Origin of the sequence: Oligoflexus sp., assembly GCF_035638955.1 — a bacterium.
Classification (GTDB): domain Bacteria; phylum Bdellovibrionota_B; class Oligoflexia; order Oligoflexales; family Oligoflexaceae; genus Oligoflexus.
Genome location: NZ_DASQYZ010000282.1, coordinates 1 through 57671, shown reverse-complemented (window position 1 = coordinate 57671; position 57671 = coordinate 1). Strand labels below are relative to the sequence as shown.

General features: G+C 53.4%; 46 protein-coding genes and 1 pseudogene (1 of these 47 running past the window's edge). 28 read left to right on the top strand and 19 right to left on the bottom strand.

Annotated elements, in window-relative coordinates; translation table 11 throughout:
* From VE954_RS25940 to VE954_RS25930, 3 genes are all read left to right on the top strand, one after another.
* Window positions 1–2404, top strand: partial view of an endo-1,4-beta-xylanase gene (locus tag VE954_RS25940; RefSeq protein WP_324958329.1) — the 3' portion only. Its footprint begins 62 nt before the window's first position; the window shows 2404 of its 2466 coding nt (coding positions 63–2466); the start codon falls outside the window, past its left edge; its stop codon occupies window positions 2402–2404.
* 597 nt (window positions 2405–3001) lie between these two features.
* Entirely contained in the window at window positions 3002–3613 is a 612-nt protein-coding gene (locus VE954_RS25935; RefSeq protein ID WP_324958327.1) for a hypothetical protein, read from the top strand.
* Entirely contained in the window at window positions 3610–5454 is a 1845-nt protein-coding gene (locus VE954_RS25930; RefSeq protein ID WP_324958325.1) for a leucine-rich repeat domain-containing protein, read from the top strand. Before VE954_RS25935 ends, VE954_RS25930 begins: the two co-directional genes overlap by 4 nt.
* A gap of 165 nt (window positions 5455–5619) precedes the next feature.
* Here VE954_RS25930 and VE954_RS25925 read toward each other — a convergent pair whose 3' ends face one another.
* A complete protein-coding gene (locus tag VE954_RS25925) occupies window positions 5620–8127 on the bottom strand; it encodes a proprotein convertase P-domain-containing protein (protein WP_324958323.1) in 2508 nt (835 codons plus the stop codon).
* A gap of 84 nt (window positions 8128–8211) precedes the next feature.
* Window positions 8212–8628 (bottom strand): alternative ribosome rescue aminoacyl-tRNA hydrolase ArfB, encoded by a 417-nt coding sequence (gene arfB, locus VE954_RS25920; protein WP_324958321.1) that lies wholly within the window; start codon window positions 8626–8628, stop codon window positions 8212–8214.
* A 142-nt stretch (window positions 8629–8770) separates the two neighbouring features.
* Between arfB and VE954_RS25915 the strand changes: the two genes are divergently transcribed.
* Window positions 8771–9205, top strand: coding sequence for a YcgN family cysteine cluster protein (locus VE954_RS25915; RefSeq protein WP_324958319.1), 435 nt, complete (start codon window positions 8771–8773; stop codon window positions 9203–9205).
* Between the two features lies 1 nt (window position 9206).
* Here the strand turns inward: VE954_RS25915 and VE954_RS25910 are convergent, their stop codons facing one another.
* The 5 genes from VE954_RS25910 to VE954_RS25890 all read right to left on the bottom strand — a co-directional run bounded on the left by VE954_RS25910 (window position 9207) and on the right by VE954_RS25890 (window position 16750).
* On the bottom strand, window positions 9207–11057 hold the full coding sequence (locus VE954_RS25910) for an OPT family oligopeptide transporter (RefSeq protein WP_324958317.1): 1851 nt from the start codon (window positions 11055–11057) through the stop codon (window positions 9207–9209).
* Window positions 11050–12687, bottom strand: a complete 1638-nt coding sequence (locus tag VE954_RS25905) for an ABC-F family ATP-binding cassette domain-containing protein (protein ID WP_324958315.1) — start codon at window positions 12685–12687, stop codon at window positions 11050–11052. The genes VE954_RS25910 and VE954_RS25905 overlap by 8 nt, the downstream gene beginning before the upstream one ends.
* An 82-nt stretch (window positions 12688–12769) precedes the next feature.
* Window positions 12770–13621: a hypothetical protein gene (locus tag VE954_RS25900; protein ID WP_324958313.1), complete on the bottom strand. Its 852-nt coding sequence runs from the start codon at window positions 13619–13621 to the stop codon at window positions 12770–12772.
* Window positions 13622–13771: 150 nt separating this feature from the next.
* On the bottom strand, window positions 13772–15394 hold the full coding sequence (locus VE954_RS25895; protein WP_324958311.1) for an ABC-F family ATP-binding cassette domain-containing protein: 1623 nt from the start codon (window positions 15392–15394) through the stop codon (window positions 13772–13774).
* 96 nt (window positions 15395–15490) lie between these two features.
* Window positions 15491–16750: a glycosyltransferase gene (locus tag VE954_RS25890; protein WP_324958310.1), complete on the bottom strand. Its 1260-nt coding sequence runs from the start codon at window positions 16748–16750 to the stop codon at window positions 15491–15493.
* A gap of 305 nt (window positions 16751–17055) precedes the next feature.
* On the opposite strand from VE954_RS25890, the gene serA reads away from it, so the two are divergent.
* On the top strand, window positions 17056–18648 hold the full coding sequence (serA, locus tag VE954_RS25885; RefSeq protein WP_324958308.1) for a phosphoglycerate dehydrogenase: 1593 nt from the start codon (window positions 17056–17058) through the stop codon (window positions 18646–18648).
* Complete coding sequence (locus tag VE954_RS25880; protein WP_324958306.1) at window positions 18645–19142, top strand: GreA/GreB family elongation factor; 498 nt, start codon at window positions 18645–18647, stop codon at window positions 19140–19142. Before serA ends, VE954_RS25880 begins: the two co-directional genes overlap by 4 nt.
* Window positions 19143–19480: 338 nt before the next feature.
* Here the strand turns inward: VE954_RS25880 and VE954_RS25875 are convergent, their stop codons facing one another.
* Complete coding sequence (locus VE954_RS25875; RefSeq protein WP_324958304.1) at window positions 19481–20650, bottom strand: hypothetical protein; 1170 nt, start codon at window positions 20648–20650, stop codon at window positions 19481–19483.
* Between the two features lie 140 nt (window positions 20651–20790).
* Between VE954_RS25875 and VE954_RS25870 the strand changes: the two genes are divergently transcribed.
* Window positions 20791–21447, top strand: a complete 657-nt coding sequence (locus VE954_RS25870; protein ID WP_324958302.1) for a fumarylacetoacetate hydrolase family protein — start codon at window positions 20791–20793, stop codon at window positions 21445–21447.
* On the opposite strand, the gene VE954_RS25865 is transcribed toward VE954_RS25870, so the two are convergent.
* A complete protein-coding gene (locus VE954_RS25865; RefSeq protein ID WP_324958300.1) occupies window positions 21444–22976 on the bottom strand; it encodes a hypothetical protein in 1533 nt (510 codons plus the stop codon). The genes VE954_RS25870 and VE954_RS25865 overlap by 4 nt on opposite strands.
* Window positions 22977–23199: 223 nt before the next feature.
* Between VE954_RS25865 and VE954_RS25860 the strand changes: the two genes are divergently transcribed.
* From VE954_RS25860 to VE954_RS25840, 5 genes are all read left to right on the top strand, one after another.
* Complete coding sequence (locus tag VE954_RS25860) at window positions 23200–24000, top strand: hypothetical protein (RefSeq protein WP_324958298.1); 801 nt, start codon at window positions 23200–23202, stop codon at window positions 23998–24000.
* The gene (locus VE954_RS25855; RefSeq protein WP_324958296.1) at window positions 23988–24614 is read left to right on the top strand and encodes a hypothetical protein; all 627 of its coding nucleotides are present in this window, start codon (window positions 23988–23990) and stop codon (window positions 24612–24614) included. The genes VE954_RS25860 and VE954_RS25855 overlap by 13 nt, the downstream gene beginning before the upstream one ends.
* A 35-nt stretch (window positions 24615–24649) precedes the next feature.
* Window positions 24650–26044, top strand: coding sequence for a hypothetical protein (locus VE954_RS25850; RefSeq protein WP_324958294.1), 1395 nt, complete (start codon window positions 24650–24652; stop codon window positions 26042–26044).
* Between the two features lie 83 nt (window positions 26045–26127).
* A complete protein-coding gene (locus VE954_RS25845; RefSeq protein ID WP_324958293.1) occupies window positions 26128–27345 on the top strand; it encodes a hypothetical protein in 1218 nt (405 codons plus the stop codon).
* Complete coding sequence (locus tag VE954_RS25840; protein ID WP_324958291.1) at window positions 27320–28066, top strand: tetratricopeptide repeat protein; 747 nt, start codon at window positions 27320–27322, stop codon at window positions 28064–28066. Before VE954_RS25845 ends, VE954_RS25840 begins: the two co-directional genes overlap by 26 nt.
* A 2-nt stretch (window positions 28067–28068) precedes the next feature.
* On the opposite strand, the gene VE954_RS25835 is transcribed toward VE954_RS25840, so the two are convergent.
* Window positions 28069–28914, bottom strand: coding sequence for a hypothetical protein (locus VE954_RS25835; RefSeq protein ID WP_324958289.1), 846 nt, complete (start codon window positions 28912–28914; stop codon window positions 28069–28071).
* A 163-nt stretch (window positions 28915–29077) separates the two neighbouring features.
* Window positions 29078–29959: a flagellin gene (locus tag VE954_RS25830; RefSeq protein WP_324958287.1), complete on the bottom strand. Its 882-nt coding sequence runs from the start codon at window positions 29957–29959 to the stop codon at window positions 29078–29080.
* Between VE954_RS25830 and VE954_RS25825 the strand changes: the two genes are divergently transcribed.
* Window positions 29946–30254, top strand: coding sequence for a hypothetical protein (locus VE954_RS25825; protein ID WP_324958285.1), 309 nt, complete (start codon window positions 29946–29948; stop codon window positions 30252–30254). The two genes, VE954_RS25830 and VE954_RS25825, sit on opposite strands and share 14 nt — an antisense overlap.
* 5 nt (window positions 30255–30259) lie before the next feature.
* Here the strand turns inward: VE954_RS25825 and VE954_RS25820 are convergent, their stop codons facing one another.
* Window positions 30260–31552, bottom strand: coding sequence for a hypothetical protein (locus VE954_RS25820; RefSeq protein WP_324958284.1), 1293 nt, complete (start codon window positions 31550–31552; stop codon window positions 30260–30262).
* Window positions 31553–31696: 144 nt separating this feature from the next.
* Between VE954_RS25820 and VE954_RS25815 the strand changes: the two genes are divergently transcribed.
* Entirely contained in the window at window positions 31697–33562 is a 1866-nt protein-coding gene (locus VE954_RS25815) for a hypothetical protein (RefSeq protein ID WP_324958282.1), read from the top strand.
* On the opposite strand, the gene folE is transcribed toward VE954_RS25815, so the two are convergent.
* The 3 genes from folE to VE954_RS25800 form a co-directional block, all read right to left on the bottom strand.
* A complete protein-coding gene (folE, locus tag VE954_RS25810) occupies window positions 33530–34108 on the bottom strand; it encodes a GTP cyclohydrolase I FolE (protein ID WP_324958280.1) in 579 nt (192 codons plus the stop codon). The genes VE954_RS25815 and folE overlap by 33 nt on opposite strands.
* 2 nt (window positions 34109–34110) lie before the next feature.
* Entirely contained in the window at window positions 34111–35445 is a 1335-nt protein-coding gene (locus tag VE954_RS25805) for a tetratricopeptide repeat protein (protein ID WP_324958278.1), read from the bottom strand.
* 81 nt (window positions 35446–35526) lie between these two features.
* Window positions 35527–36777, bottom strand: a complete 1251-nt coding sequence (locus VE954_RS25800; RefSeq protein ID WP_324958276.1) for an anthranilate synthase component I family protein — start codon at window positions 36775–36777, stop codon at window positions 35527–35529.
* A gap of 199 nt (window positions 36778–36976) precedes the next feature.
* On the opposite strand from VE954_RS25800, the gene VE954_RS25795 reads away from it, so the two are divergent.
* The 5 genes from VE954_RS25795 to VE954_RS25775 all read left to right on the top strand — a co-directional run bounded on the left by VE954_RS25795 (window position 36977) and on the right by VE954_RS25775 (window position 41620).
* The gene (locus tag VE954_RS25795) at window positions 36977–37843 is read left to right on the top strand and encodes a 3-hydroxybutyryl-CoA dehydrogenase (RefSeq protein WP_324958274.1); all 867 of its coding nucleotides are present in this window, start codon (window positions 36977–36979) and stop codon (window positions 37841–37843) included.
* 9 nt (window positions 37844–37852) lie between these two features.
* A complete protein-coding gene (locus tag VE954_RS25790; RefSeq protein WP_324958272.1) occupies window positions 37853–38641 on the top strand; it encodes an enoyl-CoA hydratase/isomerase family protein in 789 nt (262 codons plus the stop codon).
* A 178-nt stretch (window positions 38642–38819) separates the two neighbouring features.
* Entirely contained in the window at window positions 38820–39257 is a 438-nt protein-coding gene (locus VE954_RS25785) for a hypothetical protein (protein WP_324958270.1), read from the top strand.
* A 12-nt stretch (window positions 39258–39269) separates the two neighbouring features.
* Complete coding sequence (locus VE954_RS25780) at window positions 39270–40361, top strand: A/G-specific adenine glycosylase (protein ID WP_324958268.1); 1092 nt, start codon at window positions 39270–39272, stop codon at window positions 40359–40361.
* A 47-nt stretch (window positions 40362–40408) separates the two neighbouring features.
* Window positions 40409–41620, top strand: a complete 1212-nt coding sequence (locus tag VE954_RS25775) for a threonine/serine ThrE exporter family protein (RefSeq protein ID WP_324958265.1) — start codon at window positions 40409–40411, stop codon at window positions 41618–41620.
* Between the two features lies 1 nt (window position 41621).
* Here the strand turns inward: VE954_RS25775 and VE954_RS25770 are convergent, their stop codons facing one another.
* Entirely contained in the window at window positions 41622–42290 is a 669-nt protein-coding gene (locus VE954_RS25770) for a DUF4360 domain-containing protein (RefSeq protein WP_324958263.1), read from the bottom strand.
* Window positions 42291–42539: 249 nt separating this feature from the next.
* Between VE954_RS25770 and VE954_RS25765 the strand changes: the two genes are divergently transcribed.
* Window positions 42540–44165: a vWA domain-containing protein gene (locus tag VE954_RS25765; protein ID WP_324958261.1), complete on the top strand. Its 1626-nt coding sequence runs from the start codon at window positions 42540–42542 to the stop codon at window positions 44163–44165.
* A gap of 140 nt (window positions 44166–44305) precedes the next feature.
* Here VE954_RS25765 and VE954_RS25760 read toward each other — a convergent pair whose 3' ends face one another.
* Window positions 44306–45805, bottom strand: a complete 1500-nt coding sequence (locus VE954_RS25760; RefSeq protein ID WP_324958258.1) for a hypothetical protein — start codon at window positions 45803–45805, stop codon at window positions 44306–44308.
* Between the two features lie 332 nt (window positions 45806–46137).
* On the opposite strand from VE954_RS25760, the gene eno reads away from it, so the two are divergent.
* The 3 genes from eno to pepF all read left to right on the top strand — a co-directional run bounded on the left by eno (window position 46138) and on the right by pepF (window position 49837).
* A complete protein-coding gene (gene eno / locus VE954_RS25755) occupies window positions 46138–47394 on the top strand; it encodes a phosphopyruvate hydratase (RefSeq protein ID WP_324958256.1) in 1257 nt (418 codons plus the stop codon).
* A 63-nt stretch (window positions 47395–47457) separates the two neighbouring features.
* Entirely contained in the window at window positions 47458–47868 is a 411-nt protein-coding gene (locus tag VE954_RS25750; RefSeq protein ID WP_324958255.1) for a c-type cytochrome, read from the top strand.
* 76 nt (window positions 47869–47944) lie between these two features.
* Window positions 47945–49837: an oligoendopeptidase F gene (gene pepF, locus VE954_RS25745; RefSeq protein ID WP_324958253.1), complete on the top strand. Its 1893-nt coding sequence runs from the start codon at window positions 47945–47947 to the stop codon at window positions 49835–49837.
* Window positions 49838–49868: 31 nt separating this feature from the next.
* On the opposite strand, the gene VE954_RS25740 is transcribed toward pepF, so the two are convergent.
* Window positions 49869–51164 (bottom strand): Vps62-related protein, encoded by a 1296-nt coding sequence (locus VE954_RS25740; RefSeq protein WP_324958251.1) that lies wholly within the window; start codon window positions 51162–51164, stop codon window positions 49869–49871.
* A 146-nt stretch (window positions 51165–51310) separates the two neighbouring features.
* On the opposite strand from VE954_RS25740, the gene VE954_RS25735 reads away from it, so the two are divergent.
* From VE954_RS25735 to VE954_RS25725, 3 genes are all read left to right on the top strand, one after another.
* Window positions 51311–51742, top strand: coding sequence for a hypothetical protein (locus VE954_RS25735; protein ID WP_324958249.1), 432 nt, complete (start codon window positions 51311–51313; stop codon window positions 51740–51742).
* A 126-nt stretch (window positions 51743–51868) separates the two neighbouring features.
* The gene (locus VE954_RS25730) at window positions 51869–52552 is read left to right on the top strand and encodes a response regulator transcription factor (RefSeq protein WP_324958247.1); all 684 of its coding nucleotides are present in this window, start codon (window positions 51869–51871) and stop codon (window positions 52550–52552) included.
* Between the two features lie 33 nt (window positions 52553–52585).
* Window positions 52586–54307 (top strand): HAMP domain-containing sensor histidine kinase, encoded by a 1722-nt coding sequence (locus tag VE954_RS25725; RefSeq protein WP_324958245.1) that lies wholly within the window; start codon window positions 52586–52588, stop codon window positions 54305–54307.
* Here VE954_RS25725 and VE954_RS25720 read toward each other — a convergent pair.
* Window positions 54287–55315, bottom strand: a complete 1029-nt coding sequence (locus VE954_RS25720) for a YcaO-like family protein (protein ID WP_324958243.1) — start codon at window positions 55313–55315, stop codon at window positions 54287–54289. The two genes, VE954_RS25725 and VE954_RS25720, sit on opposite strands and share 21 nt — an antisense overlap.
* Window positions 55316–55700: 385 nt before the next feature.
* On the opposite strand from VE954_RS25720, the gene VE954_RS25715 reads away from it, so the two are divergent.
* Both VE954_RS25715 and VE954_RS25710 read left to right on the top strand, forming a co-directional pair.
* A complete protein-coding gene (locus tag VE954_RS25715; RefSeq protein ID WP_324958241.1) occupies window positions 55701–57278 on the top strand; it encodes a hybrid sensor histidine kinase/response regulator in 1578 nt (525 codons plus the stop codon).
* A gap of 75 nt (window positions 57279–57353) precedes the next feature.
* Window positions 57354–57527, top strand: a pseudogene (locus tag VE954_RS25710) (gamma-glutamyltransferase); the annotation flags it as partial.
* Window positions 57528–57671: the final 144 nt, after the last annotated feature.

Genomic DNA, 57671 nt, shown 5'->3' with positions numbered 1-57671 from the left:
TCGCAAATCCTCAAAGTCAGACCTTTCAACTGAATCACGAGCGGAAAGCCGTGTTTCGGGTGTCATCGCCGAGGAATGGACCGGTGTTCCAGGCGATAAACTTTCGGCTCTTCTGGCAGACAAAAGGTTCCCTTTGAACCCGACGTCCCGCTCATTTCTAACCAGTCTCGCGTCCCCTCGGAAAAACCTCGAAAACTATGGAACAAGGATACGGGGATACATTCAAGCTCCAGAAACAGGCGCGTATACCTTCTTTCTCAGTGGAGATAACGAATCCCAATTCTTTCTGAGCACCGATGACAACCCCGCTAGCCTTTCTCCGCAACCCATTGCTTTTTTATCAGACAGCGAATGGTCGGGCCGCGGCGAATGGGAAAAGTTCCCTGGCCAGGTCTCGCGAACCATTACGTTGCAGGCTGGTCAACGCTATTATTTTCAGGTTCTTCATAAAAATGGCGGCGCAGAAGGCGGAGTCGGGGTCGGTTGGCGCCTTCCCAGCGGCGAGATGGAACGTCCCATTCCGCAAGGGCGACTCTCGACTTATGAGAATGATTCGCCTGCTGGTGAGAATGCTCAGAACGACAGCTATCATAACCAGATTAAGTCGATGCTCCTCACCAACTACGGAATCGTAGGAGGAACCTGGGTATTTTCCACCGACGTCGACCTTAATACGAGGAACATATCCATCAGTCGTGAAAAATCGACAGGAGCGGTCGTCGATGCTGTGGGCAAACCCTTTTCGAAGGCTGTCGAGCTCGCGATTACAGACATACCGGTTCGGCCAGTCGGAGCCAGTCTGCAACTCAGCACCAGCAAACCGATCAGCGCAGGCGACAGTCTGCTGCTTATTTTCTGGGCCCGGACGGTATCCGCTCCCAATCAGATTGGACTCGGCAATTTCCAGTTCATGCTCGGGTCGTCCCCTTATACAAAATTCAGATCGTTCGAGCAGAGAGTGGTCGGCAGTGAGTGGAAGCAGTACATTCTTCCTGTCGAGGTAACGCAGGACATCCCGGCCGGGGACGCGAAATTCGTCGTGGAACTGGGAGTCGCAAAGCAAACCCTTCAGATCGGTGGCGTGACGGCGCTGAATTATGGCAAGTCCTATACGATGAGCTCACTGCCGGTTCAGAGTAATGACGATTACGTGGGACGGGAAGCCAATGCCCCCTGGCGCCTCGCCGCCCAGGAGCGCATTGAAAGGATCCGCAAGGCCAACCTTCAGGTCTCAGTGCTGAATGCCAGTGGTCAGCCCGTTCCCAATGCTCAGGTTCGCATTGAAATGCTGCGCCACGAGTTTGCGTTCGGCACGGCCATCCAGGAGAATCGAATCGCGGGCAACAAGAACCAGGACGACAAATACCAGGAAAAGCTACTGAACCTTGATGGCAAAGGCCACGGCTTCAACGCGGTTGTGTTCGAGAATGGTCATAAATGGAAGTTCTGGGAACAAAACAACTGGCCATTGAACAATGCGGACAACGTGAGAACCGTCCGCTGGCTCGTCGACCGGGGGATCACGGTACGCGGCCATACCCTTTTCTGGCCAGGCTGGGGAAACTCGCCTGATAACCTGAGAGGAAAATCTCTGCAGGAGATCAAGGACCGCATCAATGGTCATCTGACGACCATGCTCAAGAATCCGACCTATCCGGACCTCAGCCTGATCAAGGAATGGGACGTCCTCAATGAACCAACCGGCAATGTGGATATTGCCAATACCTTTGCGGGTTCACCTGGCTACCCGACGGGCCGGGAAATCTATCAGGACGTTTTCAAGAAGGTCAAGGAGCTGGCGCCTGACGTCAAAGCGTATGTGAACGAAGCGCAATTGACCAACTTTTACGTGAAGAGCGATGTCTATAAATCGTACGTGGAGGAAGTCGGCAAAGGCCTCAGGGACAGTGGCAGTGCAGCGAAGGTGGACGGCGTGGGCCTCCAGGCTCATTTCCGCTATCTGATCCCTCCCGCGGAAATGCTTCAGCACTTCGAGGACTATCATGTTGCGTCCCTCGGTGGAAAAATAAAGATCACTGAGTACGACAACGCCACGCTCGCTCCGGATGATATCCAGCGGGATTATTTTCGGGACATCCTGACGGCCACATTCAGCTACGAACACGCCGACGGCTTTCTGATGTGGGGCTTTTGGGATGGAACCTCAAAGAAGGCTGCCCTCTTCGATAGCGACTGGAACCTGAAACCGTTCGCGACGCCGTTTATCGATCTCGTGTTCAAGGATTGGTGGACCCCGACCACCGAGCTCAGGACCGATGCCAATGGCAAGGTTTCCTTGCGTGGCTTCAAAGGTACTTACAAAATCACAGTAACGGACGGTGGTCAGCAAAAAACCCAAGTCATCAAATTGGGTAGTGATCAGAATTTCACAGCTAACCTTTGATACCGACGATCGATATTTTCCTGCGATGAATGAAGGGGTGGAGCTGGGCTCTACCCCTGTTTTTCTGAGCCCATTCTTTCTTCCCCGTTTGCCCTTGGGGGGGACCCATCCTAGACTTTCTTTAGCATTTTAAGCGCGTTAAGCCCCATCCGTAGCCACTTAAACGACTCCTAACACCACACCTATCTGACTCTTGCAATTATTCAATGCAATTTCATATGCTTATATACAAAACAAGCCCAAACACCTCACCTCAACACCAAAGCCCCCTGGGCAAGAGGCTAGTACGGTGAAGAATTTTTACGGACCAAACCTTGAATAGAGATCCATGGGGCCAGGCGTACCCATGATTGGGGCCTTTGGCCTTTATATGGGGGGGGGATGTATGAGATCGACCGGAAGACGCAACTGGATTTATCTGTCTCAGCTCAGACGGCTGGCTTTCTATGCCGCGATTTTTACGTTCGGAATTCTCATCGGACGCTTCATTAGCTTTGTGTTCTAGAGGACATCGATCGACAGCATTCGCGACGAAAATTCGCGAACGCTGCCTGTCGACACACTTGCCAATGAAGTATGGATGGGGAGTGCGAAGCCATGAATCTTACCAAAGGTACAATTGCAGGAGCCATCCTCCTCGCTGCCGGCCTTATGGCGGCATGCGTGAACAAAAAAGATCTGTCTGGCAAAGCGGTCAATAACGGGAGCTTGAATACCCTCGAGAAACCCAAACCCACTGAAGCGGACAGTTCTGCGGAAAAAGGCGTCGACCCTCCTGCGAACATATTGGGGAGCTATCTCCAGTGCACTCAGGTCAATGTACCCTTTGATGCAGATAATGCCAGCACGGTAGGCTGCGCCCTCTATGATGAAAAGACGGCCGTGCGGGTTGATGTGAAGTCCATTGCGTCCAATATCGACTGGCAGTATGAACCTTCCAGCATTGCTGCTGAAGCGATCATTGATATTTATATAGCTGAGAACATGCCCAGCCTTGACTACGATGTCCACTACTCGTTTTCGGGTTTCCCGGGTACTTTTGCCGACCTACTTTCCGCATTCATTATAAAAATGAATGTCACCGACCCTTACGGAAATTTCCAAAGCTACCGCAATTCGACTTTTATGCAAAAGCCGGCAGGCACCGGGAGTGTGGTTTCGACCAATGAAGCTCCTGGTGATGTTATAGGGGGGGGCCTGGGATCATGAAGTACCGCACTCGCGCACTGGTTTCCAACGTTTGCTGCAGTGTCCTGGTCTTGCTGGCTGCTCTCGCGGCCAGCTGCTCCAATTTCCTTGCCGAGCAAAGCATCTCGGTCAGAGGGAAGGGACACTTCAAGGGGAACGATGCATCGGGAGACGTCGAGGTTGGCTCGATTCAGAAAAGCACCACCCAAAAAATTGAACTCAATTTCGCCTTTGACACAATCTGCCCGGAAAGCATTCAGGGCAGGACCTCTCCTGAGACCGACAGGACGGTCCTGGCAATTCTGGACGCTCTTGATGCAAGAAACTGTCAGGAGGCTTCGACTGGTCTGCGAAAGGTGACTGAGCTCGATCTCGCCTTCCGCGCACTGGTGGACTTAAGCCCCTTGAAAGGGTTGCCACCCAATATCAGCAGCCTCGAGCTTTTCGGCAACAGGATTACCGATATCACACCTCTGACTTATACCTTTCTGCGAAAGCTCGGTCTGGGCAATAATCTCATATCCGACCTCGCGCCACTTAAGAAACTTGATCTGGAAAGTCTGAGTATTGGCAACAATCCGGTGAAGGATGTTAGTCTGCTCAATAGTCTGTCCAAGCTTAACTCTCTCGATCTCTCGTCGTCTGACCTGAGCCAGGGTATTAATCTTGCCTCCGATACGATTCGACACCTCAATTTGGGCTTTTGCAATATTCAGGATCTTAATAAAGTCATCCTGCCTCCGAAAATCATCACCCTTGATCTGACCCTGAATCCCATGACGGATATCAGCGCCCTTGGGAAGTACCCATCCTTACGATCGCTTTTGCTCGATAGCGTGCCGGTCACTGATCTGACGGCCCTCGGCAATATTCCGGACCTTGTAAACATTGGCATGTTTGATGTCGCGGCAACCGATCTGACTCCTTTGAACCGTCTTAGGAAGCTCGAGCAATTCAGCTTCCGGTCCACGTCCGATGCGCCCACCATCGATTTTTCACCACTGAGAGGCATCACGACCTTCAAGCGGATCTTTGTAAGCGAATCCAGGTTCACTGATCTGTCGGTTCTTGGCGGTTCACCCAACGTGGAATTGCTTCGTGTCCTGAACAGCTCGATCACCGATATATCAATACTGAACCAATTCACCAAAGTTCGCGGAGTGGATCTTGGCGGTTCCGTGTCCATGACCAATATCAATACGCTGGGTTCGATGCCAAGCGTCGAGGTGTTCAATTGCAGCGGATGCAACCTTTCCGACGTCACATTCATGGCAAATTTTCCAGCTCTTGCGGAGACGTCATTGACGAACAATCCCGTGTCATCCATCGAAGTCCTGAAGACGCTCACGAAACTTCGCAAACTTGAGATTAGCGGGACCTCTGTCACGGATTTAAGCCCTTTGAATATGCTCCCGAACCTCAAGGAGATCGATCTCAGCGCCCTTCCCTCCGGGATCCTGCGGCAAATAACAAGTCCTCAGAGATTCAAGACCTTAAAATTCTCAGCTTCCAATATAACTGATTTGAAGGGAATGGAAGTCTTTTCGGGACTGGAAGCCCTGGATATCTCGAGCAACCAGATAACCGATCTCACTCCCATCGCGAGCCTTCCCCTGATTGAGCTCATTGTAGATAGCAATCCGCTGGCCAACGTGGTGCCGCTCTCCTCCATCAAGAATCTGCAGAAGCTTGATCTGAGCAATACCCAGGTCCAGGATCTCGGGCCGCTGAAAGGTCTTCGCCTCAAAAGCCTCTTTGCGTTTAGCATTCCTTTGGGCACAACAGTTCAAAAAACGCCCAATAACTGCCCGGCCGAACTCGGAATCGCTTATCCATTGAAGCGTTTCTGCCAGACCCCTTGAAAAGAGGACGAGCGTGGATTCACGCTCAGAGAGCGTCGTGCTCAGTTTAGGCACAGCGGTCCAGTGATTGAGGGGTTGATGGGATCGGTATTGAGGCAGATCAGTTCCTTCCCAATACCAATCCGATGTTGAGCAAAGATGGCGCTGGCCACCCTTTCAGGAAGACTACTGACACTGATACGAGGTGATATCTTCAATATTCCAGGCTTCGAACGACCCAATGTCTGAACTTGCCAGATCCGCGACCTGCAGCTGCCATTTGCCATTCAAAGGTTCACCCAAAATTTTACTGAGGCTTTCTTTCGGCAAAAGCGTGGTCGGATAGGTCCCGATGATATCATCCGCACCAATACCCGCACGGTCATGCAGGATGACCTGTTTGCCGGATGGGCTGATCAAGGTCACCTTGAGGTCACCACGATAAGGATGCTTCACGCGAAGGCCGACCTTGAACTGATCCGATACAGTTCCACCTTCGGACACATCGATCGCATCCACAAATCCTTTGGCATCGGCATCAGGAATACTTGCATTCGGGCTGGAGCTGAGGGATACACCCTGAGCCTGACCGACCCGCAGCTCAACCGGAAAGCTGACACTCAATTCGTCGTACTGCAGAGTGAGCTGAAGTTTAAGAACCGCACCACACGTGGCATCCGTTTTAACTTTGATACGCAAGGGCATCGCATTGCTGCCGGATTGTCCTGGCTCCAGATTGGGAAATTCACTGGTGCCTACGACGACGTTCACTTGATTATCGGTGCTGCTGAGTATCCCCTGCACATGAGTCGCGACCAAAGTTCCCGAGTTTTTCACGGTGAAACTCAGTTCCACTTCTTCACCAGGGATGATCACTCCGTTGTCGTTGGCGTCCTGAGCTTGAGTCAGATTCGCCGTGAGGATGGCATGGGGTTCTTCGATAATGTTATGCCGCAGAAAATTTTCCTTGAAGACGCGAGCGTGAGGACCGTTGCCATAGAGCTGCTGCGCCGTCAGGATAATGGCTTGCGCCATGTCCCGCATGGTCACCTCACCGCCCAAACCAAATTGAGCCTGCAGAATGATAGTGTCCACTTCCTCGCGCGGCACACCCAGGGCTTTCAAAGCCAGGAGCGACTGGAACAGCGGCGTGGACCAGAGTTCATCCGACTGGAAACCACCAGGAATGGTCATATGAGCTGAATAATGCCGGGTCGGATCAAAGCGAGCGGCTGTGGCGTTCAGAATACGGCCGGGCCAGCAGGGGCTGCCTTCACCGTGCCCATCCCAGCTGTAGATGAGATTGGGAAAAAACTGCGAACCCTGGCTGGTGCTAACGCTATAGGAAGCCGCCCAGTAGTCACCAAAACCTTCACCAATAGCGCCGGTGTCGCCTCCATTCCAGCTGGGGTTGATGCCGAAATGAATCGCATGACCATATTCATGCAGGATGACATCGGTATCTTCATTATCATCCACGCAGCCATGACCAAAAGAAAGGCGGTTGGTGCTGGGCTGGAAATACGAATTGTCATCACCATTCACGCCATCGCTATCCACTTCGATAGGCAGAGACTGAATCCCACGCGTGCCGACAAATCCAAGCGATTGCATATAGCGCTGGCTTTGATCGATATGATAGTAGGTCATCGCATCATTGAAGGCATTGTTGCCACGTGATGCCGTCCATTGTCCATCGCTGGTGGTGCTGGGTGCCGCCGTAGGAGGATCCCAGTCCAGGATTTTAACCCAGGGGCCTTCCAATTTATAAGCCGTGCCGTCGAAGCTAATATCCTTCAATTCACGCTGAAAATAGGCACTCTCGAAGACATCCGCACCCGATGTATCCTGCAAAGAGTTATTCATAAGGCTCGTCCGTGGATCCGGATCAAAAACCTTCGCCTGACCGTTGGCCGGGGTCGGCACGGCTTCCTGACGAAGTTTTTCCTGAGAGCTCTGCCATTCCGCAAAGGCCTGCCGACGATTGGTGAGAGCGCCTTTGGCCAGCATCTGTGGCCGCACGGCCCAGGGCTTGTGGCTGATGCGCTGATCTTCATGGCGCAGAATTTTACCCGATTCCGCATCGACATAAACCCGCCAGGCTCCATAGGGAGCTGTCGTACTCAAGTCCACACGGTAAACAGCGCGCAGAGTTTCACCTTCTGCCAGATACATCAAGGAACCGGCAGGAGCTTCGAAGAGTTTGCCGTGCACACCTAGAAAATTCCAGGCACGATCATAAGCATGATCCAGTACCAGGCGGCGGCTATTGCGGGCCAGGGTCATCGGCCGCGGCTGAACGGTGCTATAGACGGTATAGATACGGTTGTCAGCTTTCGCCACGCTGATGATGATTTCGGCGCCTTCAATGGGCACTCCATTCTGGGTCTGGCTGAAACGTAAATGCCAGCCGATCAGACTCTCCTGCTGCTTCTGGAGAGTGATGCCGTAGAGGTCAGGCGTTAAACCAAAATCAGCCGACTGTGCACGCAGGTAGGACCAGGCGGTGGACACAGGATTGTTGGCAGCCAGTGAGACCGGCATGTTGGGGAATATCTGATACTTCACCGTTTGACGTTGATCGCGGTGATACGTGGTGGTCCATTCCTGGGCGGCGAGATCGTGGAAAGGAACCAAAGAGAAACCCAGACTCAACCAGGCAAAGACAGCCCCTGGCGCTGAAAGCAGACCCATGTTTGCTCCGTGTTTTACAGTATTGTGCTACTGTTTTTATTCTAGGAGCTGGATCTGTTGCCGCACAGGGACGAAATCGCCTGGTCAAAATTCCACTTTCTGTCTGGTTTTTTTGGTTTGGGCGCGGGCCTTTTTATTCTCGACCCGGGCGCGCTGCGACCCTTTGGTCGGTTTGGTGGGGCGCCGTATTTTAGGGGGTACGGCGACCGTCAGGATCATGGTCTTGAGTTTTTCCAGGCAGCCTTTGATATTGGCTTCCTGAGCCCGGCTTTCATCGCTGGCAATGACAATGACGCCTTCGGTCGTGAGCTTCGACGCAAAAGTCTTCAGGAAGCGGGCCTTCACATCCCAGGGCAAAGACGGGCTATTGGTCACGTCCCAATGCAGGACAGCCTTGCTGTTGGTTTTATTGACATTCTGTCCACCAGGGCCCGAGCTGCGGGCAAAGCTGATGTCGAATTCTTCGTCAGGTATCACGATCTTACTGTTTACTTCGAGCATGAGATGGGCTCTCCTGGGTGTAGGCGACAGGCCTCCGTTGCTAAGACAGCAAGACTAATGCCAAAAGTCAAGCTCCAGGCAAAGGGACTTGCCCTGCCCCCGGCAAGCATGGGAACCTGGGCCGATGGGTAAAGGAAACCAAATGACTGACGCCTTTTGGAAAACCAAACAAATGGAAGACATGAGTCGTGACGAGTGGGAATCGCTCTGTGACGGCTGCGGCAAATGCTGTCTCTATAAGCTCGAAGATGACGAGACCGGCAAGATCGAATTCACCAACGTGGCCTGCAAATTGCTCGACGCCAAAACCTGTCGGTGCAGCGATTATAAGAATCGCAAAAAGCACGTTCCCGATTGTCAGGTTTTCAATGCGAAGAAAGTTCGCAAGATTCACTGGCTGCCTGCAACCTGCGCCTATCGCCTGCTGGCCGAAGGCAAGGACCTTCCACGCTGGCATCCGCTCGTGAGCGGCAATCCTGCCACCGTGCACAAGGCAGGAGTTTCCGTCCGCAATAAAATTGTGTCGGAAACCCATGCGAAAAATCTCGAAGACTTTGTGGTCGACTGGATTTTTTAACTCAGCTCAAGACGCCCGTTGCTCCGAGCAAAGCCACCACGATCCCCATGATCGATTCACCCGCGATGAAACCGGACGCCACAGGTACCACAAAGCGTTCGCTCATCAGTGTCGATTTCTTTTCCAGGATCAAGGCAATCAAGGCCCCGATGAACATGGCCAGCGAGTTGAAAAATGGCACGATCATCGACAGGCCGAGGCCGGTAGCCGATGGAATGAAACGCGTCGATTTCGGAAACAGCCTTTCCAATATCGGCAGAATAATCCCAACCAGTCCACCGCATAGAATGGCTATCCGAGCTGTGGGATGCAAGGCATCCACACCGGTCGCGAGGAGCTTGGCCACCGCAGCCCAGGTTTGAGCCGCTGGTGCAGGCCATTGGTCCGTCCCGAGCGCGTCCGCAGTGGGGACGAGAATGTAAAACACCGGCACCACCACCAGAGTTCCAACAAAAATACCGAGGAATTGCGCAATAAACTGCTTCCGCGGATTGGCTCCGAGCAAGTAACCGCTTTTCAAATCGGTGAGAAGATCACCGGCCGAACTCGCCGCGCCCGACGTGACGGCTGCTGTCATCAGGTTCGTCGTAATATTGGATGGCGCCAAAGCCCCAAACGTCAGCTGCGTGACTTTGCCCATCGCGCCCATCGGTGTGATATCGGTTTCTCCTGTCGCTCGACTGGCGACGATACCCAGGAAAAACGTAAGACCCACGGCCACCAGACCCATCCAGATACTGGTATCGAAATAATAATAGAGAAGCGCAACACAACCCAGAGAGGCGCAGGCGAACCCAATCGCAAACCAGGATGTTGGGACTTCAATGGCGCTGATGGCATCGTTTACGGCTTGGGTTTTGCTGGCGAAAAGTTTGGTCATCCCTTTCAGGGCGCGTTGGATCGTGCGCCACTGCATAAAGAAAGCCGTCAGACCCGAGGTGACCATCAACGCGGCCCCACCCCATGTGCTCCAGCCGACGATACTGCGATATCCAAGTTTGCTGGCGTCGATCGCACCCGCATCCAACATCATGGGAGCCAGGATCATATAGTTGATGACAGCGCCCAGCAGCAGCGACCACGCCACGCGCCAGCCGACGATCGCACCGGCGGCCATCATCACGGTGCTCATTTCAAACGAGACTGTCCACTTGCTTAAAGCAAATCCGCGAATGGTCCCTGGCAAATCCAGATGCCCTGGAATCGCAAAGGGCTTGCCTGCATCGCGAAACCAGGCAAGCGCGGCTCCAATCACGGCGGCAACACCCAAAGCTCGGGCTTTTATCGACGCTTCCGCACCGGTGGCATGTAAACTCTTTAAGGTCTCCGCCGCAGCCACACCACTGGGAAACCGCAACTGCTCAATGTTGATCAACTGGCGTTTCAGAGGGATCGCCATGAAAACCCCGAGCGCGGCGACAAAGAAAATAAAAATCATCAGAGCACCGATAGGCAGATGCCTGCCATTGATGATCAGATAGGCCGCGATCGCAGAAACCATCACTGACCCAGTGGAATAACCTGCCGATGAAGCCGTGGACTGCATGCAGTTGTTTTCCAGGATCGACATTTCCGTTTTGAAAAGCCGCGGAAAGGCGGCCATCAGAGTTTTATAAATGGAAAATGATAGCACACAGGCCGTGATGGCCACACCCAGGGACCAGCCGGTTTTGAGGCCGACATAGAGGTTGGAAAGGGACATGAAGGCACCGAGTAGCGCCCCCATCAGCACGGCGCGTAGCGTGAGCTGGGGAACTTTATCGCCCTGATAAACCTTCTTAAACCACTCAATTTCGTTAGGCTCGCGTCCCTCGAAACCTTCTTGAACTTTGACTTTAGACGCCTTAGCCAAGGTGCACGCCCCCTTTTTCTACATAATAATCGTAGTTGCCTTCATAAACGCGCAGTTCACCGTCGCGGATTTCAAAGACCCGATTGGCAACGGCCCTGAGAAAGTGCCGGTCGTGACTGACGACCAGAACCGTTCCATCGAATTCCTGAACGGCTTTCAAAAGGACTTCACGCGATTCAATATCAAGGTGGTTGGTCGGCTCATCGAGCACCAAAAAATTCAGCGGACTGGCCAGGATCAAAGCAAGCAGAACACGGCTGCGCTCCCCACCGGATAGCACCGCGATCTTTTTATGGACATCATCACCGCTGAAAAGGAAGGCCCCGAGCAGGTTACGAATGAAACCGATGGTGGCATCGGGCAAACGCGAACTGATTTCCTCAAAGATCGTGCTGTTGGGATTCAAAAGGTCAAGGGCATGCTGGCTGAAATAACCCACACGCACGCTGGGGCCGATGGCGACAGCACCCTGGGTGGGATCGGTTTCACCGACAATGGTTTTCAGCAGCGTGGATTTTCCCGCGCCGTTGACTCCGGTGAGTGCGATCTTGTTCAGCCGTTGAATCACGCCGGAAACACCGCGGAACACCTGTCTTTGTGTTCCATCCTCGCGGGTCCAGACCTTGCTCAAATCAGTAAGGCGCGCCACGTCATTGCCCGAGCGCGGAGGTGAGGGAAACGTAAAGTCGATCGTTCGTGTTTCAGGTGGTGCTTCCAGGCGATCGATCTTTTCCAGTTTTTTCACCCGTGACTGCACCTGGGCCGCATGGGAGGCTCGCGCGGCAAAGCGGGCAATAAAGTCCTCTTCCTTGGCCAGCATTTCCTGCTGACGTCGATGGGCGGCCGCCTGTTGCTCACGGCGCTGCTCACGTTCGCGCAAATAAAATTCATAGTTGCCGGAATAAACAGTCACCTGCTTATGGGCGATCTCAACGATGCGATTGACCAGGCGATTCATAAATTCCCGATCATGGCTCGTCATCATGATCGCGCCCTTGTACGACTGAAGCCACTCCTCCAGCCACACAATCGATTCAATATCCAAATGGTTGGTGGGTTCGTCCATCAGCAGCACATCCGGCTGCAGGGTCAAAATCCCCGCCAAGGCAATCCGCATTTTCCAGCCACCGCTGAACTGCTCTACCGAACGGTTGTAATCATTCGGTCCGATGCCAAGTCCCGTCAGCACCGCCTGGGCGCGCGATTCGAGATCGTAGCCATCGCGCTGCTGAAATTCCATCTGCGCATCACCATAGCGTTCCATCAGCTGGTTGAACGCATCCGGGTCCATTTCCGATGTGGCACCTGAAGCCAGTTGCGCCTCGACCTCAGCGATAAAGGCTCCCAGCTCCGACACCCGGCCGCAGCTGGCCATGACCTGTTCCAAAGCCGAACGCCCACGCATTTCGCCCACATCCTGCGAAAAATAGCCAACCACGGTATTGGGCGGGATGGTGATGGAGCCTGCGTCGGGATGATCCTCTTTCATGATCAGGCGAAAAATAGTGGTCTTGCCTGCCCCATTGGGACCAACCAAGCCAATTCGATCGCCTTCGCGAATCATAATCGATGCGTTTTCATAGAGGACCCGCTGTCCATGCCGTTTGGTCAAGTTTGTCAGATGTATCATGTGTCGGAGACTCGTCCTGGTGTTTTTACGGACCGCGAGCATATCGCGTTTAACCAGGGAGAGCCAGAATCTTCCATCCGGATCAGGCGAAATCACGATCGATGATGGAGGTTAAGGCGGTTTCCAGAAATTCAATCTGAGCCACCAGCTCCTGACCTTTGCCTCGACTTTGCTGCGGCAAAAGCAGGCGTTGATCAAACCAGCCGGTGAGCAGCTCCATCGACATGCGTAGGCGTCCTTCAGACAGACCGTCCTTGCCCATGCTGAACAGCCGACCCTCGAGCAGGTATTCCTTCAGATCCTGGCGGAATTCGCCGTCCAGGGTCCACAGCAAAGGATTGCGACCATAGAGATGCAGGGCCTTGCGGATCGGTGTCGCCATATCCCCGTACACGAGTTGATAGGCTTTGATCAGACTCTGCACGGCCAGCTGCTGATGACGAATATTGGTGAAGTTGCCAAGCGCTGTTTGCAAGCGTTGGAAGAGTTCCGCCGCCAGGTCCTCATAGGAAACCTGTTCGGTTTGTTCATGCGTGGAGTGAAGAACCGTGCGCAGGTCGCGATGAAAGGAGTCAGGATTTTCCTGGCGAACTCTTAAGCGCTCAATCTCGTCGCGAATGACCACGGCCTGATTTTTTTTGCCGAGCTTTTCAAAGCAGTTTAGGGTGAGCTGCAGGGCTCCGATTTCCTCGTCGATCGAGGCGCCATGGTTTCGCGTTCTTTGCAGAAAGCGATAACAGGACTGCAGGGCCGCATGCGGATTGGCTTCCAAAAGTATATGCGTAAGCCGGACCATCGCTTTGTGGCGAACCTCTGGCTTTGTTTCCATAATCAGCACCAAAAAGCGTTCGACCAGCACTTCGCTGGAAGGCTTTTTCTGGATATGCCCCAGGAATTCTTCGATCCCCGGGTTGTTTCCCGCGGTCAGTTGCATCCTCTAACTCCGTCTCTATGAGTCCCACAATTTTATCGGCTGATTGGGTCAAAACATTAAGATGAAGCCAATTATTCTGGATTCCAGAGGGGTTGGGCGAGGAATTACGAGGGGTAAAAGGGGCCCCGAAGAGCCCTTTTTAAAGAAAGTTCAGTGGTAGAGAGCGTGCCTTTGTTCGGTGATATCCGCACGTTCCAGATATTCCGTATAAGGCATTTCGCGGTCGATAACGCCTTTCGGTGTCAGCTCGATAATGCGCGTGGCCATCGATTCCACCGTTTCCCGATCCTGAGAAATCATCAGAATCGTGCCCTTATAGGCCTTTAAACCATTGTTCAGGGAGGTAATCGATTCCAGATCCAAATGGTTGGTCGGCTCATCCAGGAGCAGCACATTGGGCTGCATCATCATCATGCGGGACAGGAGGCAACGCACCTTCTCGCCCCCGGACAGGACCCGGGTTTCCTTGAAGACTTCCGGGCCGCTGAAGAGCATTTTGCCAAGGAATCCGCGCAGAAACTCCTCTTCCGCCTCGGACGGCTTGGTCGCATTGCGCCGCAGCCATTCGATAAGGCTCAGGTTCTCATGGAAAAAGGCCTCATGATCCTTGGGAAAATAGCCGCGCTTCGTCGTCACACCCCAGCTGAACTCGCCGGCATCTGCTGCTTTTTCACCCGCCAGGATCTGCAGAAGGAGAGAAGCCGGTTGGGTATCGCGACCCACGAAAGCGATCTTCTCGCCCTTTTCCACCTGAAAACTCAGATTCCTGAAAAACGTCTTGCCGTCCAAAGAACCGGTGAGATTCTTGACGTCGAGCAGCTGCTTGCCGGCTTCCCGTTCCTGCTGGAAATGGATATGCGGATAACGCCGCGATGAAGGTTTGATTTCGTCGATATTCAGCTTATCGAGCAGCTTTTTCCGGGACGTGGCCTGGCTGGACTTCGAAGCGTTGGCCGAGAAGCGCTCGACGAAGGATTTGAGTTCCTTGATCTTGTCCTCGGTTTTGCGATTCTGATCCTGCTTTTGCTTCAGGGCCAGCTGGCTTGCTTCATACCAGAAGCTATAGTTACCGGTATAAAGCGAGATCTGATTGAAATCCAGATCGGCGATATGCGTCGATACCTTGTCGAGAAAGTGGCGATCATGCGAAACCACGATCACGGTGTTCTTGAATTCGCAGAGGAATTCTTCCAGCCACATGATCGAATCGATATCGAGGTTGTTGGTAGGTTCGTCCAGCAGCAGCACATCGGGATTACCGAAAATGGCCTGGGCCAGCAATACGCGGACCTTCATCCCTGCTTCGAGCTCGCGCATCAAGAGAGTGTGCAAAGATGTGGGCACACCCAGGGACTCGAGCATGCCGCCGGCCTGGCTTTCGGCATCATAGCCGCCCAGATCGGCAAACCGATGTTCGAGCTCGGCGGCCCGATAGCCGTCCTCTTCAGAAAAATCCGGCTTCTGATAGAGCTCGTCCTTTTCCTTCATGATATCGAAAAGCTCGCGGTTGCCCATCAAAACGGTTTTGATGACCTCGACCTCTTCGAATTCGAAATGATTTTGCTTGAGAACCGCCACGCGTGAGCCCGGAGGGACTATGACTTCGCCGCGGTCGGGTTTGATTTCACCGGATAAGATCTTGAGGAAAGTGGATTTTCCTGCACCGTTGGCACCGATCAGGCCATAGCAATGACCCGGGTGGAATTTAATACTGACATCCTGGAATAGAAACCTTTGGCTAAAAGCCAGGGAGACTTGATTGGTGCTGATCATGTAACAAAGTCCATAAGATGAGGTTCCCGAAGGCGCCTACAGTAATTCATGGACATGCTTTTGGCTAGCACAGAATACTCAAGTCTTTCCCAGGGCTTAAGGCCGGCCGGCAAGACTGTGAGGCAGTTGGGAGACAAGGCGCAGAGACTGCTGGGGCAGGCCTCGCTCCAAAGCATCCCATTGCCGACGAACGATTTCCGTCATATCGCTGTTCGCAGCATGCCGCTGCCAGACCGCTTCACCGAAAATGCGCCAGGCTTCAGGACTGCGTTCCACCTGAAGGCCTGAAAGCCTTGCCGCCAGGTTATTCCAATCAAATAGCAGATAATCCTTTTCCGGTTCCAGGAGCGAACCGCGCACGCCGAATTCAGTCGAAAGAATGGGCAGGCGTGCGGCGAGATATTCAAAGATTTTCACATTGCTGCCGGATCCGCGCACAACCGGATTGATAGCAAAGTCGGCCGCTTGAAAATAAGGCAGAACGGAAGGCACAAACCCTGTGGCCATTATGAGCGACGCACGCGACGCCGGCGCCACCGAACCCAGAATCAGAAATTTCACAGCCGAATTTTGCAAAGCCTCGGCGTGCTTTTGCACAAAGTCCTGCAGCTGGGCGACCGCTTCCATATTGGGTGCATAGCGACTGCCGCTGAAGAGGATGACCCGATCCTGGGCCGTAAATCCCAGCTCTTCCCGTATGGCCGCGCGAACGCCCGCATCAGGAGCATAAAGAGCCGCATCAATTCCATTTGGGACGAGTTGAATCGGAATGGAGGTACGATTATGCGCCTGGAAGAAGTCATAGTCTTCTGTGGAACAAGCCAGGATTCCATCATAACGTTTGGACGCAGTTTGTTCCCATTGCAAAAGAACCGGTGCAAACAGATGCCGATCACGAAAGCCACCCTGTTCCAGAAGTCGGTATTCCAGATTGTGACTCAGCAGGACCCACGGTTTCGCCCGCCAGGGTCCGGGTATTGGTGGTACAAAAGGCAGATCACAGATGATGCAATCAGCCCATTGCAGTCGGTCACGCAAGGTTGCAGGGATCAGGCCGGAGGCGATTATGGGATACTGCCATAGACGGGGCAAACCGAGGCGACGGGCCAGAGTTTGAGCCAGACCAAGGGGCAGGGAAAGGTTGATTTCTTCCACCAGACCTGGTTCCAGGTTTTGCTGCAAAAGTTTGGGGCCGTTCCGGTAATCTTCCTTGCGACCGGCAAGGCTGTAGATGCAAACTTCAAAACCAAGTCGGGCCAAGGCTTTGGCAAAATTCCCACTCCGCAGATGTCCACCCGCTTGATTCGGGAAGAGTCGTAATCCACTGAGTATCAAAACTTTCTGAATACGTTTCAAAGGCCCCTCCAATCCACACAACTTATACCACAACGGCTCCGCAGGGGGCGGCACAGAGTAAAGAGCAAGGGTCCTGCCAGGATTTCTGGTTCCAGCGTTAAAAATTTATTGAATATTCCCCGTGTGTTAAAAAGGCACGCAACGGGGTTTCAGTCCCAAACCGTCAGATTTTTTGACAGGAGTCGCTGGACCGACCGAAGTGAAGGGCCTTGAGCCGCGTCTTCACCGAACTGGAAATTCCCTGTCGAGCCTCGCTTTTGTCCTGTGTTAGGGTAAAGGCCACGTTCTCGTCGATAGGGTGGAATATGCGTACAAAAGTCTTGATCACTGGTCAGCTTCATAACGTGGCGTTGGAAGGTTTTAGTCAGATCGAAGGGCTTGAGATCGTTTACAAGCCGGACGTGGTCTTTGAAGACCTGGTTTCCGATTTGGCCAACACTCATGTGCTGGTTTCTCGCAGTGAAACCAATGTGGATCGCCGACTGATCGACGTGTCCCCTCAACTCAAAGTGATTGCACGCGCCGCGGTGGGCGTTGGCAACATCGACCTGGAATATGCCACCGAGCGCGGTATTCTCGTCCTCAACACCCCTGGCAAGAACACCAATTCAGCCGCTGAGCTCACACTCGGTTTGATGCTGGCCATGCTCCGCAAGATTCCAGAAGCCCAAAATAAAGTCAAAGCCGGGGGCTGGGATCGCCATCAATACAGCGGCTACGAATTAAAGGGTAAAAAAGTCGGCATCGTCGGTCTCGGCAACGTCGGGCATCGTGTGGCCCGTTTCTGTCGAAGCTTCGACTGTGAAGTTTATGCATATGATCCTTATATTTCACCCAACGTCTTTTCCAATCATAATGCGACTCCAGTGGGCTCGCTGCTGGAATTGGCCGAAATCGTCGACATCCTGACTCTGCATGTGCCGAAGAACAAGGAAACCACGCTGATGGTGGATCGCGCTGTTCTGCAGGCTCTGGGACCGAGAGGTTATTTCGTCAATGCCGCGCGCGGAGGCGTGGTCGATGAGAAGGACCTGCTTTGGGCTTTGGACTCGCATGTGATCGCTGGGGCCGCCATCGATACCTTTGAAAAAGAACCTGGACCTTGGATGGAGCTCGTCAAACATCCCAATGTCTACTGCACGCCGCATATCGGGGCCTCCACGGAAGAGGCTCAGATCGCTATCGGTCAGACCATTGTGGAACAGGTTCGTAAGGCCATTGAAGGCGGTGTAGTCGATTATCATGTGAACCTGCCTCAGGTCGGTGTGATCGATAAGCCGATTTTGAAAGCGTACTCAACGCTCGCGGAAAAATTGGGTTCCATCGTGGGCCAGGTGCTCGATTTCAACCCCAAAACCGTGCAGCTGCAGTATCGCGGTGATATCGCCGAGCTGGATAATTCCATCCTGCGCCTGAGCTGGATGAAGGGTTTTGCGACCAAGGTCGTCGATGACTACGTGTCCTTTGTGAACGTCAACAAACACATCGATCGGCTGGGCATCGAAGTCAGTGAAAGCATCGACCCGAGCTTCACGAGCTACAATTCCGCATTGAAGATTATTGTCCGTGGCGCGCAGGGTCAGCAGATCACCGTCGGTGGCGTTGTGTTTGAAGATCGGCATATTCGTCTGACCCTCTACAATGATTTTCACTTTGAAGTGGAACCCACGGGTTATCTGCTCCTGATCGAAAACCATGACCGTCCCGGTGTGATTGGAGATGTGGGTCACTACCTGGCCCGTGGTAACATCAACATCAGTTCCTTTAACCTGAGCCGTAACAAAAAAGGCGGTCGCGCGATGGCCATTGTCACTGTCGATAGCCAGATACCGGTCCCGCACCTGAAGCAGCTGAAGGAACTCCCCAACGTGGAAAGCGCCAAGGCCCTCTTCCTATGAGTAACGAGGAATTGAAAAATCCGCTGACCCGCGAAGGCTGGCAGCGGATTGCCGAAGAGCACCGCCAGCTGCTCGAAGTGGAACGGCCGCGTATTGTTGAAAACATGGCCACAGCCGCTGCCGAGGGTGATCGCTCGGAAAACGCGGAGTACATCTATAGCCGCAAACGTATGCGTGAAATTGACAAGCGGCTTCGTTATCTGACCGGGCTTCTCAAGGATGCCCAGATCGTCGACCCACGCAATATTCGCAGCAGCAGCATCGAATTTGGCGCCACCTTTGTGATTGAGGATGCGGAAGGTCAGACACGCGAATGGACCATCGTCGGAGTTGGTGAGTCAGATGCGGATAAAGGGACCATATCCTGGAAATCCCCTCTGGCAAGGGCTGTATGGGGCAAGAAGATCGGCCAAGTAGTCACTGTACAACGCCCGATGGGCGATGCAGATTATGAGATACGGGATATTCATTACGCCGGACGTCGGGTGGAATAGAACGCGTCTGTTGGATTTTTCGAACAGAGTCACTTGCCATAGTCTGTCATCACGGCTTCAAAACCTCTGAATTCTGGCCTTTCTGACCACTTTTTCCCCCTTCCTCGATGGAATGAGTTTTGCTCTTCACGGATTCGTCACCGTGAAGAGCGGTCATACTAAAGCCAAAGAGTTGAAGAGGGTCAAATCAATGAAGCTGAAGCGTGTATTTGCTGACATCGAATGCGAAGAGTCAAACTCCTGGGGCTGTTTCTGTCCTTGCTGCAAGCAGTATCAGAGCTACGAATGCCCAGAGACAGGCGGAGCGCTGACCAGCTGCCCCGATTGCCAGTCAAAATTTATTGTGACGTTTCACCAGTGAGAACTGGAGTCGAGCGGTCGGGGTACTTACTGAAAATTGCGCCCACAGCCGGTACCTTGGCCAGCTCGACCTGATCTGCGGCTGCGCTCCAGGCTTTCAGCATAGAGCCCAGGTCCAGGCGTAAATCAACAGGTTGTCCCACGATACTATTGTAGCCGGTTACTCCGCCTCTGCCGTATAGATTCTCTGTATCAACCAGCTGGCTCGTGAAACTTTGTAGGCTCTCGACAAAGTCTTGCACATTGGTATAAGTGCCCATCCGTTGGCTATCGATCAGGCGGCTCAGGACACGCTCTTTGGTGTTCACGTCATCGAGATCGATCCACATCACGCTATAGAAAATGTGTCCGTAGACCTCACCTTTCTGGTAGAACTGACCGCACCATTGTTCGAATCTTTCAGGGCTTACCGCCTTGGCTTTTTCCTTCAGCACCAGCGAGTCGGTGAATTCCAGCTTACGAATCTTTTTCGCGATAGCCACGACAGCTAATTTTTTCTCTTCCTGGAAATCGATCAGACCACTTGGGTAGAGCGGGTAACCTTGATAGCTCAAAGCGGACTTAACCTGCTTGAGGGAAGACAGGGGCATGAGTGTATATTCTTCATGAGGGCGTGCGTCGCGCGTGACATCCATGGTGTCTATTGAAGGCTCCATGCAGTCGCCTCTGTAATTGGATTTGTTCACATCATAGCCCGTACCGCGGAAGTTGAGACCGTGGGTTGGAAGCTTGGTAAAGGGTTCATCGTTGGTCAGGTATTGCAGCTTTTCTTCAGCGGACAGTTCACTGGCGGCCGGTAAAGGTTGTTTCGGAGTCGGCTCGGGCGTCGAGCCCCCTTCGGGGGTTGGAACTGCGGTTGGTGTAACCACGGGCGTCGGGATCGCTTCAGGGGTTGGAATTGGAGTTGCGGTCGGTGCGACCTCAGGAGTCGAGCCCCCTTCAGGAGCTGGAGTCAAGGTTGGAGTTGAGGAGACCTCAGGGGTCGGGACCGCGGTCGGTTTGCCTTCAGTCGGACCGTGAAATTCCACGTGAGTTACACCCTGTGGGGATTTTTTCCGCGAATCGCCGCCACAGGCCGTGGCTAGAAGGTTAAGAGCAATCAGTGTTGTGGCGACATGTAACACTCTGGATTGACCGATATTAAGCATAATTCATCCTCTTGTTCAGCCGAGTTTGTGGCACCAAAGAGACGCAGCTGGCGGCCGTTTGTTGCAGAAAAACTTTACCGCAACCGGGGACTGGAATAGCCTGAAGCCCGCGTACCGCTTTACCCCTTATAGGAGCCGCTATGTCTCATCCTTATCAAGTGGAGCCGGCCCAGCCTGAGTGGCCTCGCCTCAGCGGAAATATTTACTGTATTGGGCGTAACTATGCCGATCATGCCAAGGAATTGGGCAACGAAGTTCCGGCTGAACCCGTGGTTTTTCTGAAAGCCCCCTCCGCCTTGCGCCGCCTTGCGGAAGGCCCTCTGGCTTTTCCAGATGAAACGTTTCATCACGAGCTGGAACTTGTGCTGTTGGTGGGACGCCATATGAAAGTGCAATCCGATGTGGGTCCGGATTCGATGGCCGCGGTGACTTTAGGCTTGGATTTGACTCGGCGCGCGGTCCAGGATCAGTTGAAAAAGAAAAGCCTACCCTGGACCATAGCCAAAAGTTTTTCAGGAGCCGCGGTGTTGGCTCCTTTTGTTTCGGCGCAGGACCTGGATCTCACCAAGATTGATCTTCAGCTGGAAGTGAATGGTGAAGTGAAGCAGGTCGGGCATACAAGGGACATGCTGTTTCCCTGCTACACGATTCTGCATTATCTTTTGAGCCTGCAGAATCTGTTTCCAGGGGACCTGATTTTTACGGGAACACCATCAGGCGTGGGACCCGTTCGCCGAGGTGATCAGCTGCGGGTCTTCAGTGAGGCTTTGCAAATGAATGCTGAGGGCCGGCTTTAACGACGAGCCTGGCGATTGGCTGTAGGCACCGGCATGCGTAGGACAGCCAAGGAACTCGTTTCATCCATGAAGATTTCGCTGTGCACAATGCGCCCTTGGGATAGGACCAGGGCCTTGTGATTGCTGCCTGGATGTCCCCAGTATTCCCAGTGACCATCACCGACCGGAACAGCCTGGAAACCGGCGACAAACACTTCGGCATTTTTCGGCAGTCCACCCTGAATCCGCAGGCGACGCTGTTTCCAACCTAACAAGGGCGGCGCTTCTTTCAAGGATTGCGTGCTGACCATGCAGCGATTTTTTTGACGAACTGTGGCACAGGGCTGGCTGTTGCCCACATTGAGTTTCCAGCGCTTCGTGCCGTCGTGCTGCGAGGCCATGGCAATGGAAAATTTAAGACCATTGGTATCTGATAGAGACATGCCGGGTTTCAAGCGCCAGAAGGGTTTGACATCAGCCGACTCATCAATAAACCACTTGCCGTCCTCTTTGAAAGCCCAATAGGACTTCTTCATGTGCACACGTAATAGGGACGACATGGCCCGCACGGTTTCTTCGAAGGTCTTGGCATAACCCGCAACAAAGGCCGTTTTTTCCGGCTGTCCGAAGGGATTTTGCCAGGTGATCTGACTGCGAATATAACCCACCTGATCGCGCTTGGGGATATAACTCAGGTTCAGTTTCCAAGGCGCGCTTTTATCGACGCGAATGCCGAGCGCTTCAAGATCATTGGCCAGCATGGGCAGGATACGATCCTCCAACACTTCAGCCTGATGTTTTTCCAAAAGGTTGGCCGGCACACCGCGGAATGGTGAAACATGCAGGGCAATGGCCGCGAGCCCATCATCAAAATAAAGTCCCATCGAACTATCATTGGAATCACCCGGATCCGCGCGTTCCTCGACTTCGACTGTGGCTTTCTGTTTGATTTCAGGACGCCGCTGCTCATAATCCTCGTCCGGTGTTTCCGGATCGGTTTCATCGACAACCTGGGCGCGCTGCGGCGCTGGTGCCTTGGTCTTTCTCTTCGAAAGAGCTTTGGGCGTGACCATTTCGATACTGGCTTTCACTTCAAAGTCGTGATCACCGGTTCGATTCTTCGGCACCTTCAAAAGGCGCGTGCCGCGATAGGAGGGTTCACCCGCTTTATACAGCTCCACACTCAACTGCTCACCGGGATGCATGCGCAGATAGCGGCGCCATTCGCCAAAGCTATCGGTCACGCCCATGGTTTTATTGTTGATGGAAACCTTGGCGGCTGTCACCGGATGTCCGGTTTCCTCGATGGCCCGCAATTCCACCAGCACGAAAGGTGCCTGCATATGCGGACGACGAAGATACCCTAGAGCGGCAAAGCCGGCTAGAAAGGTTAACATGAAGAGCAGACCGAGGAGCAAGGGTCGCTTGCGCTTGGACCGCTTGGCACCAAAGCTCTGAGGCCTGTATACCCCGGGCTGAGGAAAGAGCTCATGAGCCGGTACACGACGATTGTTTGAAGGATGAGGTTTAGGCGGTGCTTTCGACTTCACGCAAATGCTCCGACTTCCATCAAAGGGAATTCCATCCTGAAAGACCTCAGGTGACTGGTTAATGAACCACTCTATTCCCAGTCTAGGACCGCCTTGTTCTGAAAAAAATGGGCAGGAATTTCCCGAGCCGCACTGGGCAAGACTTTGCCAGTCGAAATAACGTTCCTCGCTTCCCTTGGACGATGAGGCTATAATGAGGCTTATTGCCAAAAGGTTGAGGACCATGGGCCGAATTTATCTGGTCTGTCTCGGGCTACTTTTGCAGCCCATAAGCACGATTCAGGCACAAAATGCCCAGTCTCAGCCTATTGTGGGACCGGATGGCCGCAATCCGACGTCTCTGGCTCCGCGTCCTGCGCAACCCTCCTTGGAAGAACAGCTTCGTCGCAAAAAAGCCAAGGATTCTTCGGTGTTTCTGCCGGTTGCGGATCGACCTGCACTGTCGACTGATGAACTTTTGGAACCTCAGGAACGGCAGCAAATCGAACAGCTGCAGGACGACATGAATCTCAAAGATCCCGATCCCCGTCTGCGCATGCATCTCGGTCTGGCGCCGACGCATGCGAAAACCACCACGGGTCCGGTGGATAGCTGGCGCTTTGATCCGGGCATCGTGTGGCAAGCCGCTTACCGTCTGACCGATCCTCAGAAATCCTTTACGTTCTGGACCGGACTGCATCTCGCCTCATGGTATGGCACGGCCCGATCCGAGACGAGTTTTTCCCGTTTTTCAGTCCTCTATGCAGGGCCCCTTTTTGCCTTTGAATGGCGAGGGAAGCCGAGGCAGACTCTGGCTTTCGGCCTGGCTGGATTCAGTCGTCAGGCGGATCCCGAATTTCCAGGCCGCGACCATAATCTTGCGACTCGCCGTTTTGGTTTGGATGGCAGTGGCCTTTGGCTGAATTATGGACTTGGTTTTCGCATCGCTCAGGGTTTCGAATGGGAAACCAAAATTGGTTTGCAGAGTGGAGCCTCATACCTCCTGTCCTACGCAAGTCTAGGAGTGAGTCTATGGACCGATTGATCCTTGTCCTGATCCTGGTCGCCAGCTGTCGCACCACCAAACCCGCGACGCCAGCGGTCGAACCCGAGGCCCAGTCCGCAACGCTGCCCGCCCAGGAGGAGCCGCCCACCGCCAGTGAAGAGGACAATTTGCCTGAACCCACAGCCAGGGATTTGAATCGACTCTATACCTGGCTCGCAACACAGGAAACCGGCTTTGAACTGGATCGACTCGAAGACTGCGAAGCCCAGCTGCTGGTGCGGGCGGATCGGGTGCAGAATAAAGCGGATATTCAAAAGGCGGCCGACGAACTCCAGGCCGATGTGCGTGATGCCCTCCCCCTCTATCACTGGTGCTACTTTCACATGCTGAGTCGACTGGAATATCAGCTGGAACAGCAAAATCTGGGTCGATCCTATCAGGATAAACTGCAGCAGTTTTTACGGGAATCCAAAGCACTTTTTATCGTGGCTGAGTGCCTGGATCGCACGCGGAAGACCCGCCGCTATCGAACCAATCTGCAAAAGAAATATATTACCCTCTCGCAGTCCTGGTTCGGTCGCAGTCTGTCCCCAACAGAAGAAGGCAGCAGGCCCGAAACCAAAAAGCCGGCGGCACCGTATCAGGAAAAATAATATCAAGGCTCTTAACAAGACCAAGGAGGACGCGCATGGAAGCTGTCAAAATCAATGAGGTTGAGAAACTGCGCTTTCGCGTTCACCGTGATCATGGTGTGGTTACCTTTTATGGGTCGATCGGCGATACACCGGATACCGCCGCGCTGGATGGCATTCTCCTCAATGATTCCGTCTGTGATATGCGTCATCTCGCTTTTGCCTCCTGGATTGGTCTTGCCACTCTGGGCGACTATATCCAGCAGCGAAAATTGAAGCTCACCTTTCGAGCCCTTCCGTTTGCGATCTATGATGCTTTGCGCTTGAACAAGGCCTTTGAAGATCAAAACCTGGAAAGTGCCGAGCTCCCGCTGGTGAATGTCACGACGCAACGCGTGAGTTTCGAGATGATCGAGTTCAGTCTCCTGCGCAAGGATGCTGAGCAAGGTCAAGAATGGGTGTATCCCCGAGCCGGGTTTCTTCTTCTGCTGCCGACCCGCTATATATTTCCCGATCTGACGGCCCAGCGCTCCACGGGTTTTCTGCCGGTTCAAGTCCTGACTTCGCACAAGGACATTGCGAGCTTCTGGCTACAATACGGCTCGTTTTGCCAGACCACAGTGGAAATCAGCAACACCCTGGTTCATGCCGCCAAGCTCAACATGCTGCAGATCCTTTACGAAATCAAAGCCAAGACAACGGCAGGCGAGCAGGCGCTGAAGCTGGTCGACTCGACAACGAATTATACTCTCGTTCTTCGACTCGACGTTATGATGCGCGATATTGAAAAGGATCTGGATGGGCTGGCGGACCAGGTTGAGGCTCATTATGAAACTTGCGAACAGAAACTGGCCGATCTCAGCTTGCTCGCCCTCGACAAGGGCTGCGATCTGCCAAAGTTTGCAGCATCACTCCAGTCTTATGCCACAGCTATCGACAGTCTCAGGGCCATCGCCACCATCTGCGAGGACTGCGGCGCCCAGATTGGAACCCGATTGGGGACGCTACGGCCTTCCGAAGTGATTCAAAAGGGCTTGGCCGGCGTCGACAACCCGGAACCCGAAGTTCTGAACTCCATACGGGCCGCTTTTGCCATCATGGATATTATGTCGGAAGACGATTGGCCCGCTTCCCGCGACCTGATCATGGCCGAGATTACGGCTATCGACACGCTGTTTGGTCAATGCGTGGTGACCTTGCAGGTCTTTGATATGATGCGGCAGATCCTGGAACATCGGATTGGAGAAATGAATCTCGTCCTGGCTGCAAGCCAGACCCAGGGCATGGATCACCTGCTGGATCCAGACCTGCGCGAAGCCGTTCTGAATAAGATCGGAACGCATATGGTGACCGAACAGGAGAAGGCGGCGTTTGCCTTCTATCTGCCCGATGGTTTTCAGAAATTTGGTCAAACCGAACGCAAGGAACCCGGTGATGTGCTGCTGTTCTGATCAGCGGGAAAAACATGCCCAGCGCAGAGGAACTATAATGGGAGTGATAGACACCGTTCCATCACACCCGGAGGCCCTGCCGCATGGGTTTTGCTTTCAGACTTCTGCTGGGAAGTCTGCTCCTCATCACCAATCTCCTGGCCGCTGAGCCCCCAAAATCAGCAGGTCGCGGTCCCTATGCCGTCGACGATGAAGCGGCAGCCTTCCAAAAAAAGCAGCTGCAGGAAGCGGAGCGCCTCAAGGAAGCCAATCCCAAACAGATCCGACTCTTTCATGAAGTGCTCGATGAGCTTCTCAATGAGATGGCTTATGATGTGAAAAGCGGTCAGATTTCCGGCTTGAAGAATCTGTCCATTCGCAAGGTCTCGGTCAGCGAATCCCTGCCGCGCACCTACGAAGATTATGTGGAACTTTTGGTGGCCGAGCGCATCCGCGAAAATGCCAAAATCCGCATGATCAGCTGCCTGCCCTGCAAAACCAAAAACACCCGCATCGTCGACGACAAGTTGCTGATCAGCTCCCCGACCACCAATACGGATGATCTGAATCGAGCCGCCAATCAGCTGGGCATCGAAAATTTCATGGACGTCGTGCTGGTCTATCATACGACCCATATGGTGCTGGCCGTGCAGATCTTTGAGACCAGCAACAAGGAAATGGTCTGGACCCGCACCTATAATAGCGAAACTCTGAAGACCCGCTTCCAAAAACTGGCCATCGACTACAGTCAAATCGAGAAAGCGCGCACCAGTGACGAATACAAGCCCGACTTCCGTTACCTCGTAGGATTTGGTGGCGGCTCGATTCCCAATGTGGAAACATCGGCTCGGGAAAAAAGTGTTTTGACCCTTCACGTCCGCGGCACCGAAAAGTTCGACAATCGGCGCAATGAGTTTGGCCTGCTCCTGACGTTAAACATGGCGGCGAGTGCACTGCTCAGTGATTATCCTTCGGAAGGACCCACCACCGCGACCGAGACCACGACCCAAAGCACGGAATTGAAGGCCACGCCCTTTACGAATTCGCTGGGGCTCTTTGCGCTTTATGCTCATAACTTTTTGGGCACGCTCGAATCCTATAATGATGTCCGTTACGGTTTGAATGCTGGTCTCGGTCTTCATTTGGCGTCAGGCTACATGGCGCCGACGCTGCGCGCTGGGGTCGACACCTATCTGGGCCGCCGTTTTTCAGTGAATGCGTCAGTTATCGTTGTGGGCCAGGCGAATATTCTTTTGGACGGAAAATTTGTCAAAGTCCCTGGGGGAGTCGGTGCGGATGTGGCGGTTTGCTACAACATGTAAAGGAGCGTTACCGCTTCTCAGTCTTCTGCTTGGCAGCTGCTGGCAGACCACCGACCAGTATCAAACGCTGGTGGAAGGTACGATTTCGTATCCTTTCGCGGATCAGACGCGACCTATCGGTAAGGACGCCAAAGACGAGCGTTTTGTCATTCGGAGTGTCCGTGGTGGTGCGGAATACATTGTGGAGATACCGCACGGCGCCGACGATTATGACATCAGCATTCCCATGACGTCCTTGCCTGTCGATGAAGGCAAAGTGAAAGTTCAGAATCCGCAGCTGACCGATCGTGAATTGCTCTCGACCATGCCCGGACCCAGTCAGGATCAGGAGCGTGATCGTTCCATGCTGGAAGATGCGATGGGCGTCGGGTCTCCGGATGGACCGGAGCAGGGACCAAGTTATTCCCTCGGTCTGGCGAAGCTGATGCAGCTGTATAAAACCCGGGATTATGAATATGCCCTGATCGAAGTGAATCAGCTGCTGAGTTATTACCCTAATGCAGCGCGGCTCTATAAGATGAAGGGCACCATTCTTTTGAAAACCGGGGACCTGCAGCTGGCCGAGAAGGCCTGGCTGCGAGCCTCTGAGCTGGATCCCACCGATCGAGCTATTCAAAAAGGCATTGAACGTCTGCGGAAAAGGCTGGAATTGCAGCAGAAGACCGCCCCCATGAAACCCCAGTCCCGATTCAAGAGAAAGCGGAAATCAGCCGCCGGTTGAGTCTATAAACCAAACACCTGCGCACAATCCCGTTTCGGACGCAGCGCATCGCAGCGTTCACGCACGGGTGTTTTCCCTGCATCATCCAAAGAACGGGCGGCTTGAACCTGCACGCGAAACGTGCTGCGGCCTTCAGGCATGATCAGCGCTTCCACTTCATAAAGTTTCTTGCCCGGTTCCCAGGCATTTTCCCGTCCATACAGGCGAATTTTGAGCGGCTCGCTTTTGGCCGAAAATTTCTGCCAGTTCTGACTGATTGAGGTCGGTGTATAAAGTTCAGGCCGATACCCCACATCCTGCTCCGTGGAATCCACGAATTCCCAGTAGTCGACCGATAATGGATAATAAGCGATCAGATGCGACTCGGCCGGGATATTGAGTTTTTGCCGAACCAACGCTTCCACATCTTCCGGCCGACCAGGCTGCATGGGACATGAATTCTGCAGATGAAAGGTCACGACGCTGGGAACATTGTCGCTGCCTTTTTTATCGATGCGACCACGCCCCGCTGTACAGGGGAATCCCATCGCGGTCCAACTGCTGCCACGCTGATAGCCTTCCTGCCCATCCATAGTTTGGCACGTCTTAAGAAAACCAATCACGATCACGGATGAGCCGCTGATGTAATAGGGCAGCTTGATTCCTGAGGGCAAAGTCTGGCAATCAGCACTGGGAGCTGGAATCGGAGCCTCGCGCACTTTTTCAGGCGCTGCTGCCGGTTTCTGCTCAGCCACTGGCGCCGGGACCGGGCCTGGACTTTGCGGGGATGCAGGAATGTCTTCCAAAGGCTTATCATTCACACACGAGAAGGCCACACAGCATAACAGAACGAGCAACAACCTGGACATGTTTTCTCCGCCTCCTTCAGGCCAATCCACTGCTGGTTCATTCTATCACCCGGTCTGGATTCAGATGAAGCCGCAAATCGCAGGAAGGTGGCAGAGAGGAAACCCCCCTGCCACTCCACAAACATCACAACTGACTGTCGCAAGACAATCCAGCTATTGAACCTTACAGAAGTTTCAAAGCCAATTCGGGGATGGCGCTGGCCTGAGCCAAAACAGAGGCTCCAGCCTGACCCAGGATTCGGTTCTGAGTAAACTGAGCGGTGACCTCAGCAAAGTCCACATCACGGATGCGGCTTCGGCTGGTAGACATGTTCTCAATTTGAACACCCAGGTTGTTGATCGACGATGTCAGGCGGGACTGCTTCGCACCGAGTGTGGCTCGGTTACCAGCCACAGTCTTGATCGCGTTATCAATGGTGGTCAATTTATCAGCTGCGGTCTGGCGATCGAAATCACCATCGACTTCCATGGGGCCGATCTCGGATTCAGCATTCAGACCCAAAATTTCCTTGGCGTCGAGTTTCACGGAATCGATATCGATATTGATGGTGTCCGTGTTTTCGATCAGGCCATCACCGGCACCGACATGAATCGTCAGACTGCCGACACCGTTGTTTTTATCCGCGCCACCGAGCAGGTTCATACCGTTGAACGTGGTGGTGTTGGCAATCCGATCGATTTCGTTGACCAACTCGGTATATTCCTTGTTGGTGTACGAACGCTCCAGGTTACCAATGGTATCGGAAGCGGATTGGGTTGCCAGTTCACGCATACGGATCAGAATATTGCTGATCTCGTTCATGCTGCCTTCTGCCACCTGGATCAGAGAAATACCATCATTGGCGTTGCGCTGAGCTTGCGACATCGAACGGATATTAGCCGTCATGGTTTCCGAGATGGCAAGGCCGGCGGCATCATCAGCGGACTTGTTAATGCGTTGTCCACTGGCCAGCTTTTCCATGTTACTTTGCATGTCAGCTGTGGTATTGCCCATACGGCGTTGTGCGATCAGCGAAGGAACGTTGGTTTTAATGCGTAAACCCATGATAAAAACCTCCAGAAAGTCAGTGTGGATGATTGCGAAAGTTCATAACCCATCTATCGACTTCTGCCAAAACAGGTTAAGCATTTTCCCAAAAACGATCTTGGATTTTTTCAATATCATGGTTGGTGGTTCTGAAAAAACGCAAGAAGACAGCTGTGATGTTCACCAGCTGCAAAATGCTTGGGAACGTGAAAATTTTTTGAGGTTTATGTCAATAGGTTTGGGAAATTCATCAAAGGCGAGCCTGATGAATTCACAAGAGGATTTATTTGGATTGATAAAAAGTGAGACTTAAAGATCTTATTTCAGAGCTTTAAGGAAGCGGGTCAGACTGGGGATGCGATCGAGTCGGGCGAGCAGGCTTAACGTCATTTGATAGAAGGCCAGCATACCGAGGGTCATGAGCACAGGCTCCCAGAGGATAAGCAGGCGGGTTCCTTGCCAAAGACGTTCCGCAGGCGTAGGAAGATAGACAAGATCAAAAAAGCCAGCCCCCAAAGCACTCAGAATAATGGCAAATCCCACCAGGTTCACGAGCGGCCTAAGATAAGGCAACCAGCGGGAACGCCAGGTCAAAGCCAGCACCATCATCGAAATACCAAGGCCTGAATCCCGATCCAGGGGGCTGATAAATTCGCGAAACCATAGGCTGATGGCGGCTCCTGAAATGGGCTGCAGAGGCAGCGGCCCATATTTACGAGCCACGATCTGGACGAGAAGCGTCACAAAAAGAATGCAGGCGCCCATGATGGTAAATGTTTTCAGCGCATTCTCAAAACGCAGCGAACCCATCAAAGGGCGCACCCCATCGGGCAAGGGACGAAAGAGTCCACCCGAGTCAGGCGCATCGGGGGCGGGTCCGAGGGAAAGATTCAGCAGCTCACCCCAGCGTTTCCAAAGCTTGACGTCACGGCTGATCGGTTCCGCCGGCGCGGGCGCGCGTTCCATTTTACGCCGAAGGATGGGCCGCCACGCAGCCAACACCAAGGGCGGTGCGAATCCAAGCAGAGCCGTTCCAGGCTCCAACGTCATAAGCGCCGCAATCACTCCATAGGAACCGAGATAAACCCACCAGGATCCTGAGCGCAACCAATGTCCCAGACACATCACCCAGAGTGCAAACCCCACGGCAATCAAAGCATCACCCGATATCTGGCCATTGGCGGCGATGAGTCGACCCCGGCTTAACAGGGCCACTGCGACAATCAATCCCACGACCCAGGATCGCGCCATCACCCGTGTCAGCAGCACGCAAAAGACGAGACATGAAATCAGGAGACCCTGGTTGTACCGAACAAAGCCTGCATCATGGAAGACACCGTTTCGGCAGCTGGCCAGCACCAGACTCTGATAGAGCCGGGCGTCCGCCCAGCCTGGTCTTTCCCAGCTGCCTTGCGTAGGTTTATCAGGACCAAGCTGGCGCAAACTGAAGGAGCGACGGCAGCTGCCACTCGTCTCACTGCGGTCAAAGGCATAACGATTCTGGGGAGCATAGGTGATGACATAGGATCGCAAATCCATCCAGACCAGCCGCAAAAGGATCATGCTGAGCAGCGTAATGATAAGAGCGCTTTTTAATTCCGACGTACGCATGCAGTCATTCCTGCTGGAGTCTGAATCCCTCATCCTACCGGGGATTGCCGCCATCGTCCACGGGATCTTGGGATTTTCGTGGACCTTCACAAAGAGCCGAAGGTAACATGTGGAAAACAACTTCAATCCTGGCGGAGACTGAACGTGACCCGAGCCCTCGTTTCTCTCTTTGCGGCTATGCTGCCACTGGTGGCCATCATGATGGCCCAGAGTCCTCTTTTACAGATCCAAAGCCAATTTCAGCAGGCCCGCTTTCAATACGAACTGGCTCTGCAGACAACGCGGACGCAGCTTTCCGAATTGGGCCGTGAACTGAAAGGCAACCCGGTTCTGACTCAGGACCTGAATGAGCAGGCGTACAGTGCGGCCAGTCGCATTCTGGGTGGCTACGTGACTCCGGGCCGCGTGGATCAGCTGGCGATTCTGGATCAGGATTGCAAATACCTCGCCCATTCCGAACAAGGACTGTTGCTCAGCGCCGACTGTCCGCTTCAGAATCGGGCCCTCACCCAGGGTCAATTTCAGTGGCGCATGGTGGGCGAGCACCCGCATTTGGAATGGGTGATGCCGCTCGGTGCGTTTGGGGAACGACGCGCGTTTCTCCTTGTGTCCACCACTTTAAAGGACGCCTGGCTGTTCTCTTCGAATGGGCTGCGTGACATGTTCCGCAATCTCGAACTCAGCATCGGTGCCCCACCACCCGGACGTCCGGCCCGTATCGTCTTTGCGGCTCCGCCTGCTGATCTTTATTCGCAGCACTGGCTGCTCCGCTATTATCCAACCGTTTTGCGGCAGGAACCCGTCACTCTTCTCGTCCCACTTTTGGTGGTCCTGGCGCTTTTCCTTCTGGCTTTTCTGAACGTCATGCGCCAGATGCAAAGCCAGCAGCATAAGATTAAAAAGGATGTGGACAGCATGCGGCAATGGGCCAAGGATCTGCATGTGGAAGCCGAGAATGAAGAACAAAAACCTGATGCCGACCCCGTCTCTTCCATCCGCGAAAATCTGAATCGTATGGTCAAACGCAATTACGATCAGCTCCAAGCCTGTCGCCAGCATAGCCATGGTCTTTCCCAACAGATCGTCGGCCTCGAAGCCCGGCTCCTGGATCAGCAGGTGGAACAGGCCTGGCTGCAAAAGGCTCGCTCGCTGCATCAGCAAATGAATGGCTCGGCTCAGGCGCATCTGCAGAAACTTCAGGATATTCATAGTCTGGGTGAAGACGTGTCCCATCTGGCTGCGAAACAGCTGGTCCGACCGGCTCAGAAACTCTTCGAGCTGGGCAGCCGATGGGCCGAAGAATTGAAGAAGGTCCCCCCACGGAAACTGGTTCGTTCCATGGCCGAACGCGTCGATGCGCAGGGCGAGTCCGAGCTGGAGAAAACGGTCAGCATCCTGATTGAATCCAGTCATGAGCTCAGCAACAGTGCGATCAACGTCACGCTGCTGTCGCAAACCATGCTGCAGCAGCTCAAGGAAAACATCGAACTGGCCGCGCACTGGCATCGCCTCATGGGGGGCGCTGATAGAGGCACGAAGTCTTTGCAGCAGCTTATCATCGATAGTCAGGCTTTGATTGCGATGCAGGAAAAGGAACTGCAGCTGAATTATGAAAACCTGGCTGAAGATCATGAGATGCATCATCTTCAGATTCCGCAAAGCACTCTGCATTCGGTGCTCTATCATTGCCAGATGGCGTTGCTTGAACTGGCTCGTGATCGGGCCTGGGGCCATCCGACTCTGCATTATCAGTGTAAAAAACGTGATGATAAGATGATTCTGGTGCTGTCCCTCCGTGGACCCACCGATGATGACAGCATCACCCAGCAGTTGCCTCGTTCGGGGGAACAGCATCAGCATTTGGCCATGCAGCTTCTGCAAGGCTATGGCATGAAGATTACCCGCCTGCCGCCTCTGCAAGGCATCCAGGCGATGGCTTTGATTTGGGATGAAAAGCCTTTAGTGAAACAGGATCAATCAGGGGCGACCCGTGCTACGCACCAGATTTAAAAATTCCTGGCGTGTTTCATTCTTTTGAAAGACGCCCTGCATACAGCTGGTGGTGGTGAAACTCTCGCGTTTTTCCACCCCGCGCATCATCATGCAGAAGTGGAACGCTTCGATCACAACACCCACACCCTGGGGCTGCAGCACGGTTTGCATGGACTCCGCGATCTGCCTCGTCATGCGTTCCTGCACCTGAAGGCGACGCGCAAAGGCCTCGACCACCCGCGGAATTTTGGACAGCCCGACCACTTTTTTAGTGGGAATATAGCCCACGTGAACCTTGCCATAGAACGGCAAGAGATGGTGCTCACAGAGACTGTAGAATTCGATATTACGAACGATCACCATATCCTGGTAATCGACATCGAAGAGAGCCTGTTGCAGGATCTTCGGCACATCCTTTTCATACCCGCTGGTCAGAAACTGAAAGCTGCGCAGAAAACGATGTGGAGTTTTTTGCAGACCGTCGCGATCCGGATCCTCACCGAGATCCTTGAGCAGTGAACGCAACGCTTCCTGATGGTTCGCTTCGTTAAAATTTCGCGTCATAACTATCCCACTTTAACAATATCAGACAGTACATCATCGAGTTGTACTTCATCATCGTCCCCAGTGCCAACATCAATCATCGGCATGGTCGTGGTGAAGCGTTCCTCCAACCCGTCCAGCAGCTCGTGCTGCTCATCGACCACCTGCGAACGTGGCTGAGGACTTTGCGTCGCTGTTTTCAGAATCTTGATGTTATGCGACGCATCGGCAAAGTCGGGATCGGCTTCCGCGGACTTTTCAAAACATTTGAGGCCTTTTTCAGGCTTGCCGAATTTTACATAACCAATGCCCATGTTATAGAGAATGCGGGCCACCAGCTTGGGTTTTTTCGACAGGATTTGCAGGGCCTTTTGATACAGCTCAAAGCCGGCATCGTAACGTTTCTGGCGAATGGCAAGGATCGCGGCGGTATTGAAGACGGCACTCAGTTCGCGTGGGCTGGCAAATTCATTCAAGAGCGCCAGCGCGTCGTTGACTTCGCCCATCAGCATTTTGCTGGTACTCTTGCCGATTTTGGCCTCTTTTGAACCCGGAGCGAAATTCAGCACCTCGCCAAAGGCGGCTTCGGCTTCCTCAGGCTTATCCACCTTCAGAAAGATATTGCCGAGTTCAATCAGGCGTTCCACATTATAAGGACTAATGAGCTGGGCCCCTTTGAGCGAGGCAATGGCTCCAGCATGATCACCGTTTTTCAAGCGGCAGCGCGCGTACAGATGTTTAATCCGTGCGTAGCAGTCTTCCGTATTGATGAATCCCTTTAGCAACGTTTCCGCCCTGCCCCACTCATTTTGCAGGATGTAACATTCGGCAAGTTCCACCACCACGCGCTGATTGTCCGCCTGCTTTTCCAGCAAACGTTCCAACATTTCGGCAGCCTGGGGGATGTGATCGGACTGTCGCGCGGATTCCACGGCCAGCAGCATCTTGCGCACGGGTGAGACGTTCAGGTAATCCTTGACGAGACCTTTGATCTGGCTCCGTATGGTGTCCATGTTCACTTCACCGACGGCAATATACTGAATAAAAAATTCACGGGCCATGGACACGATATTGTCGTCTTCATGCGCAGCGATCAGGAATACCGGATGGGATTCCAAACGACTTTTTTTGCGATTGTTCGTCATGATCTGGCTGATCCTGTCAGGCCCATATTCCCAGTCGAGCACCACCATGCAGTAGCCGGTTTCCTCGAGCTTCTCGGTGAATTCCTTGTCATCGGTGGTGGAAACAAGGGCGGCCGGCTTGATGCCTTGAGCCTTGAACGCCTGGCGAACTGCATCGCGAATGTCAGCTCGCTTGGTCAGTATAATCGCGTTGACTTCCTGGTTGTTTTCCACGGGACTCTCCTTGCCGCTTCTTCGCCAACTTCAAAGTACGAGTATACCGGATTTGCCCTAAGCCGCAAAACGCCGCGTAACCTAAACGAATTCTCCGAGCAGAACCCGGGCTTTGGTCAGAATCTCCGCAAGCTCCTCGGCCGGCTCGCTATGGATCACGAGGCCACTGCCAGCAGCGAACTCCCAACGATGTTTGCGAACGGCGGTTCGGATCAATATCGAGGAATCGAGGCGGCCGGTCCAGGCGTCTTTATATAGGATATTACCCATAAATAATTCACGAGGGCGCAATTCCTTTTCACGAATCGCCTGCATCACCTCATGTTTAGGGGCTCCGGTGATGGATCCGCCGGGGCATAAGGCTCGCATGAGTGATCCCATGCTAACACCATTCTGTAAAAGGCCTTGGATCCGCGCAACGCGGTGATGCACGTTGGAGAAGCTTTGCAAGGATCCTGGGTCCAGGACCTTGACGCTGGAAGGACGACAGACCTTGTGGAGATCATTCCGAAGAAGATCGACGATCATATTAAGTTCAGCAGCATCCTTCTCACTGGCCAGGAGCGCAGCCTTTTGCTGACGGTCGAGCTCGGGATCGGTCGAAACCGGCCGCGTGCCTTTGATGGGTTCGGTTTCAATCCAGCTTCCCTTCGCATCGGTCGTGACTCGAAAAAAACGTTCCGGGCTAAAGGACACCATCTGCAGGTCCGGGATTTCTATATAGGCCGAAAAAGGGCCGCCCATTTTCGTCAGCTGCGCGAGCCATTGCCGGCGGCTGATGGGATCATCGGAAAACCAGTACCGCAGGAGGTTGATCTGATAATAACGGCCGCGGCGAATCTCCTCGAGAGCCCCGCGCACAGTGTCCTGATACATGGCATCGGTCCAGGTGCTTCGCCACTGCGGAAGCCGTTCCCAGACCGAATGGATCTGCGCACGGGTCGGCGGAAAGAGCACCTGCTGACGGCAGCTGGCCCAATCATAATCCTGACAAATCTCAGCACGGCGGTCCCTATGATCAATAATGAGGCTTCGCTTCACTCGAAAGGCCCGGGAGTGCAGCTGGCTTTCGACCTCATTTTCATCATAACAACCGATGGCCAGGTGGCCTGTGGTCCAACCTTCCCCAGAGGCACGCGGGACGACACTTGCCGATTGCTGTAGAAAATCGGGCCAGGGCACCTCATCCCAACTCAGGGCCAGCATGGACTGACGCGAGCCACGCCCACCCAGGACCAAAAGTCGCTGATCCGGCGCGAGGCGACCGATGGCCGTCCAGAAATCATCAAACCAGAGGTTATCGAGAGCGAGAACCTGTCTTTGCAAGGACATGCGAGATTCCTCCGCCACCGTTTCCAGCGAGGGAACTTTGCCCAACTGCGAGCGGGAAGTCGAGGGCGAAGTCGGCGTGAAGCGAAGCCGTCAGGCCCTGAAATTGGCCTTAGTGACGGGCTTCAGCTCAGCTTTGCATTTTCGTCCGCCGTGAGTATCATGAGGCCCTCGTGATTCCCCATTTTGGATAGGATTTTCTATGAGTATCGCAGGATTTGACAAGGTCGGCGTGATCGGCTCAGGCCAGATGGGCAGTGGTATCGCTCAGGTTTGCGCCATGAAGGGTCTGCAGGTGACCCTTATAGATATAAAGGATGCGCAGCTCGAAGGAGCAAAAAAAGGCATTTCCACCTCGCTGAGCAAACTGGAAAGCAAAGGCCTTCTCGGCAGCGAAACCGCATCCACCGTCCTGAGTCGTCTGCAGTTTTCGACACAGATGCGCGATCTCAGCCAGGCCGATCTTGTGATCGAAGCGGTGAGTGAAAATGAATCGCTCAAAATAAAAATCTTTCGCGAACTGGATGAAATCACGCAAAGCGCCTGCATTTTAGCCAGCAACACCTCATCGATTCCTATCACGAGGCTGGCGGCTGCCACCGGCCGTCCCGAGCAAGTGATCGGTATGCATTTTATGAACCCTGTGCCTTTGATGAAACTGGTTGAGATCATCCCTTCGATGACCAGTTCCGAAGCCACGATCGATCGGGTTGTCAAACTTGCTCAGGGCCTTGATAAGGAAGTGACCCGTTCCCAGGATTATCCTGGTTTTGTGATCAATCGCATTCTGATGCCGATGATCAATGAAGCTTTTACCGTCCTGATGGAAGGCGTGGCGAGCGCCGAGGATATCGATAAAGGTATGAAGCTCGGGACCAATCAGCCGATGGGTCCCCTGACTTTAGCGGATTTCATTGGCCTGGATACCTGCCTTGCGATTATTAAAGTTCTGCATGAGGGTCTGGGTGATCCTCGTTATCGACCCAGTCCGCTGCTGGTGAAATATGTGGAAGCCGGTTATCTGGGTCGCAAAACCGGCCGTGGTGTTTACAACTATTCGCAGAAATAAGGAGCAGACATGACTCAACCACAACTTGAGACTTTGCTATGGTCACGCGAAGGTAACATCGCCACAGTCACCATCAATCGTCCGAAAGTTTTGAATGCACTCAACGCACAGGTGCTTCGCGAACTGAATGTGATTCTGGACAACCGTGAGCTTACTGCCGGTCTGCGCGCTCTGGTTCTGACCGGGGCTGGGGATAAGGCGTTCGTAGCCGGTGCTGATATTGCCGCTATGCGCGAGATGACAACGCAGGAAGCCCTGCAATTCGGAAGACTGGGTCAGGATACAACCCGACGTTTGGAGTCCGCCCCTTATTTGACCATAGCCCGGGTCCAGGGTTTTGCTCTGGGTGGTGGCTGTGAACTGGCCATGGCTTGCGACATCATTGTCGCTTCTGAAAAAGCTTTGTTTGGCCAGCCAGAAGTCGACCTTGGTCTGATCCCCGGATTTGGCGGGACCCAGCGTCTGGCTCGTCGTGTGGGTCTGCCCCTGGCCATGGAAATCTTATGCGCAGGTCGTAAATTAAATGGGCGCGAAGCCTGGCAGTTGGGTTTAGTTTCCACTGTAGCTACGACTGAAGAGCTCGATGCAGCCCTTGCGCAAATCCTAAAAAATATCGGTCGCGCCGCGCCACAGCCTGTGGCTGAAACCAAGAAGCTGGCTCGGGCTTCGCTGGAAATTCCCTTGGAGCATGGGCTTGCAGCCGAGGTCACAGCCTTCGCGAGCTGTTTTACCGGCCAGGAAGCCAAAGAAGGACTGAGTGCTTTCTTGGAAAAGCGTAAGGCCAATTTTTCCAACTAAACGATGGAGCTACGCATGCATGAGCGCAGACTTTAACTGGAAATTTGCCGATTGCTCCTTTATGATACCGTGACTCCCGGATCTGAACTTCTGTATTCCTTGGCTGGATAGGCTGTACACGTGAAGCCAGATGCTGCGGGGCTCGTTTTCACAGGCTCTATTACAAGGACGATGGGTTATGAATGAGATACTCACTAAAGTACAGGTCGATTTGAATAAGCTGCAAAAAACCCTGGAACGCGAAGGAGAGGTCTTGATCGGCAAAATTAAAGATGCTGCCAACAAAGCCGCTAGCAACAAAAGTGTCGTTGAGAAAAAGAAGGAATTCGAAAAGCTGGTTGACACGCAGATTAAGAAGCTCGAACCAGCTTTCGATAAATTCTATAAGGATCTGAAAGTCGCCGCTGGCAAGTACGGTGTGAATTTGGAAAAGCTGGAAAAAAGTGTGAAGACGACGACGGAAAAAGCCGCCAGTCGCCTGAACATGCAACCGAAAGCGTCCAAGACCAAACCCAAGACGACCGCATCGACTTCGGAAAAATCCGCGGGTGGTGGGAGCACGAAAAAAAGCACCACGACCGGCGCTCGAAAAAAGAAGGCCAGTAAAAAGGCCTAAGGATTTTATTCATTGACAGTTTCGTCCCAATCGAGCCAGCACTTGATGCGGAACGTTCCCGATTCGTCAATCGGGAGCGTACTGGTCACCTGGTATCAAAAAAATAAACGAGCCCTTCCCTGGCGCCAGCGTTTTTTGGAATCAGCCGATCCTTATGTCATCTGGATCAGTGAGATCATGCTGCAACAGACGACGATTCAGGCTGTCCTTCCTGCCTATGAGCGTTTTCTCGGAGTCTTTCCCAATTTGAAAGCTCTGGCTGCGGCCAGCGAAGATCAAGTCCGCCTGGCCTGTCGCGGTCTGGGTTACTACCGGCGTTTTCGTCTCATGCATGAAGCCGCCCAGGTCCTGGCCGCACGTCAACCCTTTCATTGGCCTCGCACCTTCAAGGAATGGCGTGAATTGCCAGGCATAGGTGATTACACAGCCGCGGCGGTCAGCAGCATCGCCTTTCAGGAAGTGAAAGCGGTGGTGGATGGGAATGTCGAACGCGTCTTCTGTCGCTTGCTCGATCGACGTGTGGTGCCCGATCAAAAATTAAAAAAAGAATTTCAAGCGATCGGCGATCACCTGATCCCGAGAACAGCCCCAGGGGATTATAACCAGGCAGTGATGGAATTGGGGCAAACCATTTGCATCAAACAGAATCCACGTTGCCTTGTGTGTCCTGTGCAGAACTATTGTGCGGCCTATGCCGCCGGCAGCCAGAATCTGGCACCCGCCCCACGCAAGCCCATGGAATATGAAGATGTGCGCATGCATCTTTGGCTTTTGCTGCGGGATAATAAGATTGGATTGGTGAAGCGTTCCAAAGAGGCCAGATTTTTAGGCGGCACTCTGGGTTTGCCAACGGCTCTGGAAGCGGAAGGGCGACTGCGCTGGGAACAGGCCGGCCACTGGAATTTCGAACCCGATTCCTTCGGCAGTTTCAAGCACTCGATCACAAGGCATAAAATTCAAGCCTTCGTTCACCACAAAGAATGGCGAGGCGACGCGCGCGAAATGACCTGGATTCCCCTGGATCAGGCGGAAAGTCAACTCGTGAGCAACCTGGATCGCAAGGCCCTGCACCTCTTTCTAGGCAAATTTACTCAAACCAGCTAAGCTAAATCCCTGGGCCAGCTTCCGGCCGCTGACTGCAAGGGATTCCCATGGATTTGCTGTTCAATGCCAAGGTTGATTTTATACTCCTGCTCGGCCGCTCCCTCCACGGCTGTGGAGCCGCGGCTCACCACCTGGAGCGGGCGCTGACCAAAACCGGAATGAAACTCGATTTGCACTGTGAATTGCTCGCGTTTCCAACGGGCATCATTGCCAGCTTTTCCAAAGGGGAACAGCAAAGGACAGTGGTGATTCGCACCGAACCAGGACAGATCGATCTATCCAAACTCAGTCGCATCGATGAAGCCGCCGATCTGGTGATTGCCGGTAAGCGCAGTCTTCTGGAAGGCACCCAGACCATCGAAAGCATTCACCTCGGCGCCTTGGATTTCCCCAAGTGGCTCATGGTCGTGAGCTACGCTTTGGCCTCAGGTGGCATGATCACCGCCTTGCGAGGCACATGGACAGATCTCGCGCTGGCGACTCTGATCGGACTCCTGGTCGGCGTGTTGGATATCTTCGGGAGTCGCTGGCTGCCCATGCGGCAGCTTTTTGGTGCCCTCGCCTCTTTTATTTCGGTGCTGCTGGTCAGCGTGCTGGGCCCTTATCTTCCCGGTCTGTCACAGGATAAAGTTATCCTGGCTGGTGTGATTGTGCTGCTGCCCGGCCTGGCTTTGGTCGTTTCCTTTGTTGAGCTCTCCACGAAAAATCTTTTATCGGGAACCGCACGTCTCGCGGGTGCCACGGGCGAGCTTTTGAAGGTTGTGTTCACAGTGGCTTTAACCAAAGCCATTCTCAAACCGACTGCACCCGCCGCCTTCGATCCGAATCTTGGGCTCCTGCCCGCCTGGACGGAACTCCCGGGTGTGGCTGGCCTGGCCTTTGGATTTCTGCTGCTCTTTCGTGTGCGTCCACGCAATATGCCTTCGGCTTTTCTGGTTTCGGTGGCCTCGTATTGCATCGCCCGTATTGGCACCAATCTGCTTGGAACCGAACTCACGTTTTTCGTAGCGGGGGCTTTTGTGGCGATGGTGAGTAATCTTCTGGCCCGTATTCTGCGGCGACCTGGATTGATTACGATGCTGCCGGGCATAATTTTGATCGTGCCTGGTTCGATTAACTACAATGGATTTATCGCGATGTTTGAGCGCGATGTGATGGATACCGTCACCGCGGTATTCACAGTGGTGATCATTGCCGTTTCCATAGTCGCTGGCATGTTCTTCGGCAACACTGTGATTCCCCCGCGGCGCAGTCTTTAAATCAGGATGGGCAGCGGCGCCAGACCAAGCCCAGGTCCAGCCCGGCAGAACTCCACTCCGAACCAATCAACATAGAACCGACGGCATTCATGTTCGGCTTGGGAGCAGGTCGGTCCGGAAACACTTTGATGGCAAAGTTAACGTTCAGTTTTCGCGGTGTCTCGCAGTTGGACCATTGCAAAGTCGTCAAAGGCCAAACATCCTGGGCCTCGAACTCAGTGCGAATAGGGCCTTTATAAACACGAGATACGGATTGGGATGGACTGCCATCGAAGAAAGAATACAGTTTGATTTCACTATTGACACCAGGATCGAGATCCACAAAGCCGCTTGTTTTAAAACGCGACAGAGCGTACTGCCAGCCTTCGGTCCCTCCCAGATCAATCGATAAAGTGCAGTTTCTGCGGGATTGAGCCAGGGAAATGCCTGCGCCCCACTCGGCTACGATCTGCGTCATCGTCATTTTAAGGCCGTGGCCCATGGGATCATAGGTCGCTTGAAAATCGGCATTTCCAGGTGGGCAGCCGATCCCGTTATAGGTGACAGAACGAAGATGAACGGCTGTGGGTTGATCTGGAGCAGGATCCGTCGGAGCCGGCTCTGAGGCCAGAGCCTGGGAGGTGAGCAGCACTGTCAGCCAGGCGAACGTTCCTTGGGTTATTCTATTCATGGCAATTTCCTTATCATCCTGATGGGTTCGAAATGAACCCTCGTCTTTCTAACTGGAACGTCGCAAGGGACCTTTTGCGTCCACCGCCGCAAAAAAGTGTTCTGTGTGAGTCCACCATCAGGCTGGAAAATGGTCCGAATCTGGCAAGCGAATACGCAGGAATACGAATAACAATCCGCTGCGTTGGAGCAGGGTGCCGGGATGACCGAAGAAAGGTCATAGCCGAATGCAATTCCCTTGGAGACCACCATGCCAGCTTCGTTGACACGAGTGTTTATGGCTTTGACGCTTTTTATGATGGCCTTTCAATGCCAGGGCCCTCGACGAACAGGCGGGTCCCGTGGAGGCATCCAGACTGGAACCGCAGAACAGGTTTCAAACGCGGGCCACCATTCGGCAGACGCGATCAGCCTGCCGTCCCGTCCCGCATCTGCCGACGAGATCGGCTCTCAGCCAGGCCCGGAATCCCCCAATGGCCGCACCTTGAACTGGCGGGATATCAATAAGAGTCCGCTCTCCACTGTTTCCATCGACGTGGACACGGCCTCGTATGCGCGCAGCCGTTTACGCATTCGCAAGAACGATGGCTATTTTCCCAAAGACACAGTGCGTCCCGAGGACTTTCTGAATTATTTTCCTTACGCTTACGCAGCTCCCACCGACGGCCGCATGGTGCAGATCCATCAGCAGCTGGTCGCTTCACCCTGGACCCCGGGTGCCCAGGTTTTGGCGATCGGTGTCAAAGCCAAGGATCTAGGCCGGGTGGATCCTGCTAAAAACTTGGTCTTTCTCGTCGATGTGTCAGGCTCCATGGCAGCCGAAGATAAATTGCCTTTGGTGAAAGCTTCACTCATCAAACTCACCGACACACTGAAACCTGAAGACCGGATGGCCATCGTAACGTATGCAGGTTATACCGAGGTCGTGCTGGACTCTACAGCGGGCGTGGAAAAGGATAAAATCAAACAAGCTATCAATCGTCTGGGCGCTGGCGGCGGTACCAATGGAGGTTCGGGCATTAGCCTGGCCTATGACATCGCCCAAAAACAGTTTGTCGCGCAGGCCGTGAATCGGGTCATTCTCGCCACTGATGGTGATTTCAATTTGGGCATCACCAATGCTGATGAGCTGGTGCAACTCATTCGCGCCAAGGCCGATTCTGGTATTTTCCTCAGCATCCTTGGTTTTGGTGATTCCAGCAACGACGCCTTAATGGAATCGGTCGCCCGTGATGGCAATGGCAACTACTTCTTTATCGATACCACGCGGGAAATCGATAAGGTGTTCGGCCATGATTTAAAGGGAAATATTGTCACCATCGCCAAGGACGTGAAAATTCAAATTGAATTCAATCCGCGCCTCGTGAAGACCTGGCGATTGATTGGCTATGCCGAGCGGCAGCTCCAGGATGACGAATTCAACAAGGATGAAAAGGACGCCGGGGATCTAGGCTCGGGCCAATCGGTAACCTACCTTTATGAAATTACGCCTCGTCCGGAAGGCGAACCTTTTGTCGGCAGTTACCAACCGGCGGCTGGTGTGGATCCTTTAATTTATCAAACCGAAGGTGCCTTGAACGCCGCAGCGGATCGCACAGAAATAGGAACCTTCAAATTGCGCTATAAAACACCAGAAGGCGCACTGAGTGAAAAGCTGGATGAACCTCTCGGCAGTGCCCTGGCCGTGTCGCCGTCGCTTGATGTGCAGTGGCAACTCGCGGTCGCGGAGACAGCCGTATTATTGGGCGGCATCCAAGGTCTCACCGGCAGCTACGATGCGGCCCGCGCAAGAGCGACCGCCGCCGTAGGGGATGATCCCCTCGGCTTGCGTCAGGAGTTTTTGGAACTCCTCAATGTGTTGCCGCTTCAGAAATAGACGTTCAGGTCCAGGCGCAGGCTGACAAATGATTCTCCCCAAGAGTGACGAAATCGCCCTTAAGCGAGCGAAATCGAATTTAGCGTCACATCGGTGAGATTTTTCTAAAACCCCCGCGGGGATCGGGGTTTAAGCCATTCTTAGGAAAGGAACATTTCCGCTGCACCCACCAGGAAGCGCACGCCGAAGGCACTGCCGCCGTTGGTATGATACCCGGTCGCGCCGCAGGTCCAGGCTGTTCCGGCGATATCAATATGCGCCCATTCGCAGTTGGAATCCTTGACGAATTCGCGCAGGAAAAGGCCGCCCATGATGGGTCCGGCTTTGACGCTCGGCTTGGCGATGTTTTTAAGATCCGCCAGCTGACTATTCACTTCCGATTCCAATTCAGGCCATAGCGGAAGCTGCCAGAGAGGTTCGCCCACGCGCTCGCTCACCTTTTTCAAAAAGTCGGCAGTCTTCTGTTCTTTGACCATAATGCCTGCACCGACATGCCCGAGCCCCATGATCACCGCACCGGTCAACGTTGCGATATCGAGCACGAGTTCCGGCTTCCATTTATCGACAACATACGACAGCACGTCGGCCAGCACGAGGCGGCCTTCAGCATCGGTATTCAGGATTTCAATCGTTCTGCCGTTGAAGGCCGTGACGACGTCACCGGGCTTGGTCGCTTTCGGTCCCAGCATATTTTCCACAGCGCCCAGAGCACAGATGACGTTCACCGGCGGTTGGATCGCGGTGAAATACATGGCCGAGCCCAGCACGGCGGCAGCGCCGGACATATCGAATTTCATTTCTTCCAGGCCAGCGGAAGGCTTGATATTGATGCCACCAGCATCAAACGTGACTCCCTTGCCCACCAGAGCCACAGTTTTCCCAGGGTTTTTGCCGGCGATTTTGATCGCCACCAGTTTCGGGTCGCTTTGCGCCCCATGGGCCACGCTCAGGAACGAACCCATGCCGAGCTGTTCCATTTCCTTGCGCCCGAGCAGCACGAGTTCCGCTGCTGATTTCTCGAACAGGTCTTTGGAGATGGCAGCGAACTGTTCGGGATTGATGAAATTGCTCGGCGCGTCCTGGAGCCATTTCGTGAAGAGGAGCGCTTTGGCCATTTCCAAACGCTTGGTCAGCTCCGCCGGATCCTTGCTGACGACCGATACTTTTTTGGGGAATTCAGCATTGGATTTGGACTTAAAGGCGGCGCCATCATCCTGCCCAATCAGGAAACCTTCCAGGACATCAAGGCCCTTCAGGTTATCCGTATCGGCAATGCACAGATCCTTGATTTTACTCTTGGACAACGCGGCCGCGCTATCCAAACCCAACTGCCGCGCTATCTGCACAGGATTGGTTTTGATGCCGGATTGGGCGACGAGCAGAAATTTTTTGCCGTCCAATTGAATGCGGATCTGCTTTTCCCCGGGAGTCCAGCCTTGGGCTTCCACTTCTTTTAAAAGGCGTTCCACGAGTGCGGAATCAAGCAAAGAATTGCTGAGATGCAGCTTGTCGTTTTCATTGCGGACGGCCACCAGGTTCCATGCGTCAGGCGCAAGGATCGTGGCGGTTTCGATTTTAAGTTGGCTCAACCACTGAAAAGATTTAGGTAAATAATCTTTCCAGGAGGAGTATTTTAGCATACGGAATCCTTTCTTGTCTCGACTCCAGCTTTTTGGCTGGACACTCGCGGAATTTGGAAGCAGATTTTTGCTTGCGTGCCTTGGAAAGGTCAGGAATAGCATAGTTTTGCGAAAGGTGTCCACGAGACAAAGCATGGGCACAGCGTGCATCCTGCTCGACGGCCGCATGGAATACGGTTGAGTCCATGGTCTTCCAAAGGGAACTTTCAAAGGCTTGCGTTTCAAATGGGGAAGGGCCAGAATACTCACCTCATAGGCCCCGCAAGGGTCGCAATTCAGGACCGCTCTTGATTTTCAAGGGATTCGCCTGTCCGCATCACAGGAGCTAAACCATGAGTGTTATTTCGTACGTAAACGCCCGTGAAATTATCGACTCACGCGGCAATCCGACCGTCGAAGTCGAAGTCATGACGGAATCAGGGTATTTTGGACGCGCAGCCGTACCCTCGGGCGCTTCGACCGGTCAGTATGAAGCTTGCGAATTGCGGGACGGTGATAAGCAGCGTTACGGCGGCAAGGGCGTTCTGAAAGCCATTGGCAACGTCAAGGATCGTATGGCCCCCAAGCTCCTGGGCATCGACGTTTGCTCGCAAACAGAAATTGATAATCTCCTGATCGAACTGGACGGGACTCCCAATAAAACCAATCTGGGCGCCAACGCGATCCTCGGCGTGTCCCTGGCCGTTGCGAAGGCCGCTGCAGAATCCGTGGGTCTGCCGCTTTACCGTTATCTGGGTGGGGTCCACGCCAACCGTCTGCCGGTGCCGATGATGAACGTCATCAACGGCGGCGCCCATGCCGATAACAATGTCGATTTTCAGGAATTCATGATCGTGCCCTTCGGCGCGCCCACCTTCCGTGAAAGTCTGCGCTATGGCGTGGAAGTCTTCCATGCTTTGAAATCCGTTTTGAAAGAGAAAAAACTCAACACCGCCGTTGGTGATGAAGGTGGCTTTGCTCCGGACCTGACCTCGAACAAAGCGGCTTTGGATATTCTGATGGAAGCCATTCAAAAAGCTGGTTTCAAGCCAGGTGAAGATATTGGCATTGCCCTGGACGTAGCCGCCTCGGAATTCTGGAAAAACGGCGAATACTATCTGGAAGGCGAAAAACGCGGTTTTGATCGCGAAGGCATGGTGAAGTTCCTAGCCGGTCTGGCCCGCGATTATCCCATCATGTCGATCGAAGATGGCCTCGATGAAAATGATTGGGAAGGCTTCCGCATGCTGACATCGGAAATCGGTGATCAGGTTCAGATCGTCGGCGATGACCTCTTTGTGACCAACTCGAATCGACTCCAGCAGGGCATCGAACAGAATGCAGCCAACGCCATCCTTATCAAATTGAATCAAATCGGAACGCTGACCGAAACGCTGGACGCGATCACGCTGGCCACACGTTCGGGTTATAACAGCATCATCTCGCACCGTTCCGGCGAAACAGAAGACGCGACCATCGCTGACCTGGCCGTCGCTGTGGGCTGCGGTCAAATCAAGACCGGATCCGCGTCGCGCACGGACCGTATTTGCAAGTACAACCAGCTCCTCCGCATCGAAGAGGAACTGGGTTCGACCGCACGCTTCGGTTGATCATAACAACACCAGAGCCCGCTTCGTTCTGAGGCGGGCTTTTGCATTTTTTGGAGAGCTGCTGTGAAACTGAAACCCGGAGTCTGGTTGATCCTCGCGGTCTTCCTGGGGGCCCTGGCCTGGATTGCTTATAAGTCCGCGCGTGACAAAAAGGCTGCAGCCTATGCGGCCGCTACCCCTTATGAACGAGGCTGGATGCTGATCGAGGACAAGGCCTGCACCAGCTGCCATCAGCCTGGGTCGAGCTTTCGTGCGCCTGTCCTTAATAACCTTTGGGGCAAAACGGTCAAACTTGCCGATGGATCTGAAATCGTGGCCGATGAAGCCTATATAAAAGAATCCATTATTGCGCCGATGACCCGAGTCGTGGCGGGCTATCAACCAGTTATGCCAAATTATCAGGGACAATTCTCGGATGATGAGCTGAACGCCTTGATCGCGGCGATGAAAACACCGGAGCCACACCCGCAATAGGTCTTGACCTCTTTGACTCCCGACGCTTAGGTTCAGGGTCTCACTCCCCATTCATTTACTCGATCAGGAGTCAATTATGGATCTTCGCTTCAGCACTCAAGGATTGCTGAGTCTTTGCCTGGCCTTCGGCCTGATGCCTCAGCACAGCCTTGCGGAAACCCAAGCACCTGCGGCCGTGAGCGAAACAAGCGACTGGAACCTGAAGGCCCTGTTTGCCGATCAGGCCGCCTGGGACGCTGCCGCACAAACCGTGGAAAAATCCCTGCCCCAACTTACGGCCTGCAAAGGGACGCTGAATCGCAGTGCCCAGCAATTGGCTCAATGTTTGAAAACAGCCTATGCCATCAACAAGCAGTTTGCCCGCGTGGCTGGCTATGCGCAGCGGATGAATGATGCGGATGGTAACGATCCCAAAGGCCAGGAACTGGTCGGGCGTGTGGCCAAAGTCAGCAGCAAACTGTCCGAAGCAGCCAGCTTTATGAATCCCGAGATCCTGGCCATTCCGCCCGCTCGCCTAAAAAAATTGCAGGCCGATCCGGCCCTTGCGCCTTATCGCTTTGCACTCGATAACGTTGTGCGTCTGCGCGATCACACCCTCAGCACCCGTGACGCAGAAATCGCCGCGCAGTCGAGTCAGATGGCAGCCGCCTCGAATAAAATCTACGGCACCTTCTCCACGTTGAACCATCCCTTTCCCAGAATTAAACTGAAAAGCGGCGAAGAGGTTGAGCTGACTCACGCCGCGTATACCAAGTATCGGACCCTGACCGATGCCGAAGATCGCGACAAGGTTTTCAAGGAATTCTTCGGCTCCTTTAAGAAAACCCGGGAAACCTATGCCGGGCTTTTTGAAGCCGCGATCAACCGCGATCATTTCTTCGCCCGCCTGCAAAAATACGACAGTGATATGGCCGCCTCGCTCAGCACGACCAACGTCCCACTGCCGGTGTACAGCACCATGCTGGAGCAGGTCAAAGGTCATAAGGAACTGCTCTGGCGTTACCTGAAGCTGAAACAGAAAATGCTGGGCCTGAAGGAACTGAGGTATTCCGATCTTTATCTGCCTTTGTCTCGCGCACAAACGCCTCAATATACCTTTGATGAAGCCAAAAAAATCGCTTACGCCACCATCCAGCCACTGGGCAGTGACTATGGGAAGATTTTGGATAAGGCGCTGGCCGAACGCTGGATGGATATTTATCCGAAAAAAGGCAAGCGCTCCGGGGCCTATATGGACGGCTCAGCCTATGACGTTCATCCTTATGTTCTGCTAAACTATAATAACGATTATGAAAGCGTTTCGACCTTCCTGCATGAGTTCGGTCACGCGGGTCACAGCTACCTCGCCAACACCACGCAGCCTTTCCAGTATGCGGACTATCCTATTTTCGTGGCTGAAGTGGCCTCGACCTTCAACGAAAATCTATTGCATCATCACCTCGTGAAAGAAGCCAAGGATGACAAGACCCGTCTCTTCCTCCTCGGTCAGTATCTGGAGAGCTGGAGGACAACCGTGTTCCGTCAGGCGCTCTTCGCTGATTTCGAAGCCCAGATTCATCGCCTGTCCTCGGAAGGCAGGACACTGACCGCTGATGTCCTGGAACAAACCTATCTGAAACTCTTGCGCGAATACTACGGCGAGGCCGAAGGCGTGGTGAAGGTGGATCCCATCTACGCTACAGAATGGGCTTACGTAGGCCACTTCTTCAATAGCTTCTATATGTTTCAGTATACGACCAGCTTTATCGCGTCCACGGCCCTGGCGGAAAAAGTTCAGAGCGGCGAAGCCAATGCCCGTGACAACTATCTGAAGATGCTCAAGGCCGGCGGCTCCCAGTATCCGATCGATCTTTTGAAAATGGGCGGTGTGGATATGAGCAGTGCCACGCCTTATAGCATCGCCTTCAAATCGATGAAGGAAGCCCTCGACGAGGCTGAAAAGCTGGTCCTCGGCATGCGAACCAGCTGAAAACAAGGGGGCCAGGGGCCCCTTTCTTCCTTTAAAGCGGCGCGTCCCCAATCGAGCTCTTCGAACAACCGCACTGTCCAAAGCAAAGTGCCGATCCAATCTGAAAATCCTTGCCATCACATCCCGGTAACGCACAAAGGTTGATGCCCCGTGCCAGAGGCCCGGGAATGCCATCGAAATGTTCAGCTGATTTCGTGCGCATCCATTCCGGAGCATCAGGCGTATCCTTCAGTTCGACCAGATGATTCCAGGTCTGCAGCTTAAGATCGCGGCTGCCAGGATTGCGAAAGTCCTCAAAATAAAGGCAACTGCCGGACCCACCCGAATCATGATAGGACCCATGCGAATTTTTTCCCACATAGGCCACGGGATGAGTGCCATCGAAAAACTCCAGCTCACTGCCCTGACGTGTGTAATGACCACCATGCTGATAAAACTGGACCCGTTCCACGCGGTTACTCCCAATCTTGACCGCCACGCGTTCCCAATCGGCATCATGCGAACCCCAACTGCCGGTACACGTGTCCTGGTAACCATAGAAGAACCAGTACATGATCACCGTCGTTTCGCGACTGCAATCCTGATAGGCGTAATAGATAGGAATCATGCCATTGTCCAGGGCCGACACATCGGTATAGCAGATCCGCTCCCGGGAACCTGATTTCCGCGCCTCATAGTATGGGCCGGCATCACTTGGCAGACATTTATCAGGGCCGCCTTGCACCTGATCAAAGCGCAGGACCGGGGCGAAGCGTCGAGCCTGCTCGGCGCGACAGGTCTCGTCGGTGCAGGCAGGTTTTTCCGTCTGGCAAATATAGGGTTGAACGTTGTCACAGTAACGTCCACTGCAGCGCAAGCCTTTCAAATACGTGCCCGATCCAAAGTCGATGGTGCCCGAATTCTCCTCGGAAAGACTCGGCGCCCAGTAGCAGCTGTTCGGCTGAAGATCCGGCGCTTCCGCACAGCGAACCGAAACATTATCGCAGAAACGACCCGTACATCGCACGCCATCGACAAAGCGCCCATCCGGACAAACAACCTCCGTACTGCCCTCATCTGAAATATACGATGACCAGGCGCGATGACCAGGACTCAGGCTATTATTGCACTTCAGCGCGATATTATCGCAGTAACGACCGGAACAACGCAGCCCCGACACCAGACCCGATGAACAGACCGCTGGCGACGCATCACCCTCTTCCTCGGATGTGGAGGCGGTCCAATCATCAGCCAACAGAGGCAGACTCTGGCCGCCCATGAAAAGAAAACTCAGTAAAAATGCACACAATCGCCGCCGCACGCGGTCCTGATTCAGGCCCAGGTTCATGTATTCCCCTTGTGTGAACGCAAGGGGATAACGTCAACCCGCGAGTTATCGCGGCTTTCGTGGGGCGCCCGGCGTTCTGAAATTTGTTCTTATCCACGCCTATAACAAAGTCGGTTACAAACGACAAGTTGATGTGGGCGAGATGGATGGCGGTATTTTCGCTGAAATCTGAAATTTCAAATTTTCAGCGAAAAAACACTAAATACGGGGCGAAGCAGGGCGGCAAAAACAACCTGGGAAGCTGTTTCGAATTTCGAAAGTGCCAATATGAGACCCTAATTTTGTCATACCTCATGCCCTGCTCAGGCTCCTGCTCCATTTCAAGGCGCCGTCTGCCGATTGAAGAAGCGTGTGGTAAAGAAAAATTTACCGAAGGGCAGACTCGGATGGGTGTGCCGGAAAAAAAAATCACGAGCTGGATCGCAAAGGCTGTTGGCACAGTGAATATCGCGGAAAAAACAGGGGCTGCATGCGGGAAGCTCGTGTCAGAGACTGACACAATCCGTCTAGTTGTGTCTGCTCAGTTCAAACCACTGCAATACAAAGGGCCTGGCAAACCTCCAAATCTGAGATATTAATATCTTTATGTTGGAGGCCATACATGAATACGACCGTGCATCATCTAGAGAGTACTCGCGAGATCCCCCCGTCCTGGCACCCTTTAGCCCAGGTCTGGTGGGACAATTGTGGTGAGGAGCACGCGCATGCCTGGTAAATGCATATGGGTTCTGGAAGATGATTTGCAAATGCAGGGCATCTATCAGGATATGCTGGGTCGAAACTATCAACTGACTTTTTTTTCCACCCTTCAGCAGTTTCGAACAGGTCTTCAAACACTGCCGGCTCCCGATCTGATGATCCTGGATTTGATGTGCCCGGACGGAAGCTTGCACACCGTCTTTGACGATTTCGCACCGAATCTGAAAGGCACGCCTTTTCTGATCGTTAGTGGTCTGGATGAACAGGATGCCATCCGTAATAGCTTCGACGTTGGCGCTTTGGATTTCATATCCAAGCCCTTCAGCAAGTCGGAAATTCAAGTCAAAATTGATATTTTCCTGAACCGCCATGCTACCCATGAGGCGGAGATTTCACCAGTAAAGCTTGACCCCTTGAGCATGACCCTTTATACAAGGAACGAAAGATCGAGCGAACTGACTGCCAAGGAATATCGCATTCTCAGCCTATTTCTTCAGGCACCTGAGCATATCGTCCCACGGCGACATTTGGTGCTGACGCTGTGGAAGGATATCAATGTCTCAGATAAAACTTTGGACGTGCATCTCAGTAACATTCGTCGAAAAATTGCCGCTCTGGGATTGACGATCGTGTGTACGGACGCTGGCTACGAATTGCAATCCAGCTCCAGCCAAACTGCACCCACGTAAAATCAGGACGCGGCCCTCCATGGGGTACCCGTCTTGCTCAAGAGTCTGGAAAAAGACCCGATTATCAGCGAAACAAGGATTTGGCTGTCCATGGCCCTAACCCTTGTCCCTATGCTTGTGCTCTTCTTTAAGCCCACCTGGCTCGAATTCCTTGCCTTCTATCTCATCGACATGGCGGCCTACCTGGTCTGTCAGCACACGGATATCAGAATTTTCCGCAGGTTCTGGCCCCGCAGCCGCCTGTTTTTTCCCACATTGGATCCCTCCCTCCTGCAGTTCAAATCACTGGACGAAAAGAAAACCATTTATCGGAATATGCTGTCCTTTCCTCGTGATCGCGCTCTCTTCATCGGCATGGTCAGTAGCATCAAGGTCATTCCCAGTTTCATCTTTGCTTTAACCGTATGGCGCGGCGAAGATCCCCTTTGGATGGCTTTTCTCAAGGGTCTTTGCATTTGCGCGTTTACCTTCTCCTTTCTGATCGGCATGTCCTATCTCGGCTATCACAACCGGATCTCGACCCTGCTCCAGGAAGTTCACGAGCAAGCGGACTGGTCTGATGTTTTCAAAGACATTGATCTGACCACCCATCATAAGCTTTTCCAACGTTTTGAAATCATGTCGGCGTGCAGCGTTTGGGCTTTTTGGACCTTTGTGATTGCTTTGATCATCACCACCCCGGATATTCCCAACTGGCAGGCCGTCCTGCAGACCATTATCATGTCCGGAGCCGGACTCTACTTCATGGCCCAGCTGGTGATGACCTCGCGCAGGCAAATTATGAAGGGTCTGCAGGACGTCGTGGTATTCCATGCTCAGGCATCCGAACTCAACCGATCCAAAGGGCTGGCGCTCAGCACCAACCCTACCCTGGCTTTTTACCAGCGTACCCTGAACGATCTGATTGATAAAAATGCGGAAAATGAAAAGGAAATTCACCGCTGGATCCTGCGCCAGGCCGAAGACTCACGTTACCTGCAGCTCGGTCGCCTGACAGGCCTTTTGGTCCACGATCTGCTGACGCCGCTCACGGTCATGCGCTACAGCCTTGCCGTTCTCGATGAACAGAATGCTTTCCAGCAGGAGCAAAACAAATCGTATGCCGAGCGTCTGCGATTCAGCCTGGATCAGACCACGGATTTTATTAAAAATATCCGCAGCTCCTTACGTGACCAGTCGAGCGGGAATCGCGAGGCCTCGTTGAGCCTGGCGCATCAATCCGCATTAAAGATGGTGTCGTACCTTTATGATAATCGGAAATTCTCGGCGATTGCCATGCACTGCGATCTGGATCCAGACCTGAAAGCCTCCATTCCCCAGCCGGAACTCAATCAGGTCCTCTTAAACCTTTATTCCAATGCCGCGAAAAACCTGATCGATCATCAGATTGCCGAGCCCCGGCTGTCCATTCAGGTCGTCGATGACGCCTCCGAACAATTCACGCTGGTTATCAAGGATAATGGAACCGGACTCTCAGCAGAAACCTTCCATTACATAACGGAAGAAGCCGAGCGTTTACCCGGGCAGGAAGGGATTGGCCTGAAGCTCACCAAACGCCTGATTGAACTCTACGGCGGCGCGCTGCAGTTGGTCCAGCCGACGAATCAGGTCGGTTGCGAGTTTCACCTGACGTTGCGCAAACCCCAAAAAATCGAGGCACGGCGCCCCCTGCTGTCAGGACGAACCCCAGCGCCTGTGTCATTGCCCAAGCCAGCTGTGGCTCTGCAGGATGATTTACATAATCGGATGAATTAAACGATCCGCCGGCAGATCAGGAAACTCAGGCGGCTGAAAGCGGCCGAATATCAAAGGCAGACAACCCGCTATAAAGACCTGAACCACCCTACCGGGGAATGAATGGTGCGGCGTCAGATCCAACCCATAAGCTGAACCTGACATGGGCAGAGCTTGGGCATAACGTGGCTCAAAATGATCACCAGACAGCCATCGACGGAGCAAGGCCTGCTGTTCTTTTTGCAGAAAGTAATCCTGATGGAAATCCGGCGTAGGCCGAAAGATAGGGGATCCGTCCGGCTCGTCCGCATCATGCAAGAAACAGAGCCGTTGTAACGCTTCGTTCCGGCTCTTTTCCAGGGCAGCACCTGGATCGCTGTGCGCGCCAAATCCATAAATTACAGATGGACCAGCCTGCTGGGGCCAAAGAAAAGTGCCGCTGGCATGTACGGTCAGACCATCACACGTAAATTGTCCCAAATCATAATGTTCCACCCGCCAGGCCTTTTTTAAGGGCAAAAGATGGGTCGGTCCCTCCGACATCACCGGGCGAGGTCGAATGGCCCCATACCAGGACGCCAGGACCAGGTGCCGTTCAATCAATTCAAAGAGCGCATGCTGGCCAGCCGCTGTCCAGGTGGGACCCATGGCCACACCGTTGGATTTCGCAGGGGTCCAAAGGTCTGGTGTTGGTGATCCGGCGAAGAGCTCCTGAGATGTCGCCAGCCTGGGGGCGTTAGTGTCGCTCCACGGGCGCAGACGCCAGCAGGTCGACGGCGGCAATGAACGTGCCGTCACCAGGCTGATGCGCTCCAAAAGTTCAAACCACGCCCGATTCCCTGGATCACTCTCACAGTCACATGCACTACCGGTGACAGTGACTTGATCCTGAATCCGTCGCGCGGTCAAGCCAGCCATTTGAAATGAAACACCAGAAATCGTGCAAGCTTCCTGAAAGGTATCGATTAATTCCCAGGGTTCTGGCAGTAGTTCCAGCAGCGAAAGAAAAGGACGATGGGGTTGGTTCATACCGATGGGTCCTTGGCATGCGTTCACATGATGCAAGTGGGCCCTTGCGAGCCCACTTTTGGAAACTTAGTAAGTGATCAAAGCATATTTCTTTTTCATAAGCACACTCCTTAACGTTTAAGCTTTGGAGGACAATCCTCAAAGCCTTTGACTCAAACGAACAAAGCCTATGTCGTATGCTTGGGCCTTGAAGTTGAGTTAAGAAAATTTTCCTGCTTTCTTACTCGCACGATATTTTGGTATTCACCGCAGGGCTTGAGATTACTTGCGTAAATGTTCAAGACTCATAAACTTAGGATAAGGGGTGGTGTTTCTTTTTAAATCAAAAGACCGTGGGTTGTATTCTGGAAAATGGATGCTCTCACTCACGCCGAGGGAATGGAACATGAAGGCAGCAGAACCAACCAAAGTCCTGGCTATTGATGATGACCCCGATATCTGCTTCTATATCCAGGAGATCCTGGAGCGGAATAACTGCGTTGTCGCCATAGCAGAAAGGGGCCGTGATGCGCTGCGGCTGCTGGCGACGGAAGAATTCGATGTGGTCATGGCCGATGTTCGCCTGCCAGATCTGGATGGCGTGAGTATCCTGGAACAGGTGCGCCTGTCAGGATCGGAAATTCCCTTTGTTCTGATCACCGGCTATTCTGAAAATGAGCCCATCATTTCGAGCATGAGGCTTGGCGCTGCGGATTATCTGACTAAACCTTTTACACCTTCTGATCTGGAAAAATCGCTACGCCGGGCTTTGGAGCAGAAAAAGCGCCTCAACTGGAGCCGCCATCTGTACAAAATCGCCGAGCATACGGAATATACCCTACATGATAAGGTTCAAAAAATTCTGGGACTGACGACTGATGTGTTGGATGTCCATTTTGGTTTTGTGGTGCGCAGCACCCCGGATGGGCAATCCATCACCTTTTGTTCGGATCCGACGGTGGGGGAACTGGATACCATTACGCACGCCTATCAGAATCATGTCGTGGGCGAGCTGCCTCATATTCTGCAGAGCGTCGAACCCAGCTTTTACCATCAGGACACTGTCGCCTGGGCTGCCATACCCTTGCGTATGAATCAGAAGGCTCAAGGCGCCCTCTGTTTTTTCCGTATGGAGCCTCGAAAAATCGGACCCCTGGAAGCCATGCGATCAGCCCTTCAGCTGACCGAATTGTGCATCAGCCGCCTTCTGGAGGCGGAAGAAAATGCGGTCATCATAGCCAATCAGCAGAGCCTTCTCATTGCGTCGCAGGGGCTTTCCAGTCTGGGTGCTTTGGCTACGAGCATTGTCCATGAAATCGCGGATCATCTGGCCATCATCGCCGGTCGCACGATCGTGGCGGAAAAGCTTTTGCAAGCCGATGCGGTCAGCAGTTCCTCACGCATCAAAGGAGCTTTGAATTCCATTGGCACGGACGTCAAACGCATCGATCGGATTGTCAAAGGCGTCAGGACCATGGTGCATAATAGGGACCCGTCCGAATCCCTTCAGCTGCTTCAGATCCAGGCTGTGCTGGACGAAGCCTTGGAACTTTTTCGCTGTAAAATCAAATCACGGTCCACGCGTTTGGACGTCGCCGATATTCCCTCACACCTTTTTATACGGGGCGACCCGACCCAGCTGCTGCAGGTCTTCCTGATCCTTCTCAACAACAGCTTTGATGCCATCGAGGGCACAGTGGAGGAGTGGATCCGAGTGGAAGCGCAGTGCAAGGATCAATCGCTTCACCTTGTGTTTGTCGACAGTGGTCCAGGGATTCCAGCGGAGTTACAGGAGCGCATTTTTGTGCCCTTTTTTATGACAAAGAGCGCGGGCAAAGGTCTGGGGGTGGGTCTGAGCCTGGCGCGCAAATTTGTGGAAGCGCATCAGGGTCGGCTCTGGATTGACACGCAGAGTCCGAACACCTGTTTCGTTGTGCAGTTCTTTTACCTGCTCAATGTTGAAGGTCAGGCCGTGGTGCTCTAATATCCTAAGGAATCAACTTGCCTCGCCGGCTGGCTCGGTTTACAAACCAACAAGATCAACCCTGCGGAGGCGCGCATGCGTTCCTTTTTAACTTTGCTTTGCCTGGGTGCTTTTTCGATGCCAAAAGCCTGGAGTTATGATCGCGTGACAGGCATGCCTCATGCCAGTCGATCCGAGGTGATCGCCCAGCATGGCATGGCCGCCACGAGCCAACCGCTTGCGACTCAGGTCGCCCTGGACATCTTAAAAGCCGAGGATGGGTCCAGCAGCCGGACAGCCTCCTGATACAATTGACGGTATTATTCGCTGGTGAATCTGCTCTTATTGACATGTAAAGTCATCCCAAATGTGCCTGGAAATTGGGGGGGTCGGCATGTCGGTTCGCCATTATAG

What these genes read in the sequence shown, in the direction of transcription:
- VE954_RS25870 (WP_324958302.1), top strand. Translation starts at nt 20,791, where the DNA reads ATGTCTCATCCTTATCAAGTGGAGCCGGCCCAGCCTGAGTGGCCTCGC.
- VE954_RS25775 (WP_324958265.1), top strand. Translation starts at nt 40,409, where the DNA reads ATGGATTTGCTGTTCAATGCCAAGGTTGATTTTATACTCCTGCTCGGC.
- serA (WP_324958308.1), top strand. Translation starts at nt 17,056, where the DNA reads ATGCGTACAAAAGTCTTGATCACTGGTCAGCTTCATAACGTGGCGTTG.
- VE954_RS25905 (WP_324958315.1), bottom strand. Translation starts at nt 12,687, where the DNA reads ATGATACATCTGACAAACTTGACCAAACGGCATGGACAGCGGGTCCTC.
- VE954_RS25930 (WP_324958325.1), top strand. Translation starts at nt 3,610, where the DNA reads ATGAAGTACCGCACTCGCGCACTGGTTTCCAACGTTTGCTGCAGTGTC.
- VE954_RS25845 (WP_324958293.1), top strand. Translation starts at nt 26,128, where the DNA reads ATGGGTTTTGCTTTCAGACTTCTGCTGGGAAGTCTGCTCCTCATCACC.
- VE954_RS25820 (WP_324958284.1), bottom strand. Translation starts at nt 31,552, where the DNA reads ATGCGTACGTCGGAATTAAAAAGCGCTCTTATCATTACGCTGCTCAGC.
- VE954_RS25790 (WP_324958272.1), top strand. Translation starts at nt 37,853, where the DNA reads ATGACTCAACCACAACTTGAGACTTTGCTATGGTCACGCGAAGGTAAC.
- VE954_RS25785 (WP_324958270.1), top strand. Translation starts at nt 38,820, where the DNA reads ATGAATGAGATACTCACTAAAGTACAGGTCGATTTGAATAAGCTGCAA.
- VE954_RS25850 (WP_324958294.1), top strand. Translation starts at nt 24,650, where the DNA reads ATGGAAGCTGTCAAAATCAATGAGGTTGAGAAACTGCGCTTTCGCGTT.
- VE954_RS25800 (WP_324958276.1), bottom strand. Translation starts at nt 36,777, where the DNA reads ATGTCCTTGCAAAGACAGGTTCTCGCTCTCGATAACCTCTGGTTTGAT.
- VE954_RS25720 (WP_324958243.1), bottom strand. Translation starts at nt 55,315, where the DNA reads ATGAACCAACCCCATCGTCCTTTTCTTTCGCTGCTGGAACTACTGCCA.
- VE954_RS25715 (WP_324958241.1), top strand. Translation starts at nt 55,701, where the DNA reads ATGAAGGCAGCAGAACCAACCAAAGTCCTGGCTATTGATGATGACCCC.
- VE954_RS25740 (WP_324958251.1), bottom strand. Translation starts at nt 51,164, where the DNA reads ATGAACCTGGGCCTGAATCAGGACCGCGTGCGGCGGCGATTGTGTGCA.
- VE954_RS25730 (WP_324958247.1), top strand. Translation starts at nt 51,869, where the DNA reads ATGCCTGGTAAATGCATATGGGTTCTGGAAGATGATTTGCAAATGCAG.
- eno (WP_324958256.1), top strand. Translation starts at nt 46,138, where the DNA reads ATGAGTGTTATTTCGTACGTAAACGCCCGTGAAATTATCGACTCACGC.
- VE954_RS25835 (WP_324958289.1), bottom strand. Translation starts at nt 28,914, where the DNA reads ATGTCCAGGTTGTTGCTCGTTCTGTTATGCTGTGTGGCCTTCTCGTGT.
- folE (WP_324958280.1), bottom strand. Translation starts at nt 34,108, where the DNA reads ATGACGCGAAATTTTAACGAAGCGAACCATCAGGAAGCGTTGCGTTCA.
- VE954_RS25900 (WP_324958313.1), bottom strand. Translation starts at nt 13,621, where the DNA reads ATGCAACTGACCGCGGGAAACAACCCGGGGATCGAAGAATTCCTGGGG.
- VE954_RS25735 (WP_324958249.1), top strand. Translation starts at nt 51,311, where the DNA reads ATGGCGGTATTTTCGCTGAAATCTGAAATTTCAAATTTTCAGCGAAAA.
- VE954_RS25880 (WP_324958306.1), top strand. Translation starts at nt 18,645, where the DNA reads ATGAGTAACGAGGAATTGAAAAATCCGCTGACCCGCGAAGGCTGGCAG.
- VE954_RS25760 (WP_324958258.1), bottom strand. Translation starts at nt 45,805, where the DNA reads ATGCTAAAATACTCCTCCTGGAAAGATTATTTACCTAAATCTTTTCAG.
- VE954_RS25915 (WP_324958319.1), top strand. Translation starts at nt 8,771, where the DNA reads ATGACTGACGCCTTTTGGAAAACCAAACAAATGGAAGACATGAGTCGT.
- VE954_RS25795 (WP_324958274.1), top strand. Translation starts at nt 36,977, where the DNA reads ATGAGTATCGCAGGATTTGACAAGGTCGGCGTGATCGGCTCAGGCCAG.
- VE954_RS25860 (WP_324958298.1), top strand. Translation starts at nt 23,200, where the DNA reads ATGGGCCGAATTTATCTGGTCTGTCTCGGGCTACTTTTGCAGCCCATA.
- VE954_RS25855 (WP_324958296.1), top strand. Translation starts at nt 23,988, where the DNA reads ATGGACCGATTGATCCTTGTCCTGATCCTGGTCGCCAGCTGTCGCACC.
- VE954_RS25830 (WP_324958287.1), bottom strand. Translation starts at nt 29,959, where the DNA reads ATGGGTTTACGCATTAAAACCAACGTTCCTTCGCTGATCGCACAACGC.
- VE954_RS25765 (WP_324958261.1), top strand. Translation starts at nt 42,540, where the DNA reads ATGCCAGCTTCGTTGACACGAGTGTTTATGGCTTTGACGCTTTTTATG.
- VE954_RS25825 (WP_324958285.1), top strand. Translation starts at nt 29,946, where the DNA reads ATGCGTAAACCCATGATAAAAACCTCCAGAAAGTCAGTGTGGATGATT.
- VE954_RS25770 (WP_324958263.1), bottom strand. Translation starts at nt 42,290, where the DNA reads ATGAATAGAATAACCCAAGGAACGTTCGCCTGGCTGACAGTGCTGCTC.
- arfB (WP_324958321.1), bottom strand. Translation starts at nt 8,628, where the DNA reads ATGCTCGAAGTAAACAGTAAGATCGTGATACCTGACGAAGAATTCGAC.
- VE954_RS25895 (WP_324958311.1), bottom strand. Translation starts at nt 15,394, where the DNA reads ATGATCAGCACCAATCAAGTCTCCCTGGCTTTTAGCCAAAGGTTTCTA.
- VE954_RS25925 (WP_324958323.1), bottom strand. Translation starts at nt 8,127, where the DNA reads ATGGGTCTGCTTTCAGCGCCAGGGGCTGTCTTTGCCTGGTTGAGTCTG.
- VE954_RS25875 (WP_324958304.1), bottom strand. Translation starts at nt 20,650, where the DNA reads ATGCTTAATATCGGTCAATCCAGAGTGTTACATGTCGCCACAACACTG.
- VE954_RS25935 (WP_324958327.1), top strand. Translation starts at nt 3,002, where the DNA reads ATGAATCTTACCAAAGGTACAATTGCAGGAGCCATCCTCCTCGCTGCC.
- pepF (WP_324958253.1), top strand. Translation starts at nt 47,945, where the DNA reads ATGGATCTTCGCTTCAGCACTCAAGGATTGCTGAGTCTTTGCCTGGCC.
- VE954_RS25840 (WP_324958291.1), top strand. Translation starts at nt 27,320, where the DNA reads ATGTGGCGGTTTGCTACAACATGTAAAGGAGCGTTACCGCTTCTCAGT.